Source organism: Pantoea dispersa (assembly GCF_035783935.1).
GTDB lineage: Bacteria > Pseudomonadota > Gammaproteobacteria > Enterobacterales > Enterobacteriaceae > Pantoea > Pantoea dispersa_C.
This window is the reverse complement of record NZ_JALKOV010000010.1, coordinates 108,147-165,817: the sequence shown is the minus strand read 5'-3', so window position 1 is coordinate 165,817 and position 57,671 is coordinate 108,147. Positions and strand designations below refer to the sequence as shown.

Genomic DNA, 57,671 nt, shown 5'->3' with positions numbered 1-57,671 from the left:
AACGGAAAGTTTCAGCGGCTACATCTGGCCGGAACTGCTGGCGGTGCACCCGGAAGCGAAGCCGATTGAGCGCACCTCCATGAACTCCTGGGAAGACGCGAAATTTGTCGAGGCGGTAGAGAAAACCGGTCGTAAAAAACTGATCATCTCGGCACTGTGGACCGAAGTGTGCCTGACTTTCCCGGCCCTGATGGCGCTGAAAGCCGGTTACGAAGTGTATGTGGTGACCGATACCTCTGGCGGCACCAGCGTTGATGCGCACGAACGTTCCGTGCAGCGCATGGTGCAGGCGGGTGCGGTGCCGGTGACCTGGCAGCAGGTGCTGCTGGAGTACCAGCGCGACTGGTCACGCAAAGAGACCTACGATGCGGTGATGGATCTGGTGCGTGAGCACAGCGGTGCCTACGGCATGGGCGTCGACTACGCCTACACCATGGTGCACAAAGCGCCGCAGCGTCAGGGCTGATTCAGCGGTGGTGCGGCAGGCGGGTTTTCAATGCGTCGATAAACAGCCGCAGCGCCATAGACTGATGCCGGTTCGGCGGGAACCACAGCGCGATTCCCGCCGACTGAATGCGCCAGTCGGCCAGCAGTTCCACTAATTTCCCCTGCTGCAGTGCCTCGCTAACGTACAGCGACGGCACGAAGGCAATCCCTGAACCGTTGATGGCCGCGCGTGCCATCAGCGCGTTATTGTCTAACGTCAGCGTACCCGGCACGTCAATCTCCAGACTTTCATCCGCGCGTGCATACTCCCAGCGATAGCGTTTGCCCCCGGGCAGGCGATGACGAATACACTGCTGCTGCAGTAAATCCTGCGGCTGGTGCACCGGCGCGTGCGCCGCCAGATAGTCGGGCGAGGCCACGGTAACGAAGGTCAGCGGGCCACCGAGCGCAATAGCCACCATATCCTGCGGCACATCTTCAATCAGGCGGATGCCAGCATCAAAACCGGCGGCGGTGATATCCACCAGCGCGCCCTGGGCGGCGAAATCAAGCTGAATGCCGGGATAGCGCGCGCTGAACTCGGGCACCACCTGATCCAGCAGCAGGCCAATCACCACATCGCTGGCGCTGATGCGCAGCGTACCGTACTGCTGCTGGCCGCTCAGGCTGATGTCGTGCAGCACCTCATCCATCTGATTGAGTAGCGGCGCGAGACGCTGCAATAGCTGTTCACCGGCATCGGTCAGCGACACGCTGCGCGTGGTGCGCTGAAACAGCTGCACGCCGAGGTTGTGCTCCAGCGTTTTCACCAGGTGGCTGAGCGAAGAGCGCTTCAGGCCAAGCAGCTCGGCGGCGCGCCGAAAGCTGCGCTGCTCGCCCAGCGTTTTGATCGCCTGCAGTTCGTGCCAGGAGGGACGTTTCATTGGTGGTATTTCCTCACCAGGTCATGTGCGATTGGGGAGATTATGACCACCAGTAAAGCGATCTATCATCAGGTTTTCAACATGAGGAGCGCAAAATGAAAACCTGGTTAATTACCGGTGCCAGCAGCGGGCTGGGCCGACTGATGAGTGAACGTTTACTTGAGCGTGGCGATCGCGTGGTGGCAACGGTGCGCCGCGAGCAGGCGCTGGAAGATCTGCAGCAGCAATATGGCGATCGGCTGCAGGTGATGCGGCTGGATCTGACGGAGACGGCCAGTATCGCACCGGCCATCGCCAGCGCCTTTGCCCGCGTCGGGCGTATTGATGTGGTGGTGAGCAATGCTGCTTACGGCCTGTTTGGCGCGGCGGAAGAGCTGAGCGACGCGCAGATTGCGCGCCAGATCGCCACCAATCTCACCGGATCGATCCAGCTGATTCGCGCGGTGATCCCGCATTTGCGCCAGCAGGGCGGTGGACGCATCGCGCAGATCTCTTCCGAGGGCGGTCAGGTGGCGTATCCCAATTTCAGCCTGTATCACGCCAGCAAATGGGGGATTGAAGGTTTTGTCGAAGCGGTGCGCCAGGAAGTCGCCAGCTTTGGCATCGAGCTGCTGCTGGTAGAGCCGGGTCCGACCGCCACCAATTTTGCCCGCGGGCTGGATATCGCCGCGCCGCTCGACGCCTATCGCGACAACGCGTCCGGGCAGTTGCGTCGGGCGATTGAAGCGGGTGACTTTGCAATATTGGGTGATGCCGGAAAATGCGTGGCGGCCACGCTGGCGACGCTGGATCAGGAAACGATGCCGCTGCGGCTGGCGCTGGGCAGCACGGCCTATCAGCACATCGAAGCCGCGCTGGAAGCCCGGCTGGCAGAGCTGCGTGCGCAGAAAGCGCTGGCGTTTGGCGCGGATGCGTAAGTTTGCTGTGTAACCTGGTCGTACTGACCGTTATTAATGGCGGTCTGCGGCTGGTTAACACGGATTGGCTGACATCATTAGCCCTTTAATTTACCTTAACCATAAAAACGGTTTTTATTTTCGTTTTTAACGATATGCTTCAATAGATATTGGCATTTATCAACAACATTGCTGGCATCTTTAAAACCCTGTTCAATCACGGCAATATTTAATGCATGGTCGTCATGGTTAAACTGCATTGGTTCGGTATCGCACATGTTAAAGGCACGCGTTGTCGCTTCTGTCCAGTGATGAACGCTTTCTCCGGACCAGGCAATATTCTCTTTAAGCATTTTCACTGGGTTTCCGCCCCAGCAGCTATTGGAGTGTATCGTTTTCCCCGCCACCAGACTCATGGCACCAATTACGCTGCCGGAGTGGATCGATGAACCTTTTAAAACCATGGCGTTTTGTCCGATCCAGACGTGATCGCCGACATAAATGCTACGGGAATGATTGATGCGCTGATTATCCGCAATGTTATATATCAGATGAGGATCGGCGGTTCGCATCCAGATACCAAAGGAGAGACAACAATGATTGCCAATGATGATATTTTTTTCTTCTGAGAGAATCAGCGTTAACTTTTCATTGAAGTAATTATGTCTGCCGATGAAGCAGACCGAATTTGAGAATGCTATTATTTTAACGATATAGGGTATCGCACTTTGGCTCAAATAAATGATTGAATTATCCGCCCGAAAATCCAGTACGGAATCCTGCAGGACTACGCCCTCCTCACATATCAGAATATTGTTCTTACCATGAAAATTAATCTGGCTATTGATGAGTGTCGGTTCTTTACCGAGAAATTTGTTACCTTCAATAAGCCTGAGCTGCTCTGGATGTAATATTGTCATTTTTCGCTACGTGAGTCGGGATGGCCGCTTTCAAAGCGGCCTGAATCACGTCGATATTAAGCGTTGCGCATCAGAACAGCAGGCTGTGCGCCGTGGCGCGCAGCGCGATGCCGAGCAGAATGCCGGGCACGGCGAAGCGGAACAAGCGCGGAAAACGGCTGGAGAGGCCGAGGAAAATGCCGATACCGGGCAGGTCAAAGGTCTGAATCAGCAGGCCCGCTGAGGCGTTAATGTTGTGCGCGCTGTACTGCCCCTGTTCGACCAGTCCGGCAACCACGCCGTAATAGGCGGTGCCGCCGGCCAGGCATTTGGTCAGCGCAGGCAGCACATACACCTCGGCGATATGCAGTTTCTGCAACAGCGGTGCCAGCAGCTGCGTCAGCAGCTCAATGGCGCCGGCACTTTTCAACATGCCCACCACCGACAGCGAGAGAATCAGCATCGGCAGCGAACCGAGCGCGAGGCGAATGGCGTCGGCACCCGAGGTGTTAATAATGGCGATCAGCCCCGGCTTCGCGTCGCTGTTCTCCACGCCCTGATCTTCATCACGCAGCGCGACGTCGGAAAGTTTGCGGGCAAAAAAGTGATAAGTGGAAGCTGCCGCCAGCACGCCGCCACTGATGGAGAACAGCAGCGCGGCGCTCCAGTTGAGCCCGTCTGGAATCAGCGGATAAAAGGCATTGGCCTGGCCCATCGCAAACAGCATCGCCAGCGTGGCTGCCATGTGGCGGTCTGAGGTGCCGCGCTTCTCCATGATCGCCAGCGCGGCGAGCGGTGCGGCAAAGCTGACAAAATTTAGCTGGATGAGTGCGAACAGCGCCAGGCCGGTAATCCCCAGCGGCTTCAGTAACGGCGTGGCATGGCGCACGACAAAATCCAGCACGCCTTTCACTTCGAGGTATTTCATGATGAATAGCATCACCACCATGATGGGAATCAGGGTATAAAGCGCCACGTCGACCGCGGCTTTGCCCGATTCCATAATTATGCTGATGATATTCACGCGCTGACGTCATCCCGTTACCGCAAAACGCTGGCCGCCGGGCCAGCAAAGCAAAAATCATAGCGGGTATGCGCGCTGTTGAGTAGTCAGCAAACAAAAAAGCCCCCATGCGGGGGCTGTGGTGATGGCGCTGAGGCGGTGTTAGCGCATGGTGACGAACTCTTCCGCCGCCGTCGGGTGAATCGCCACGGTGTTGTCGAAGTCTTTTTTGGTGGCACCCATCTTCAGCGCCACCGCGAAGCCCTGCAGCATCTCATCCATGCCGCTGCCGATACCGTGAATACCCACAATCTTCTCTTCCGGCCCCACGCAAACCAACTTCATGCGGCACGGCTGGCGGTGCTGGGTTACCGCGGTATACATGGCGGTGAACGACGATTTGTAGATTTTCACCTGGTCGTCGCCATACTGCGCGCGCGCCTGCGGCTCGGTCAGACCGACGGTGCCAATCGGCGGATGGCTGAACACCACGGTCGGGACGTTGCTGTAGTCGAGATGCTCGTCCGGCTTGTTATTGAACAGGCGCTCAGACAGGCGACGGCCTGCCGCCACCGCCACCGGCGTCAGCTCGACCGCACCGGTGTTATCGCCTACCGCGTAAATGCCTTTGACGTTGGTGTTCTGGAATTTGTCGACCTGAATGTAGCCTTTGTCATTCAGCGCTACGCCGGTTACCGCCAGGTTGAGGTTATCGGTCGCCGGCTCGCGGCCAATCGCCCACACCAGGCAATCCACCGTCTGCTGCTGGCCGTTTTCCAGCTGCAGCGTCAGGCTGCCGTCAGCGTTCCTGATCACCGCTTTCGGGATCGATTCGGTGTGCAGCGTTGGGCCTTCCGCCTGCATCACTTCCACCAGCGTTTCAACAATCAGCGGATCGAAGTCACGCAGTGGCGCATGTTTACGCACAAACAGGTGAGTTTCGGCACCCAGCGCATTCACCACGCCGGCCAGCTCTACGGCAATGTAGCCTGCGCCGACTACCGCCACGCGTTTTGGCAGCGCGTCCAGCTCAAAGAAGCCGTCGGAATCGATACCGTACTCTGCGCCCGGCACCTGCGGATGGCTGGGACGCCCGCCGGTGGCGATCAGGATATGGTCGGCAGTAATGGTCTCGCCGTTCACTTCCACCGTGTGGGCATCGACAAAGCGCGCGAACCCTTTGATCACTTCCACCTGGTTTTTACCCAGCACGTTATCGTACGAGGTGTGGATACGGTCGATATAGGCGCTGCGGTTTTTCACCAGCGTTGACCAGTCAAAGCGATTAACGGTGGTATCAAAGCCGTAATCCGGACCGTACAGGTGAATCGCTTCGGCGATCTGCGCGGCGTGCCACATCACTTTCTTCGGTACGCAGCCGACGTTTACGCAGGTGCCGCCCAGCTCTTTCGCTTCGATCAGCGCGCACTTCTGGCCGTACATTGCCGCACGGTTAATGGAGGCGATACCGCCGCTGCCGCCGCCGATGGCGAGGTAGTCAAAATGTCTGGTCATCCGTTGTGTCCATCTGTTGGAGGAAAACTGGCATAGAGTGTAACGCCGCTTCAGTTACCGGCGCAAAGTTTGCACCTATGTATGTAATAGGGTTGAATGCCGGCAAGGGGTTGGCTCACAGGAACTTAACATGCACCTGACATTTCTTGGTACCGGCGCGGGCGCGCCCAGCCTGCAGCGCAACGTCACGGCCATTGCGCTAACGCTGTCGAAACGCGGCGAGACCTGGCTGTTCGACTGCGGCGAAGCGACGCAGCATCAGTTTATGCGCTCGGCGCTTAAGCCCGGCAAGCTGGAAAAAATCTTTATCACCCATTTGCATGGCGATCACATCTTCGGCCTGCCGGGCCTGCTCACCAGCCGTTCGATGGCCGGCCTGACCGAGCCAATGACGCTGTACGGCCCGAAAGGATTGCGGCAGTTTGTCGACACCGCGCTCAGCCTGAGTGGCTCTTATACCGGCTATCCGCTGGAGATTGTCGAGATCGAAGCCGGCGCGGTGCTGGATAACGGTGAGTTTCGCGTCACGGCTTACGCGCTGAACCACGTGGTTGAGTGCTACGGCTACCGCATCGAACAGCATGATAAGCCGGGCTTCCTTGACGCGCCGCGCCTGAAGGCGGAAGGCGTGCCGCGCGGCCCGTGGTATCAGGATCTGAAGCAGGGCAAACGCATCACGCTGGAAGATGGCCGCGAGATCAACGGCGCCGACTATCTTGGCCCGGCCACCAAAGGCAAAGTGCTGGCGATCTTCGGCGATACCGGCCCTACCGAGGTGGCGTTGCAGCTGGCGGCGAACGCCGATGTGATGGTGCATGAAACCACGCTGGAAGCGGCGATGGCGGAAAAAGCCAACGGGCGCGGCCACTCCACTACGGTGCAGGCGGCCAGCGTGGCACAGCGCGCTGGCGTGAAACGCATGATCGCCACGCACTTCAGCTCGCGCTATTTGTCACAGGATCGGGAAAGGCTGCTGGCAGAGTGCCAGTCGGTGTTTCCGGCCACCGAACTGGCACACGATTTTGCGGTATTTGAGGTGTAGCGCTTATTCCGGCACGATTTGCGTCACGCTGTAGTGACCGGTGCCGGCGGGCACCAGCTTCTGGTGCAGCCACGGCAGCAGCTCTTCCATCTGCGCTTTCAGCTTCCACGGCGGATTGATGACAATCATGCCGGAGGCGGTCATGCCGCGCTGATCGCTGTCCGGACGTACCGCCAGTTCGATCTGCAGAATATTGCGGATGCCGGTGGCCTCCAGATCCTTCAGCATGTGCTTGATCTGCTGGCGCAGCACCACCGGATACCACAGCGCATAGACGCCGGTGGCGAAGCGTTTGTAACCTTCATGAATGCCTTTCACCACATCCTGATAATCGCTTTTCATCTCGTACGGCGGGTCGATGAGGATCAGGCCGCGACGGGTCGGCGGCGGCAGTTTGGCCTTCAGCTGCTGATAGCCATCCGCGCGTTCAACGCGGGCGCGCGCATCTTTACTGAACTCACTGCGCAGCAGCGGGTAATCGGTCGGATGCAGTTCAGTGAGCTGCAGCTTGTCATCGGCGCGCAGCAAATGACGCGCGATCAGCGGCGAGCCGGGATAGTAACGCAGCGTGCCGGTTGGGTTGAGGTTGCGAATCGCCGCCAGATAGGGTTTCAGCAGCGCTGGCGCGTCCGGCTGCTGCCAGATGCGCGCAATGCCTTCCAGATATTCACCGGTACGTTCGGCGTGCTCACCGCTCAGCTGGTAACGTCCGGCACCGGCGTGGGTGTCCAGATAGAGGAAAGGTTTCTCCTTCTCCATCAGGGCGGTGAGGATCAGGCTTTCAACGGTGTGTTTCAGCACGTCGGCATGGTTGCCGGCATGAAAACTGTGGCGATAACTCAGCATAAAAAAGAGGGGTCCGCGGTTGGATCAATGAAGTCGAATAGATCGGGTGTGGCGCGATTATAGCCGCGCCGCATAAAAATTGCTGGCGTTTTACCACGTGCTTAAGTTTTCAGCGCACCGGTCGCTTTAGCGGAATGCGACCGGTCTGGTTGATGACTAATTTCACTTAGGGATAATTCGACTCTCGAAATTTTACCGCAGATTAAGTAAGTTAGTAGCCGATAACGAAGCGGTCGCGAGCGAAATGCCAGGAATGCGTCTCTGGCAAGGAAACTTTTCGGCCATGGCCGTATAATTTTTTGCTTCAAGCATCCTTATAACTCCTGGTGACAATAATGAAAAAAATGACTGGTATCGCGGTGGCAAGCCTGCTGGCACTGACCGGCTGCGCGAAACAACAGCCTGTGCATAGTCTGGTAACGCCGCCCGCCGCCGAGACTCAACCGATGGCTGAATCCGCAGCACAGCCTAATGGCCAGCCGTTCGTAACCGAAGCGCCAGCCCAGCCGGCAGCCGCGTCGTTCGCTGACGATCGCGCCAGCAACATTCAGCAGTGCCGTAAAGAGCTGGATGCCATGCGTCTTTATAGCCAGGCGTCTTACGACAGCTACCAGGCGGAATTCCAGAAAATTGGCGCGCAGACCAACAAATATCTGCAGATTAAAGATTCGATCGGCGCGGATATTAACGATTTAGTCATGCCGCGTTATCAGTTCCAGATCCGTGAACTGTGCTTCCGCATTAAAACCCGTCTGTCGCAGCTGATTATTCGTCAGGCCGGTTAACAAAAACGGCTCAGGCCGACCCCTTTTTTAACAGCGCGACAACCTCGCGCGGTGGATGGCTTCATCTCAATTAACATATTGAGATGAGGCCTTTTGTTTTCTTAGCGGCAAGGAGCCGCGACTGGAGGTTTTGATGACACAGCGTCATCTGCTGGCGGTGCTGATTAGCGCAGCCTTACTGCTACCCGGACAGGCCGCATCAGCGGCTGATGATGACATGCTGCGCGCGTTCAGCGAAGCAGCGCGCACCCTGCCGCCGGCACCGGCAGTAAAACCACAGCCAAAAGCAAAACCGGCCACTAAACCGGTCAGCAAGGCAGAGAAAAAAGTCGCGACAGCGCCCGATCACAGCGCTGAACTGACGCGCCTGCGCGCGCGCGTGGCGGAACTGGAAAAGCAGTCTGCGGCATCCACGGTGAACGCGGACGATACGTTGAAAGCGCAGCTGGCTGCCCGCGACAAAAAACTGGCAGCGCTCAGCGCGGAAAAACAGCAGCAGGAGAAAAACCTCGCCACGCTGCAGCAGGCGCTGAAAGAGGCACAGCAGCAGCAGAGCGCGGGCAGCGCCCAGCTGACTAAACAGCTCAGCGAAGCGCGCGCGGCAGCGAGCCAGAGCGCCGACGCGCTTAAAGCGCTGAAAGCGGAAAACGACAAGGCGCTGCAGGCAGAGAGCAAAAAGCAGCTCAGCGCCCAGCAGGCGGCAAGCGATAAAAAGCTGGCAGCGCTCAGCGCGGAGAAGCAGCAGCAGGAGAAAAACCTCGTCACGCTGCAGCAGGCGCTGAAAGACGCACAGCAGCAGCAAAGCGCGGGCAGCGCCCAGCTGGCGAAACAGCTCAGCGAAGCGCGCGCGGCAGCGAGCCAAAGCGCCGACGCGCTGAAGGCGCTGAAAGCGGAAAACGACAAAGCGCTGGCGGCGCTGCAGGCCGAGAGCAAAAAGCAGCTCAGTGCACAGCAGACGGCCAGCGACAAAAAACTGGCGGCACTCAGCGCGGAAAAACAGCAGCAGGAGAAAAACATCGCCACGCTGCAGCAGGCGCTGAAAGAGGCACAGCAGCAGCAAAGCGCCGGCAGCGCCCAGCTGACGAAACAGCTCAGCGAAGCGCGCGCGGCAGCCACCCAGAGCGCTGACGCGCTGAAAGTGCTGAAAGCGGAAAACGATAAGGCGCTGGCGGCGCTGCAGGCAGACAGCAAAAAGCAGCTCAGTGCCCAGCAGGCGGAAAGCGACAAAAAGCTGGCGGCATTACACGCTGAAAGCAAACAGCAGCTCAGCGCACAGCAGGCTGAGAGCGCCAAAAAACTGGCCGCACAGCAGACTGAAAGCGACAAACAGCTGAAAGCGCTACAGGCACAGCAGACCGAAAGCGAGAAGAAGCTCACCGCCCTGCAAACGCAGCAGGCCGAGCGCGAAAAGCAACTCGCCGCGCTGGACAGCGACAAACAGCAGCAGGCGCACAACCTGGCGCAGCTGACGCGTGAACTGGAAGCGGAGAAGCAAAAGCCGGCCGCCGCGCCGAAACTCGCCGCCCCGAAAAGCGATGCCGAACGCGATGGTTACACGCTGGGTCAGTTCATCGCCAGCAATGCGGTGGTGCAGCTGCAGATGGTCAAAGACATCGGCCTCAACATCAGCATGGATCAACTGATTGCCGGCTTAACCACCCAGCTGACCAGCGGTGATTCGCTGCTGGGGGGCGAAGAGATGGCCAGCCGCTACGCCACCATGCAGGCCTCGATCGGCAAAGGACTTAATGCACTGATTGAAAAGGGTTACGCGCAGCTGGACAAGAAAGTGGCGAAGCGTAAAGCGCTGAAGAAAGATCTCGGCATGCAGTGGTTTGCGGTGAAAAGCGTGAAAAGCAAACTGCTGCCGGATCAGCAGGCGGCGGTCAGCGTCCGCGTCACCACCCTGAGCGGCAAGGTAATCAACGATTTTTCTCACGATAAGGTGCCGTTCAACGACAGCCTGCCGCCACTGCTGCAGGAAGGCATGTCGCTGACCGGTAAAGGCGGTTCCGTGGAAGGCTGGGCGCTGGCGAAGGATATTTACGAGCGCGAGCCGCTGCCACCGTGGGTTGCGCCTTACGATGTGATCCATTATCAGCTGTCCATCAAATAACCTCTGGCCCGCCGTCTGGCGGGCTTTTTTTTCAACATTGCGTGATAAATCGCGTCGCTACTGATACGTGCACGTATTCTAGCGGCGCGATTCATCGCGCGTTTTTCTGTCTGCCCTTGCGGGTGGCATTGATTTTCCCCTCGTCTGGCCGCATGTTAGTAAAATTGCGCCGCGCCCCTGTGCGCGGCCCCACTCCATGATGAAAGGACTGCGCTTATGACCAATCCGTTACTCTCGCCTTTTACGCTACCGCCTTTTTCCGCCATCAAACCTGAGCACGTGGTTCCCGCTGTCACTGAAGCGCTGAACGACTGTCGCGCGGCGGTGGAGCGCGTAGTGGCGCAGGGCGCGCCTTACACCTGGGAAAATTTAGTCCAGCCGCTGGCGGACGTGGACGATCGCCTGGGCCGTATCTTCTCGCCGGTCAGCCATCTCAATTCGGTAAAAAACAGCCCGGAACTGCGCGAAGCCTATGAGCAGACGCTGCCGTTGCTGTCCGAATACAGCACATGGGTCGGCCAGCATGAAGGCCTGTATCAGGCGTATCGCAACCTGCGTGAAGGCGAAAGCTACGCACTGCTGGATACCGCGCAGAAGAAAGCGGTGGATAACAGCCTGCGCGACTTTGAGCTGTCCGGTATCGGCCTCGATAAGCAGAAACAGAAACGCTATGGCGAAATCGCCGCGCGCCTCTCCGAGCTGGGATCGGCTTACAGCAACAATGTGCTGGACGCCACCATGGGCTGGAGCAAACTGATCACCGATGAAGCCGAGCTGGCGGGCATGCCGGAGAGCGCACTGGCCGCGGCCAAAGCGCAGGCGGAAGCCAAACAGCAGGAAGGCTGGCTGCTGACGCTGGATATCCCGAGCTATCTGCCGGTGATGACCTACTGCGATAACGCCGCGCTGCGTGAAGAGATGTATCGCGCCTATTCCACCCGCGCTTCCGATCAGGGCCCAAACGCCGGTAAATGGGACAACGGCCCGATCATGGCCGAAGAGCTGGCGCTGCGCCACGAGCTGGCCGAGCTGCTGGGCTTTGACTCGTTCGCCGACAAATCGCTGGCAACCAAAATGGCCGAAAGCCCGTCTCAGGTGATCGACTTCCTGAACGACCTCGCCAGACGCGCGCGTCCGCAGGGTGAAAAAGAGCTGGCGCAGCTGCGCGCTTTCGCCAAAAAAGAGTTTGGCGTGGATGAAATGAATCCGTGGGATCTCACCTATTACGGCGAGAAGCAGAAACAGCATCTGTACACCATCAGCGACGAACAGCTGCGTCCGTACTTCCCGGAATCACGCGCGGTGAACGGCCTGTTTGAAGTGGTGAAACGCATTTATGGCATCACCGCCAAAGAGCGTACCGACGTGGATGTTTACCATCCGGACGTGCGTTTCTTCGACCTGTTCGACGAGAGCGGCGAGCTGCGTGGCAGCTTCTACCTCGACCTCTACGCGCGCGAGCACAAACGTGGCGGCGCCTGGATGGATGACTGCGTCGGACAGATGCGTAAAGCCGACGGCAGCCTGCAGAAGCCGGTGGCGTACCTGACCTGTAACTTCAACCGTCCGGTCCAGGGCAAACCGGCGCTGTTTACCCATGACGAAGTGACCACGCTGTTCCACGAGTTCGGCCACGGCCTGCATCACATGCTGACGCGCATCGAAGCACCTGGCGTGTCCGGCATCAACGGCGTACCGTGGGATGCGGTCGAGCTGCCAAGCCAGTTTATGGAAAACTGGTGCTGGGAGCCGGAAGCGCTGGCGTTTATCTCCGGCCATTACGAAACCGGTGAGCCGCTGCCGAAAGCGCTGCTGGATAAAATGCTGGCGGCGAAGAACTATCAGGCGGCGCTGTTCATTCTGCGTCAGCTGGAGTTCGGCCTGTTCGATTTCCGTCTGCACACCGAGTTCGATCCGGCACAGGGCGCGCAAATCCTCGAAACCCTGCGTGAAGTGAAAAAGCAGGTTGCCGTGGTGCCGAGTCCGGAGTGGGGCCGCTTCCCGCACGCCTTCAGCCACGTATTTGCCGGCGGTTACGCGGCGGGTTACTACAGCTATCTGTGGGCCGACGTGCTGGCTGCCGATGCGTATTCGCGTTTCGAAGAAGAGGGCATCTTTAACCGTCAGACCGGTCAGTCGTTCCTCGACAACATCCTGACGCGCGGCGGTTCCGAAGAGCCGATGGAGCTGTTCAAACGCTTCCGCGGCCGTGAGCCGCAGCTGGATGCGATGCTGGAACACTACGGAATTCAGGGATAAACCTGCTTGTGAAGATCGGTTTAGTCGATGAAACAGGCGCCGGAGACGGCGCCTTATTACATTTAGCGCAGCGCTGGGGTCTGGAGCAGGACGACAGCGCGCCGCTGGCGCTGGTGCTGACAGCGCAGCATCTGGAGCTGCGTAAAGTGGATGAGCCGAAGCTCGGCGGCATCTTTGTTGATTTCGTCTCCGGCGCGATGGCGCACCGGCGCAAATTTGGCGGCGGACGCGGCGAAGCGGTGGCGAAAGCGGTGGGCATCAAAGGGGATTACCTGCCCGACGTGGTGGATGCGACGGCGGGGCTGGGGCGCGATGCTTTTGTGCTGGCGGCGCTGGGCTGCCGCGTGCGCATGCTGGAGCGCCATCCGGTAGTCGCGGCACTGCTGGAAGATGGCTTGCGCCGTGGCTATGACGATGCGGAGATCGGCGGCTGGCTGCGCGAGCGGCTGACGCTGCTGCATGTGGTCAGTCAGCAGGCGCTGAGTGACATCACGCCAGCGCCGGACGTGGTGTATCTCGATCCGATGTATCCGCACCGGCAGAAAAGCGCGCTGGTGAAGAAGGAGATGCGGGTGTTTCAGTCGCTGGTGGGGCCGGACGAAGATGCCGATGCGCTACTCGAACCGGCGCGCCGTCTGGCGAAGAAGCGCATCGTGGTGAAGCGCCCGGATTACGCGCTGCCGCTGGCCGGCGTCGCCACCCAATCGGCGGTGGTGACCAAAAGCCACCGTTTTGATATTTATCCGCCGTTGGTTCAGGCGGTGCCGGAATAAAACCGGTCGGCATCAATGCCGACCGAATCCCGCCGTATCGCCGCAGATTCGCCCTTCATGGCGGCAAAATCGTACCGTATCCTGTAGGGTCGCCATTTATGGCGACCGAATCACGCTGCATCCCTGCTGGTTCGCCATTCATGGCGACCGAATCCGGTCCCGGCGACCCCACGCCTCGCGGTTATTCCTCTTCCTCGTCGCGCAGCGGCACAATCAGCATATCGATATGCACGGTATTGATCAGCTGGCGCGCCGAGGACATCAGCTTGCTCCAGAAATCCTGATGGTGTCCGCACACCACCAAATCAACATCGTATTTTTTAATCGCGTCCACCAGCACCTGGCCGAGATCGCCGCTGCCGCTCAGGGTTTCGCTAATCGGATAACCGGCATTGGTGGAGAGCTCACGCAGCGCGGTGTGCGTCTCTTCCGAAATACGCTTCTGCATGTCGCCAAGGTTGACGTCAATCAGCCCGGTGTAGAGATCTGAATAGTTCACATCAACGTGAATCAGCGAGATTTTTGCATCGTAAGGACGGGCCAGTGATACCGCTTTATCAACCAGCAACTGGCTTTCCGGGGAAAGGTCTACTGCAATCAGGATGTGTTTATAAGCCATGATAAAACTCCTTTCTCAAGATTCTGGGGCAACCGAATTTCTGCCGTTCGGCTGGCGTAATCCTTTGCGCGTAACGGCGATGAAGCGCCACCAACCAAAATGTCAGCCACGCAGGCGAATAATTGTTATATCCCGAGTATAGCCAGAGTGGGTAGCAAATGCTGCAAACCGAAGCCCGGCTGTGAGTCAGATCATGGCTTATCGCTTTTTTCGCTCGCGCTGAACGAAAATCATCGCTGGAAAAAATTTGAACAAATCTCCTACACTGAAAATAAGGGCCACTCCCGTCTGGGTAGCGCGCTCCGGTCCGCATAACAACAATGCAATTCGATTCATCTGTGGCTGGCTTATTTCCCGTGGGGCGTCTGCAGCTTTTCCCCGCTGCGTGTGACGTCATTGCGGCTCCAGCCGGGAGGGGAACATGATCAGCACTATCGCGCTTTTTTGGGCTCTGTGTGTGGTTTGTCTGGTGAATATGGCGCGCTACTTCTCATCGTTGCGCTCACTGCTGGCGGTGCTGCGCGGGTGCGATCCGCTGCTGTATCAATATGTTGATGGTGCCGGTTTTTTCACGTCCCACGGTCAGCCGAGCAAGCAGGTGCGGCTGGTGCGCTATATCTGGGAGAAACGCTATCGCGATCATCACGACGATGAATTTATTCGTCGCTGCGAGCGGGTGCGCGGTCAGTTTGTTCTGACCAGCGGGCTGTGTTTTCTGGTGGTGGTGAGCCTGATCGCCTTAGCGATTTGGCACTGAGAAGGGAAGCGGGTTCTGTCGCGGCGCGCGGTGTTGTCTTCGCAACGCACCACAACAGAACCCTGCAACGCTGAAGCGTTAAATCAGCTTCAGCGCAATCCAGTACAGCGAGCCAGACAGCAAAATACACACTGGCAGGGTGAATACCCAGGCCATCGCGATATTTTTGATGGTGCGGCTCTGCAGACCGCCGCCATCCACCAGCATGGTACCGGCAACCGACGATGACAGAATATGCGTGGTCGAAACCGGCATCCCGGTGTAGCTGGCGATACCAATCGACACCGCCGCCGTGACCTGGGCTGACATGCCCTGCGCATAAGTCATGCCTTTTTTACCGATCTTCTCGCCGATGGTGGTCGCCACGCGGCGCCAGCCAATCATGGTACCGATGCCGAGCGCCAGCGCGACCGCCACGATAATCCATACCGGCGCATACTCGATGGTGCCGAGCAGATCGCCTTTCAGCTTATTGAGGAAGCGCTTATCGTCGGCGCTGGTCTCAGGCAGCTTGGCGGCTTTGTCCGCAGTATCGGAGATGCACAACAGCAGACGACGCATCTGACCGCGCTGGTCAGGTGTGAGGTCGCTGTAGCTCTGCAGATTACTCAGCATGCCCTGCGCGCGGGTGATCGCCTGCAGCGCACGGGCGCTGTCGCAGTGGAACTCCTGCGGGCCGCCGAGCGACTCTTCCGGCGTTGGCACCGCCGGTGGCGCCATCTGCACGATGTGCGTCAGCGACTGGCTGTGCTGCTGATAATACTGCTCCAGATGGTTCACCGCATCGCGCGTGCGGGTGATGTCATAGCCGGAAGCATTCATATTCACCACAAAACCTGCCGGCGCGACGCCAATCAGCACCAGCATGATCAGGCCGATGCCTTTCTGACCGTCGTTGGCACCGTGCGAATAGCTCACGCCAATGGCGGAGACAATCAGCGCGATACGCGTCCAGAACGGCGGCTTTTTCTTGCCATCGATCTTTTCACGGTCGGCAGGCGTCATATGGATGCGCGCCCGTTTTTTGGTGCTGCTCCAGTAGCGACGCAGCAGGAAAATCAGGCCACCCGCGATGATCAGACCGACAATCGGTGACAGAATCAGGGAGAGGAAAATATTGATTACTTTCGGCAGGTTAAGTGCATCCACCACCGAGGTGCCGGTCATCAGCGCATTGGTGAGACCAATACCGATGATAGCGCCAATCAGCGTATGCGAACTGGACGCCGGCAAGCCGAGATACCAGGTACCGAGGTTCCAGATAATCGCCGCCAGCAGCATGGAGAACACCATGGCGAGCCCATGCGCCGAACCGACATTCAACAGCAAGTCGGTTGGCAGCATATGCACAATGGCATAAGCCACGCTCAGACCGCCGAGCAGCACCCCAAAGAAGTTGAACACACCGGCCATCACAACCGCCAGTTGCGCCCGCATCGCACGGGTGTAAATGACTGTAGCGACCGCGTTGGCAGTGTCGTGAAAGCCGTTGATTGCTTCGTAAAACAATACAAACAGCAGAGCAAGAACCAATAACAGGCCGGTGCTTAGGTCAAGACCAGCAAACAGATGTAGCATAAACGTTACGCCATTTTGGAGGACATGAACGCGGCGCATTATCTGCGACAACGTGCGCTATGGGAAAGAAAAATATAGCTCTTTTTTGTCTTAAATTTGTCATCCGGCAGGTAATTAAGGACAAAAAGACCGGAAAATGAGCAAGTTACAATATGACACATTTACGGCTTTTTTTTGACGCTGGCGCGAAAAGCCGCAGATCTCTACAATCAGCGCCTTTCAATCAGGTGGGTTAAGGCCGTGGAAAAGTTTGACGTTATCATTATTGGTGCAGGCGCGGCCGGCATGTTCTGCGCGGCACAGGCCGGGCAATTGGGCCGTCGCGTGCTGCTGCTGGATAACGGCAAGAAGGCAGGGCGCAAAATCCTGATGTCCGGCGGCGGCCGCTGCAACTTCACCAATCTCTATACCGAACCGGCGGCGTACCTGTCGCACAATCCGCATTTCTGTAAATCGGCGCTGGCGCGTTACACCCAGTGGGATTTCATCGATCTGGTTAATCGTCACGGCATCGCGTATCACGAGAAAACCCTTGGCCAGCTATTCTGTGATGACTCGGCGCAGCAGATTGTCGACCTGCTGCTGAAAGAGTGTGAAGCCGGCCAGGTGACGCTGCGGCTGCGCAGCGAAGTGCTGAGTGTGACGCGTGAAGACCACGGCTACACGCTGCAGCTCAACGGCTCTGCGGTGCAGGCGGAAAAGCTGGTGATTGCCAGCGGTGGACTGTCGATGCCGGGGCTGGGGGCCACACCGTTTGGTTATAAAGTGGCGGAACAGTTTGGCCTGCGCGTCCATCCAACGCGCGCCGCGCTGGTGCCGTTTACGCTGCACAAGCCGCTGCTGGAGCAGCTGAACACGCTCTCCGGCGTGGCGCTGCCGACCACCATCACCGCTCAGGACGGTACGCTGTTTAAAGAGGCGATGCTATTTACCCACCGCGGCCTGTCCGGTCCGGCAGTGCTGCAAATCTCCAGCTACTGGCAGCCGGGCGAGTTTGTCACTGTCAACCTGTCGCCGGAGACGCCGCTGGACGAGTTTATCGAGGTGCAGCGCGCGGCGCATCCCAACCTCAGCCTGAAAAACAGCCTGGCGAAAATCCTGCCGAAGCGGCTGGTGGAAGTGCTGCAGGAGCTGCAGCAGATTCCAGACGTGACGCTGAAGCAGCTCAACAGCAAGCAGCAGAGCGAGCTGGTGACCACGCTGCACCAGTGGCGCGTACAGCCGAACGGCACCGAAGGCTATCGCACCGCCGAGGTGACGCTGGGCGGCGTGGACACCACGCAGTTGTCGTCAAAGACCATGGAAGCGCGCGACGTGCCGGGGCTGTATTTTATCGGCGAAGTAGTGGACGTGACAGGCTGGCTGGGCGGCTACAATTTCCAGTGGGCGTGGAGTTCAGCCTGGGCGTGCGCGCAGGCGGTTTAATGGTTTGAAATCAGAGTGGTTTTGCCCTCACCCTGACCCTCTCCCGGCGGGAGAGGGAACTGGCGGGTGCTGGTTGGGGAGAGGGAACTGGGCTGTGCATGACTTTTACACTCACCACCCGCTGGGCCTTCCTGGTTAACTCATGTTGCGCACTGCATTCCCCACCCGCAGCGGACCGCTCCCTCTCCCGCTTGCGGGAGAGGGCTGGGGTGAGGGCAAACGCAAGCACAAACGACTAAGAATCTCCCCCATTTGTCAGACTGCACTGACCGGCGCGTAGGCCAGGTCTCATTAACCTTAATCCTTTCCGTCCTTAAAATAGCCTGAGGCCAGCCGGTCAGCACAGGGGAAGCGCAGGGATGAAAGACGCATACATGGATTGGTTCATTCACCACTTTATTCAGCCGCCGCGCCAGGCGCACGTGCGTTTGCTGGCTTACACCGGCGGACCGGTGGCGGCGCATCAGCTGGCGAACAGCCTGCCGCGCTGGCTCAATAACGATGTGCTGCACCTGCGACGCAGTATGATGCGCGAGTATCGGGCGCAAATTAGCGGCGTGGAGCATTTTCCGGCGCTGCTGACCGACTTCCGTGAGGTGCGCACACTGGCGCTGGGGGAACTGCAGCCGCAGAAAGGGGTGCGAATGCTGGTGATCAGTCCTGGCGCGGGGCTGTTCTTTCTGTTTCAGCCACAGGGCGGTGGCCGCGTCGGGCGCGTCGGATAAGGTGCTGCGGCGTGCTGTCAGCCAGACAGGCGCGCCGCAGCAAAAGGCCCGCTATATGCGGGCCAGACAGGATCAGAACTGCCAGCGCACGCCAGCGCTGCCGCTCCACGGGGATGCCAGCTTATCGCCGTGGCTCCAGCCGGCATCGGCATACAGCTCAATATCGCGCGTCAGGGAGACATTGACGCCGCCGCCCAGCGTCAGCCGTTCACCCGCCAGGTTGCTGTTCATGCGTTGATCGTTAACGCTGACGGCATTATCGTGCACCAGTTCCTGCGCCAGGGCGGCGCGCAGCCACGGTTGCACTTTGCCACCGTTTTCCAGCGCCATCTCGCGTCCGCCGGTCAGATTGAGTGTTGCCAGGCGCGATCCGCCAGAAGCCGCCTTCGCCGCCAGATCGTTACTCAGACGATACGCTTTACCCTGCACCCACAGCGAGGAGAACTGCAGTGACGGCTCAGCGAACCAGCCGTTCTGATAGTTAAACTTGCGACCCAGCTCCAGCGAGGCGCCAAATCCGGCGGTCTGATAGCTGCCGCTGGCCTTGCTGCCATCGGACATGCGCGCGTCGGCGCGGTTGCTGAAATTGTTGGCTTTCACCACCGCATCGGCGAACCAGCCGTCATTCATCAGCCAGGTGTGATAGCCACCAATATAGAAACTGTTGATGGTGCCCTGGCTGCCGCCGCTGAAGGCCAGCCGGCTTTTGCTGATGCCGCTGAACACGCCGAGCAGGCGCTGGCCATAGCCGGTGGTTTTGGCGCTATCGACGCCCATCGCCAAGCCCTGCATCTGCTGGTGCCACGCCACGCCGCTACGCGCGTTGATGCGCCAGTCATTGCCGATGACGCGCGTCCAGGCGCCGCCCTGCGCTTCGCTGTCGCGCACTTCGCCGAGGCGGGTACGCAGATTGGTCAGCTCGCTGTACCAGGCGATCGGCGCGGCGTTAAACAGTGCGATGACAGTCGCGGCGGAAGGCGTTGGCAGGGGCTGATCGTCCTCATCATGTTTCTGCGCCAGCACCCAATCCTGGCCGCGCTGCTCCAGCTGATACTGCCACGCGCCGGCATCCACCACGCCGTGCTCCAGCGCAAAGTGGGCATCGCCGCCACCGGTGGTCACCACCGTTAGCGCCGCGTCGCTCTGCTGCGGTTCGCGCCCGCTGTTGCGAATCCCCAGCAGATGATCGCCGCTGGCATTGCCCGCGACGCGAATCAGGTCGCCCTGCAATGCCGCCAGATCGGTGTTCAGGTGATAGCTGCCATTGCCGCTCAGCGTCTGCACGTCCAGCGTGCTGAAGCCGCTGGCCTGCGGGGCAAAGCTCACGTTGCCGTCGCTGTGCAGGGTGTTGAGCGTCGAGCTGGCGCTGAGCTGCCACTGGCTGCTGGCGTCGAGTGTCAGGCTGTCGGCACCCTGAATGCTGCCGCTCAGCTGTGAAGCGTTGCTTAGCGCCAGCGTCACCCGGCTGGCAGCGTCGGCGCGCACGTCGCCTTGCAGCCGTACATGGTTATCCGCGTTCAGCGTGACTTCTGACGGCTGCGTGCCGCTCGCCACGTCCAGCAGCGCATCGCCGCCCTGCAGCTGGCTGCCGTTGGTCAGCGTGATGTCAGCGTTGCTGTTGGTCACTTTGATGGCTGCACCCTGCTGGCTGACGATTTGCGTGCTGTCGAGCATTACCGTGCTGCTGTCGCCGTTGCTATTAGCGTTCACCAGCAAACCCGCTGCCTGCTGGCCTGCGGTGCTGAGTATGCTGTGCTGCAGCTGCATGCTGCCAGAGCGCACCCAGGCACCGTGCGCGCCAGCGCCTTCAGTTTTAACATCGACCTGTTTACCGCTGATCGCCGAGCCCGGATAGGCGAGCAGGCCGGTGGCTGAATCACCGGCGGTACGCACCTGAGTATGGGCCAGATTGATACTGCCGCCGCGCGCGGCAAACACGCCGATGGCACCGGAGCCATGCGTTTCTACCGTCAGATTCTGTGCATCAACCTGCGCTTCGCTGTACAGACCATAGCTGCCCGTTCCCTGTGTGCTGAGCGCGACATTGTCCAGCGTGGCGTTGCCAAACTGCGCGTGAAACGCGAGCGCGTTGTTGCCCTGGCTGCTGAATCGACTGTCCTGCGCGTGCGCGGAGGCGCTCTCCGAGGCGATCCACAGCGTGTGCGCGTTATCGCCGTGGGTGTTAAAGCTGCTGCCGAGCAGGGTGGCGGTCGAGCGATTGTTGACGTTGACCGCCATACCGCTTTGCGTGTCGACAGTAACCTTGTCCAGCAGCACATCGCCGCCCAGCGTATACACGCCGTCGCCGGCATCGGTGACGATCTGGCTGTCGCTTAGCGTCACGCTGCCGCGTCCGCTGCTGCCCTGCGGGTTGTAGATCTCAATGCCGCGGTGGCGATCGCTGACGTTGATCGCGACCTGGCTGCCGTTCAGCGTGCCGTTGCCCAGTTCGATCGCCGCACGCGTGCCGGCACCGCTCAGTTCAATCGTCACATCGCTGAGCGTCGCGCGCGCATTACCGCGTCCGCCACCGCCCAGCGCCAGTCCACCACCGTTTTCACCGCTGGCGCTGATGCGGCTGTCGCGCAGCGTCAGCTGGCCCTGGCTGAGGGTGACACCGGTAGCATCGCGTCCGCCGCTGCTGAGCGTGACATCCGTCAGAGTAACCTCGCTGTCACCGCTGGCCATCACGCCGGCGCTGCTGTCGCCCTGCGTGCTGATGCTGCCGCCGCGCATGACGAATTGCCCGTCGCTGAGGTTCGCGCCGTGTGCCATCACACCGTCAGTGGCAAGATGGGCGCCATCCAGTTCGATGCGCCCGCCGTCCAGCACCTGCGCTGCATATAGCAGGCTACCAGTAGTGATGAAGTTCAGGCCGGGCACGGCGGTGGTGAGCAGGCTGCCAGCGCCGCTGGCCAGCAGCGGATAGTCACGCGCGCTACGTGATTCATAGCCGCTGGTCGCTGCGACTTTGGCACCGTCGAGCGCCTGCCACGCTGAGGCCGCCTGCGCACCGCTGGTCACCAGCAGCGCCAGCGCACAGCTGTAAGAGAGAGGGGAAAGTCGGAAGTGAGCCATGTCTGTTCTCCTTGTGATGGCGTAAAAAAACGGGCGCATCAGTGCGCCCGTTGCGGGAATGACGGAGCGGTGCTGTTCCGGGTTAGCGCAGCAGCTCCAGGGTAATACGGGCTTCGTTATCGGTTTGCAGTGCGACGCGTGAAGCGCTCTCCGGCAGCAACGGCACAATCTCCAGCTGCGCGGTAAACGCTTTGCCTTCCATCATTTTGCCGTTCTGCACCGCGCTGAACGGTTCGCCAGGACGCAGCAACAGGCTTTCGCTGCTCTGGCCGCTTTGCTCCTGTTGCAGCGCTACCGGCTGGCCGTCGAGCCGCGCGTCATACAGCCGCAGCTGCACGCTGCCGCGTTCTCCCCAGCGCAGCGCGCCATTCAGCGCACGATCGCCGCGCAGCGCCAGCTTTATCGGTTGGCTATACGGACACACCACGCCGAGCAGCAGCTCGCGCTTACCGGGCGACAACTGACCACCGCCGACATCCGTAAGCTGATAGCGCGTCTGGCGGCCATAGTTGATTTCCTGAGTACCAAGCGACAGTGCGCAGGGTGTATCCTGCGCCACCTGTGGCAGCGCGGGCAGGCTGGCCAGCGCGTTCTGGCACAGCAGCAGCGCTAACCCGAGCGGGTAAAATAAATGCTTCATCTTCTTCTCTCCTGTTAGCTGCACTGTGCGCTGGCGTTTTCAAATAACCCGGCGTCCTGCGGCTTTGCGGGTAGCTTCAGGTTGAAACTGCAAATCGTCTTGCCGCCCAGTTGCACCTCCATGCGCCCGCCGTCACCGGCATCCGAGATAAAGATGCTGCCGTCGCTGCCCACTGCCGTCACGAAGTTATCTTTGGCGTCGAACACGCTGGCACCATACGGCAGCACTTTGCCGACGTTATCCTTCACGTCGACCAGTACGCGGCGGCTGCGTACGATATCGAATGCCATATAGCTCACCGATCCGCGTGCGGCGCTGGTTTCCTGGACGCCGTTGGCGATATCGACGTTTTTCTTCAGGCTGCGAGCATCAATCTGCACCTGAGAACGGCGGTAGCTGCTGAGTGACGGAATCACCGCATAGCCGCGCCCGTCCGTCCAGGTTGGGCCACCTGGCGTATCCAGCCGTACACCGCGTTCGTCGCCGACTTTGGCGATGCCGAAAGTATCGCCGATGCGATACGGCGACAGCGTGACGCCACCGCCGTGTACCACCGCGCCACCGCTGGCGCGCAGCGACCAGCTGGTGCTGTCCTCCGCGAAGCGGCTCAGGCTGCCGCTCAGCTGGCTGACCGGCGTCACCATGTCCATGCCAGCGCTCAGGCTGTCGCGCTGCTGGCGGAAGTCGCGTTCGGCCGACAGGCTCCAGCTGCGATCCTGCGACAGCCGGTCGTTATAACGCGCACCGGCGCGGGCACCGTTTTTATCGCTGTGGTTGAGGTAGCTGCTGACGCTTCGCGAATCGCCGAACGGCACGTTGAGCGCCATATAAACGCGCTGCTCAGGCGTGTTGTTGCGCCCGCCACCGCTGCGTTCGACGTTGAGGCTGAGGTAAGCGCGGTCGAAGGATTTGCTCCAGCCGCCGCGCAGATACGAGATGCTGTCGCCATTGAAGGTGCGGCTGCGCGCCCAGCCAAGCGAGAAGGTACCGACATCGCCACCGGCCCAGCTGATGCCAGCGCCAATCTGGTCGCGGCTGCTGGAATCACGCTGACGTCGCTCATCCTGCTGCGCATCGCCCATGTCGCTGTAGCCCTTAGTCTGAGTCGCGGCGTTGAGGCTCAGGCTGATACGCTCGCTAACTTTCTGGCTAATCGCACTGTAAACTGACACGCCGCGATCGCCATGGCGCGCATCCTGGCTGGCGGTGATTTGCAACTGAGTTTGCGTGCGGTTAAACGGTTGGCTGTTGAGGCTGATGGCAGCGGCGCGCCATTGTGCGGTGGTCATCAGGCCGGCGGTAAAGATATTGCGCGCGTTCAGTTCCCAACCGCGCGACAGTGTTGCCACCCACGGCGAACCCGCGCCGCCCGCCAGCTGCGTCATTTTACCCACGCCAATCGACAGACCCGGCGCGCTACCGCTGCTCATCGGCAGCGACGCGGCCGGCACTACAAACTCCTGCTTATTGCCCTGAGTATCGGTGAGCGTTACCTGTAAATCATTCCGGGTATTAAGCAGGGAGAACCCCTGTAGTTTGAATGGGCCAGCCGGTACGCTGGTGCTGTACACCAGCACGCCCGCCTGGCGTACTTCGACCACTGACGCGCTGTTCGCGATGCCTTCCACCAGCCCGGCGCCGCCGCGCTTCTCCAGTCCGAGCTCAGGAAAAAGCTGCACCCCCAGCACCTGGCCGGTGCCGAACAGCGAGTTTTGCAGATTGATCTGGCCGACCTGCAGCACTTGTTTGCTCTGGGTAAAGCTGCGCTGGGCGTAGGCACCCTGATGGTTGAGCGAGACTTCGCCGTTGAAGCGCGATACCGTCTGACGGCTGCGCACAATCCAGTCGCTGACGTTAAAGCCGCCTTCCAGCCCGACCTGCATAAAGTTGAGGCCGGCATTTTTCCCTATTGAATCGAGGTATTGCGCGTCGTAGCTCAGCATGCCGGCGGCACCACCGTGCTGCCAGCTATCATGCTGATCCGGCGCGGCCAGTGCCTGCTGCGGCACCAGCAGCGACAGTCGTTCTTCGCCGGGATCGGCGTTGATCTCGGCCTGCTGCCAGGCGCTTTTCAGATCGAAACAGCCATCGTCGCTGACGCCGCGCGGCACCAGCAGGCCAGCGGCTTTCAGGAAGGTGCGATCGATACAGGGATCGCCCTGCTCATCGAAGGTGACGCGCACCCGGCCACGCTCGGCGCCGTTGACGCGCAGCGCCACCGTGGTCGCGCCAGGCAGGAAGCGCGGCGCATTTTTAAACAGCGCCGCAAGTTTCGGATCGATGCCGCGTGCGGCCAGTGCGGCGCTGTCAAACTCCAGCTCCTCAGCACCGTAGGCGGATAAACAGCAGAGCGCCGGGAACAGTACCGCGCACAGCAGGCGCGGGCGCGGCAGCAGACGTCGTGTCGTGTTGATTCCTGGCACGGCTCACCTCATTAGCGCGCAAGCGGCGCGTCGTAGGTGTCGACGCTGTAACCCCAGGTGGTGGCCGGAGAAATGCGTACCTGTTGTGCATTACCGGCTTTTTTGCCGTCCTGCGCCGTCAGGGTAAATGTCTGACCTGGCAGCACGTAGCTGTTCGGCAGCATATAGACGTTGCGGTTGGGTAGCGTCTGCACCGCCTGGTTCAGGCGCACCACGTACGGCGAGTCATTGCTGACGGTGAGCTGGTCGCCCTGCATTTTCCAGTTCAGGCGTTTCCACGGCGCCATCTCTTTGGCCAGACCGGCCGGACGAATGATCACCGGCAGGTTCTGACGCACCGTCATGCGCACTTCGCTGGAGTCTTTTTTCTGTGGCGGCACGCCTTCCACCACCACGCGCTTCAGGCGTTCGGTTTTCAGCGGCTCTTTGGTAGTAAGAATAAAACGTACGCGCTGCGATTTGCCTGGCTCGACGCGCGCCGCCGGTGGCGTAACGGTCAGCAATGGCTCTTTATCATCCGGCGTATCCTGCAGCGTGGTTAGCAATAATACCGGCGTCGGATCGGTATTTTGAATATTCAGCGCGCCTTCACCGTCGGCCTGCTCGACAATCACCACCGAGGTTTCCGGTACCATACCGGTGGCATAAGCCTGAGAGGCAGATAATAACAGGGCGGCCGCGCATGCCGTGCGGCGGGTAAATAAATTCAGCATAATGTGTTTCCCGGCTAGATTGTTTTTTAATTCAATATAAGAATCATTAAGTGGGTGAATAAGGCCGGGATTTATTCCGGCCTGGATTATTACAGTAATTATTACAGGTAAACCATTTCGATATTGGTCAGGCCATCGAGTTTGATTGGCTTGGAAATATCGAGTTCTGAGGCTTTATTGATATAGCCTTTGATAATCAATGGGAAGGTAGCAGTAGTGAAAGCGCCTGGTGTATTAGTAGTGCCTTCGCTCACAGTAAAATACTGATCAGCACCATTGTCAGTATATAAGGTATAGGCGTCATAGATGGACCAGTTTAGTTTAGTTGATGATCTCAGTCCTGTGGCGATCTTGCCATCCTTTAAAACATCTCCGATGGTAACAATATATGCCCCAATTTTTTTCTCACCATCCAAACCCAAACCAACCGCTCCTGCATAACCTATGCGATTATTTGGGTCTTCAAATGTAACCATGGGCTTTCCGGCACCAGTCTTGCCCTCAGTATTTGATACCAGAGCACTACCTTTGCGTCCGCTAGAAGCGGTTAAAGCGACCTTAGCAGGTGAGTCGCAGTTAATGTTTAGTATAATTTCTTTTTGATCCAGAAGGGTGTAATCGTCTTTACTTAATGACTCTGTTTTGATAACGCCATAATCTACTGTGCCGCCGTTATCAATCGATGGACTACATGCTGAGGGTTTAAAAGTTCCCGTAATGCCAAGCTGAAAACTTTCAGCGGTTGCCTGATTCGCTGCTGCCATAATAGCAATGGCACAAAACGTTTTAATGAATTTTTTCATGATTTTTTTCCTGGTTAATAGTTAAAACTTAAATTTTATTTAAGTTTCAACCGTTAACTTAAATTTTTAAAAGTTTAAATGCGGTCAGATTAAAGATAGAACATTTCAAAATTCGTCTGTCCATCGAGCTTGATTGGCTTGGTCAAATCCAGCTCGGATGCTTTATTTATATAGCCAACAACCTCGATTTCTGCCGTAAGGTTTTTAAATGCAGATGGCGCCATTTCACTACCAGCTTTGCGCCAAGATACATATTTATAGACACCAAAGTCACTGAAGAAAGTATTAGCATACCAATCGTTCCAACTTTTTTTGTCAGAAGATTTTACCCCCGATCCAGTTACACCATCCATCACCATATTCCAAATATTCAAACCATAAGCGCCAATTTTTTTATCGCCATCCATACCTAACCCTGCAACACCTCCGCCATTTCTTAGTCCGGGGTTGATTATAGGCTTGGTGGCACCAGTTGGACCTTCATCTGCTGCGCCAAGTGTGGTTCCCGGGCGTGCACTGGTTGCCAGCAAAGAAATTTTTGCCGGTGCAGTACAATCAATGGTCAAATTGATTCGCTTAGGCTGAAAGATGGTTACTTCATCTTTTTTAAGCATATTAGTATTTAATTCACCTAAATCCACCACGCCGTTATCAGACAGCATTGGTTTGCAGGCAATCGGTGTTACAGCACCGGTCACGCGCATATCCACACTTTCCGCCATCACATTGCAGGAGGCGGCCAGCACGGCCAGCGCACAAGTTGTTTTCATCATTTTTTTCATCATTTAAATCCCTCTATTGGGTTAATTTCCTTGCGGCGTATGGCGCAGGGAAATGAATACTTAGCTATGAACGGTGAGCCAGATTAAAACCAGGCTGCATTAATGCATTCAGTTAACAAGTAATTACAGGTACACCAGCTCAATGGTGGTCAGGCCGTCCAGCTGTACCGGCTTGGACAGATCCAGATCTGACGTTTTATTCAGATAGGTTTTCACCGTCAGCTTGGCATTCATATTTTCAAAGGCGGCGGGCGCGACTTCACCGGCCTGGCTCCAGCTCAGGTAGCTGGTGCTGCCGTCGGCTTTATACAGCGAGCTGGCGTTACTGTCGTTCCAGCTCTGCTTGTCATCAGACTGGATAGCTTTCGCTGCTGTACTGTCAAGGGTAACGTCACTGATCGCCACGCCGTACGCGCCGACTTTGGTCTCACCGACCATGCCCAGACCAACCACGCCAAAACCGGCTGGCAGGCCCACTTCGCTTACCGGTGCGGCAGCACCGCTTGCACCTTCGGCACCATCAGATACCGTCGAGTCTTTGCGACCGCTTACTGCCTGAATGGCTACTTTGGCTGGCGCATCACATACGATGCTCAGTTGGGTCTCTTTGTCCGCCAGCTTGGTATAGCCGGTTGGGTCCAGCGAGTCGGAGAGGATGCTGCCGTAGTCAATACCACCGCTGCCACTCAGGGTTGGCTTACAGGAGGGTGGCGAAATGGTGCCAATCACTTTCAGCTCTACGCTTTCAGCCATTACGTTGGCCGAGGCCGCCAGCACAGCGAGGGCGCAGGCGGTTTTCATCATTTTGTTCATCATGGTTTATTTCCTTCGTTGTGTTTAATAACCTTCTTCCCTGATAAATAAAACGGAGAAGGCGATGGTCATTACCCCGGAGTTGCGCTGGGTTAATGTCCTTTTAAATAGTCTTGCTCACTTCTCTTACAGGCTATTAATAATAACAGCGCAGGTAATCAGATTATTGCTTTAATATCATTTAGCAGTGCTGCTGCTAAGCGATGAAGTCATAATAGGGCGAAAGTTCCTGTATCACCATGCGAATGTTCATCGGTGTTCTGTAGTCCCTGTCTTAACAATTAAATTAAATAATTTCTGAGGATTCCGGTTAATAGTTTAATGATTGCGTGTCAATTAAGACCGGTCTGTAATTTTTATTTCCGGGTTAGTTAATGCTTGGGTAATTATTTCTTCGCTCTGTCTGGTACGCGGTGTTACCGCTGCGCAATTTGTAAATGGTACGTGTTGTAGCGGCGTGATTTATCGCGCGAATCCGTCAGCCGCAATGCGGTAGATTGCGCAAGAAATTGCGCCGCTACGGTTTGTGCTCGCTGTTTCTGCTGTGCTGTTCAGGTGCTCAAACCGGGCGTCGGCCGGTACAGGCCAGCATCGCGTTCAGCGAGGGAAAGCCGCTGCGCGCCAGGCTGTTGACCTTGCTGCGGCTGATCTCACGCGGGTGCAGCCCCATTTCATGCGCAATGCGCGCTGGCTTCATACCGCGCAGCAGGGCACACATGACGCGTTTCTCACGTGCCAGCGCGTTGCGGCCGGGGGCGGCATAATCGTAACGCGCTGGATGACGTTGCAGCTGCTGACCAATGCTGCGCTGCACTACCTCAGCCCGATCGTTTTTGCTCATCACCGCAGAGAAACCGGCGGCCACCAGCGTCTGGCGCATCGGTTCCGTCTCTTCATCCAGCAGAATCAGCGTGTGGCCTTTAAACCACTCGGGAATCAGCAGCAGCTCGGCGAGGCCGACGGCGTCACGCGGCAGTTCAGTGATCAGCAAATCGGCGTGGTTAAACATCAACTCTTCCGCCACCGCTTCCGGCGCAATCTGCAGGGTTTGCACATTGCAGATTGCCAGCGGCTGGCACAATTCCCGTAAACCGGTCAGTGCAAAATGGCAGCTGAGCGCAATAATGATTTTTTTCGGCTTATTATGGCTGCCTGTTTTCACTGGAGTCTCCTTTCCCACATTTACGCCCTTACTTAAACAGTAAAATATCGTTCACAGAATAATAAGTTCTCGATGATTAGATCTTACGATTAAATTACGCACAGGGATATGGGAATGTTCATCGGTGGTGTGTAGGACGCGGCCTACGTTTTGTTATTTGATTGTGGTTGATTAAAGGTTGCATTTATTAGTCTAATACTCAGGAAATTAAATTTTATCTTTAGGTCACGTCAGGAAATAAAAAATGGCGAAATTTATTGTCGTCGACGATCACCCTATGGCACGCATGGCTGTGAGCTTTCTTCTTGAAAAAGAAGGGCATAGCATGATTGCTGAAACTGATGATGGTTATGAAGCATTACAGCTTATTGACCAGCATTATCCGGAGATCGTGGTGATGGATATTGATATTCACTCGCTGAACGGTATCGAAGTGGTTAAAGCGCTGCGCGCTAAGAGTTTTCCGGGTATTATTATTATCGTCTCAGGTAAGAATCAGAACTTTTATGCGGTACAGAGTGTACGCTGCGGAGCGAATGGTTTTATCAGCAAAAAGGACAATTTGCCGGAAATCATTACCGCGATTCGCGCGGCGCAAAGCGGTTATGGTTACTTCCCGCTGGCGGGTATCAACGTGCCGGCGGAAGAGAATCACATCAACTCAGATAAACAGCTGCTGGAGTCGCTGTCACCGCAGGAGTTTCAGGTCTTCACTTACCTGTTGAAGGGGCTGGATAACATGCGCATCGCTAACCGCATGAATCTCAGTAATAAAACCATCTCGACTTACAAAGGCCGTCTGCTGGAGAAACTGCACTGCAAAAGCCTGCGCGATCTCTTTGCTTTCGCCAATCGTAACCACATGGAGTAGCGATGCTGCGCCTGGTCACCCTGCTTTTGCTGCTGTTGAGCCCGCTGCTGGCCGCTCAGCCTCAACCGGATATTTTGCAGCTGTACAGCCGAGAAAAGCTGGCACCGCAGCACGTTGAATTAGACGATGACGAGTGGCGCTGGCTGCGCACTAAACACGAACTGCGCGTGGCGGTATGGACACCGGAGCTGCCGCCTTATCTGATTTTTCAGGAGGCGGCTGGCAGTGGTGACAGCGCAGAAGGGATCTACGCCGATTATCTGCAACTGCTGGCGCGTAATCTTGGCGTGCAGGCAGTGCTGGTGCGTTATCCCAGCCAGGCGGCGGCACTGGCGGCGGTAAAAAGCGGTGCGGCCGATGCGTTGTTTACCTCGCCGGGGCGCGAATTGCGTGATACTGCCTTCTTCAGTAGCACAAACAGTTTTCTTATCAATCGTCCGGTAGTGATTACTGCGGAAAAGCAGGCGTCACAGCCGGTTCCGTATGACGCGCCGCTGCGCCTGGCGATGCGCGAAGGCTTTCTTTCCGATGCACAGATCAAGCAGCGTTTCCCGCAGGCGAGCGTGGTGCGTTATCCCTCCAGCCAGGCGGCGCTGGCGGCGGTGGCCAGCGGTGAAGCGGACTACGCGCTCGGCAGCCTGCAGGCAGCAGCGTTTTTGATTGAACGCAGCTACGTCAATCAGCTGGCGCTGGCGGCGATTTTACCGCAGGACGCCTTATATGGCAGCCGGCTGGTGGTGAAAGCTGACAATCAGCGGCTGTTAAAGGCGCTGAATGCTGCCATCGCCGCGATACCTGACGAACAGCACCGGCTGATTTCGCGCCAGTGGACGCAGCGCCCGGACATCTGGCGTCTGCAGGAACCGCTCAGTCTGACGACGCGCGAACAGCAGTGGCTGCAGCAGCATACGCAGGTCAGGGTCGGATTTAATCCATTCTCCGCGCCGCTGACGTTGCTGGACGAGCAGGGTGAATTCCAGGGTATCAGCGCTGATTTGCTGCATCTGATCCAGTTACGCACCGGGCTGTTTTTCACCCCGCTGCCGGCTTATTCGTGGCGTGAAGGTGTACAGCAGCTGGAACAACACCAGGTGGCGATGCTGGCGGCGGTGGCGCAGGACGACGATCATCCGGAGGCGGTGCGTTTTACCCGGCCATTCCTCAAAGTACAACTGGTGCTGCTGGTGCCGGACCAGCCCGATGCGCCGCAGACATTGTATCCCGGCATGAAGCTGAGCATGGTAACCGGCAATCCGGCGCGCCAGGCGCTGCTGGATCGCTTCCCCACGTTGCAGATCACCGAGGTGGATAATGCCAGTCTTGCGCTGCAGCTGTTGCAGGAGGGCAAAGTCGCCGGACTGATCGATAACCAGCTGAGCGTGAACGCGTTACTGGCGCGTTACCCGCAGCAGCCGCTGAAGATCGTGTCGCGTCTGGCGCTGCCGCCGGTGGAGCTGAGTTTTGCCGTCAGCCGCGATCAGCCCGAGCTGCTGAGCATTATTGATAAGGCGCTGGCTGACATCCAGCCGAGCGAAATCTCACTGATTGCCAGCCGCTGGCAGGGCACACCGCAGACCACGCGCACCACCTGGCAGCTGTACCGTTCGCAGTTTTACGCCATCATCCTGCTGACCGCGCTGCTGCTGATGGCCTGTCTGGCGTGGGTTTACTATCGCGGCAATGAGGTGAAGCATCGCCGTCGCGCTGAGGCCGACCTGCAGGCCGAACTGCGTTTTCGCGATGCGCTGCTGAACGGCGTGCCAACCCCGGTATATGTGCTGGATCGCAACTGGAACGTGGTCAGTTCTAACGGTGCGTTTCAGCGTTTTTTTGCCGGCGTCGACGCGCAGCGCCTCAGCTTTTCGCTTTACGATCAGCGCCATCCGCTATCGCCGCTCATCAGCAAACTCTATCCGCTGATGAGCCCGGAAGCAGTTAACGATCCGGAACTGGTGGCGCTGGCGCACAACAGCCTGTGGGGCGATACCGCGCAGGACCTGGAAATCGAGATCGAGAATGGCACTGAGGCGCGCATGGTGCATCACTGGGCGCAGGAGCAGCGTGACGCGCAGGGCAATATCACCGGACTGATATGCGGCTGGCAGGATGTTACTGCCTACGAGCTGCTGATGCTGGCGCTGCAGGCGGAGAAAAAGGTCGCGGATGAAGCCAACCGTGCCAAGAGTTCTTTCCTCGCCACCATGAGCCACGAGATCCGCACGCCGATCAGCGCCATTATCGGCCTGCTGGAGCTGGAAGGGCGCAAACAGCGCGACAACGAAGCCATCCAGATCGCTTATGAGTCGGCCAATACGCTGCTGGGGCTGATTGGCGATATCCTCGACATGGCCAAGATTGAGAGCGGCCAGCTGGAATTGATGCCGGAGTGGGTCAGCACCGATCAGCTGGTGCTGCCGGTGGTACGGCTGTTTGACGGCATGGCCAGCGGCAAAAATCTGACGCTGCACTACCACAGCGATACGCCGCCGGAACTGGAAGTGTTTATTGATGCCGCGCGCTTCCGCCAGGTGATCGCCAATTACATCAATAACGCCATCAAATTCACCCATGAAGGCGGCGTTGAAGTGCGGGTGATCGGCCACGCGTGGGAAGACGGCTCGCTGGAGCTGGAGATTGAGATCGAAGACAGCGGCGTGGGTATCAGCGCGGCCGATCAGGCCAAACTGTTTCAGCCGTTTGCCCAGACCGAAGAGGGCCGCAAGCAGACCGGCACCGGCCTTGGCCTGGTGATCAGCGCCCAGCTGCTGGAGAAGATGCAGGGCACCATGAACCTCAACAGCCAGCCGGGACGCGGCACGCTGATTCAGCTCAACGTGATGATGCCGGCGCGCCGGGCACGCAAGCTGCTGGAGAAAACCCGCGTGGCGCGTGACCGTGCGCTGCCGGTGCTGAATATTCTGGTGGTGGACGATCATCCGGCCAATCGCCTGCTGCTGCGTAACCAGCTCAGTGAGCTGGGCCAGCAGATTAGCGAAGCCAGCAGCGGTGAAGAGGCGCTGGGACTGCTGGCGCATCAGGCGTTCGATCTGATCATTACCGACTGCAATATGCCGGGCATGAGCGGCATCGAACTGACGCAAACCCTGCGCCGCAGCGGTAACGCGGTGAAAATTTTTGGCCTGACGGCGAATGCCCAGTCGGACGTGCGCGTGCGCTGTCTTGAAGCGGGCATGAACGCCTGCCTGTTTAAGCCGCTGAAAATCGACAAGCTGGCCGAGCTGCTGAGCAGTAATGAGCCGGCCGCTGAAATACCGCCGCTGGATTCGCTGCTGTCCCTCGAATCACTGCGCGCCATGGTGTATCACGACGATATCATGGTGGCGAAGATGCTGGAGAAGGTTGGTGAGGAGAGCCGCAACGATATGCAACAGTGCTGGCGCCACTTTGACGAGCAGGACTGGCCGGCGCTGGCCTCGTCGCTGCATCGGCTGGGTGGATCGGCGCAGATCATTTATGCCAGCGAGATCGATGATCTGTGCGGGCAGATCGAGCGCGCCTGCCAAAGCCCTGAAGATCTGGAGGCCATCCGTGAAGGGCTGCATCTGCTGGAAGAGAAGCTCGACACGCTGAACCAGTCGGTAATGCATTATTTACAGGCGTCGTGATGGCGCGGTGCTGTAATTGAAATTGCGCGATAAATCGCGCCGCTACGGTTTGTGCGACTGAATAATGCAGATTTCCCTTTCATGTGATGCCGCTGATAACCGCACGGGCGGTAGCGGCGCAAGTCATTGCGCATTCCGCCGCGGCACGGTCATTGAAATTGCGCGATAAATCGCGCCGCTACGGTTTGTGCGACTGGATAATGCAAATATCCCTTCCATGTGATGCCGCTGATCACCGCACGGGCGGTAGCGGCGCAATTCATTGCGCATTCCGCCGCGGCACGGTCATTGAAATTGCGCGATAAATCGCGCCGCTACAACAAGTTGCATCCTTTTTACTGATTTAAAACGCCACTTTCACGCCGCTCAGCACATTCCAGTCGCTGACGCCGGGGCGATCCAGCCGCTGCTGCGCCTGCAACTGCGTGCCGATCTCAACGTTTTCATGCAGCTGCCAGCTGATGTAACCGCTCAGCTGCGCGCTGTGACTGCCGCGCGCAATCGGCAGATTATGCGTCTTGCCGGCATCCAGCGTGCTCTGCCCGCCGCTGTGCCAGACATGGCGCGCTTCCACGCCGAGTTTCACCGACGACAGCGGCTGATAATCGTATTTAATCCCGCCCGCCAGCTGCAGCTGCGCTGGCAGGGTGTATTTCACCTGCGCGCCCTGCGCCTCAGTGAAGTCGTGAATATGCAGCCATTGCATATTCGTGGCCACCAGCGGCATCACGCTATGCGCATCATACTGCCAGCGCCAGCCGGCTTCGGCGCCGATACTGCCGCCAACAGCGTTGAACTTTGCGACCTCGCCCTGATTTTCATGGCGTAAAGTGCCACGATACTGCGCCAGTTGTAGCGGGAATTCCAGCTGCAGCCCTTCCGGCGGCTGCACGCTAACCAGCATATTGACGCCCTGCGTATTCATGCGGATCTGGCTGTTTTCCCTCTGGTTGTCCGGCAGCATTGAGACGGCGCCTTTATGCACGCCGACGCTGAGCGCCAGCGGGCTCGGTTCCGCGTCCGGCGTCCAGCGCGTGCCCAGCAGCCAGCCCTGATAGCGGCTGGTGGCGTCGTGATCGCCCAGCGGGCTGTCATAACGCTCGCCGCCGCGATAGCCATACACGAACAGATTGTGCTGGTCATCGTGGCGTATTTGCTGGGCAGCGAAGTGGAAGCGGGTTTGCATAGCGTCGTTGAGGGCATACAGCATGTTGGGTAAGGCAAGGTAAGCGGGAATTTGCGGTGCCGTCGGCAGCCGTGGCGGCTCCGGTGGCGGAGGCGGTGGCGGAACGATTACCTCTTCGCCACGACCAGGATCGGGCTCTGGCGTCACGTCACCGGGATTATGAATATTTGGCAGTCCTTCGTCTTTCTCCCCGGTCAGGACCATATTTTGTAACCGGTAATACCACAAATGATGACTGTTATTACCGGCCAGCACGCTGCTTCTCAGCAGGCCGGACGTGGCCGGATTGATCTCATCAAACCATGAGCCGCGGGCGACCATTTTCCCAAGATGTTTAATCCCTTCGCCGGTATGGCGGCTGGCTTGTTCCAGCAGCGGCAGATCAGGGATTTCCTGAGTTAATGGACTATGCAACGATTCAGGCGGGTGCGGAATATTCGCAGCGTTAACGTCATTATTTTTTGAGGCAGAAAATGCAGGGGTGCGTTCATCAGCGAGTGAAGGAAGGCTATAACAGAACGTACTGATCACCAGCGTCAGCGGGGTAAGTTTCATATTCTCTTCCATGGATGAAAATAGCGAGAATCGCAAACCTAAAGCGACCGACTAACGCGGCAATTAAGTTTTGTCTGGTTTTTTTTCAGAAAGGGATAAAAAAAGCCCGGTGAGAAATGTCCCGGGCTGATGCGTGGTGAGAGCCACTGTTAAAAACTGATTTTCACGCCTGCCTGCACATTCCAGTCGCTGAGGCCTTCGCGCGTCAGGCGCTGCTGACCCTGAACCTGAGTGTTGAGCTCCAGATTATCCAGCAGCTGCCAGCCAGCGTAACCGCTATATTGCAGGCTGTTGCCGCCGCGTCCGGTGGCGAAGTGCGCCGCCTGCTGACCGTCACCGACCGCCACCCGATCGCGCTGGCTGATGCGTTGCGCGTAGCGCGTTTCCGCGCCCAGTTTCAGTGTATCGTTCAGGCAGAAGTCGTATTTCACGCCAGCGGAGAGCTGCCACTGCAGCGGATTATCGTAGCTCACCTGTGCGCCATCGCTGTCGGTGAAGTCATCAATATCAAGCCACTGCGCATGCACGCCAGCCACCGGCGTCAGCGCATGCGCACCGGACTGCCAGCGCCAGCCGCCGTCAACGCCAAGGTTAGCGCCGCGCGCTTTCAACTGTGTGACCTCGCCGCGCAGATCCGTGCTGACGCTGCCGCGATACTGCATTACGCCAAACGGCATCGCCAGCTGCAGACCCTGCTGCGGCTGCCAGCTAAGCAGCGCGCTGGCGCCCAGCGTATCGAAGCGGCCATGGCTGTTGCCGTCGCGTGCTTCCGGCGTGATGCTCAGGTTACCTTTGTTGACGGCGACGCTCAGCGCCAGCTCCGGCTGCAGCGGGAAGCGGCTGCCAATCATCCAGCCCTGATAGCGGCTATGGAAATCGTAGCCGTAATCCATAAAACCGCCCGCGCTGTGATAGCGGTCATCGCCGGTATAGCCGGAGACGAACAGGTCAGGACGGCCCGCGACACCCGCCTGCTGCGCACTGCTGCTGAACAGCGATTGCAGATTGTGCGTCACGCTGTGGAAGGCAGCGGGCAGCGAGATGTAGGTTGGCACCTGCGGAATCACCGCTGCGCGCACGTTGCCCGGCGCCGGATTTGGCTCCGGCTGCGGTACCTGCGGGTTTTCCGGCTCCGGTTGTGGATCTGGCTCCGGCTGCGGTTCAGGTTCGGGCTGCGGTTCAGGCTCCGGCTCCGGCAGGTAAGGTTCGCGATTATCCCCTTCTGCCAGCAGGATGTTTTGCAGACGGTAATCCCAGAACTGATCCCCTTCGCCGGCCACCAGACGCTCATCGCCACTGGCGCGACCTGGCGCGAAGGCATACAGGCCGTAAGCCCAGGCACCGCGTGCCACATAGCTGCCGGCCAGCTGGACGCTGTCGGCGTGCGCCTGGCCGCCCACCTGCACCAGCGACACGCCTTCATCGTTATCTGCGGCACCGTTATGGTTGCGATCGCTGTCGATCCAGCTGGCCTGCGGTTTCACCGTCAGCCACAGCGGTGCGTCGTCTGGCTGTTGCAGATCGCCATCGATCAGCAGGCGATCGCTGGCATCCTGGCGGAAAGCGGAGTTCAGCACCAGCGCCGTGTCGCGCCCGTGGTGCAGATTGCCAAGGCGCATCGCTGACCAGCTGTCCGGCGCATTATTCCAGCCCGGTGCCAGCGTGACGTTATCGGCGAGGCTGGCGTTGTTGATGCTGCCACCGCCGGAGAGCAGCGTGCCGGCGGCCATGTTCAGCGGCGTATGCAGCCGGCCGCTCACTTCCAGCTCGCCCTGCTGCACCTCGATGCCCTGCTGGTTGCTGACGTCCCCGCTCAGCGTCAGCCGGCCGTCACCGGTTTTGACCACGCTGCCCTGGCCGCTGATATTGGCGCTAATGGTGGAGTCCAGCTCGCCCAGCGTACTGACGTATTGCGCGATATCGGCGATCAGGCTGGAGGCACTGCCGCTGAGGTTGATATTTCCGGCCAGCGTGGAACGCCCCAGCACGGCCAGCGTGGCATCGTCGGCCAGCGTAATGTCAGCGGTGACGTGCGCGTGCTCGCCGACAGTCAGCGCAGCGTCCTGCGCCACCTGCAGTTGGTTAATGTGAAAATCTTTGTCCTGCCAGTCGTGGGTGAAAAAAACTTTCCCCGCGTGCTCCACCTGCTCACCGCTCAGCGTCAGCGCGCCGTCGGCCACCGTCAGCTGGTTGAGCTGTGCGCCACCGGCCAGTTGCCAGCGCTGGTGCGTGGTGACGTCGAGTTTGTCGCGGGTATCTGCTTCGCCCAGCTCGCCGAGGAACAGGCGGTTATCACCGGTCAGATCAAGATGCGCCAGCGTCTGGCTGCGGTTAACGATGCGCGCGCCGCTGTCGTTGTGCAGGATATCGTCGAAGCGCAGATCGTGGCCGTTGACGTCCAGCGTGCCGCCGCGATAGCCAAAGCGGATGTTGTCAGTGCTCAGCTGATCGGCGCTATTGAGCACCACGGTCGGGCGGCCGCTGAACAGCGTGACGGTGGAGAAGGCCTGTTTGCGCCCCTGCGCGTCGGCCTGCTGGTCGAGGATTACCGTGCCGTCACCGACGTTGAGCGCGCCAGGATTGATGCCGGTGGCGTTGACGTGCAGTGCGCCCGCACCGATTTTATGCAGCGCATCATCCTGCAGACCGTTGACCTGCCACAGCACGGTTTTGTCTTTGTCGATCTCTACGCCGCCGCCACCCAGCTGAAGTGGCCGTCGGCGGCGGCGCGCAGGGTATAGTCATTGGAAAAACGCAGCAAACCTGCGCCCATGTTGACTGATTGCTCAAGCTCAATGATGCCGCCGTCGCCGTTAAAGCGCAGGTCTTTGGTGGCGTTGAGCTGTTCATTGCTGGCTTTGTCCGGAATCGTCTCCGCCAGGCTGTCATCAAGCCCGTACCACAGCCATTGTTTATCATCCTGCAAAATCATGTCATTGCGCCATTGAATGACGCTGTCGCCGGTATCTCCGACATCGGGGACTTTCAGCGAATCCAACGCGGATTGCACTGCCTCATTATCAACCAGAGTGGCAATGTAAGTTCGCTTATAAGGTATGGCGGACGATGTACCATCAGTATGAACAGCAAACAGTACCCAGCGCTTTTCAAGGTTATCCCAGACAAACATCGGACTACCGCTGTCTCCCGCTCGGGTACCAATGGCTAGCGGTGCGGATCGGGGATCGTCCGGCCAAAAAGTAGACCACCACATTCGGTTGACGGTGGAGTCATGCCACGCTTGTGATGAAATCATGCCGCCGGCGTTGTAGACATACGCTCCACTGAGGTGATCCAGTACCCCCGTAATGGGATTTTCCGCGTATTGCTGGCCCGCGCCCACGCGGGCAAAGGTCGTATAGCGGCTTAGATTACTGAGAAATTCTTCGCTACTGATAAACGGCGCAGGTGCACTTTCTACTATGACTTTTTTTACACGCTGAACATGGAAGTCGCGAACTTTGCTGACGTAATTACCAATTGACGCATAGACCGGCGCAAATTTTGCCTTGTTACCGAGAACCGTCAGACTAACACCCTTAGCATGCGCGGCACTGGCAACAAACGAGGGCGCAATAAAAGTGGTGAAGCCCTTATCATTGACCATACCAAAATCGGGCATGGGTACATCGCCGACGTAACCATCAAAACTGCCGTCTTTACGATATACCGGAATGTTGGTGGCGCCGACGGCGTATTTGCCGCGATTCTCGGCGAAATCGCGGTATTCCTGCATTGCCACGTCGTGGCGAATGATGCCGGCCTGCGGCGAACCGCTAAGGCAGGCGGCACCAATCAGCAGTGCCAGCCGGCTTTTTTTCATTTTTCTTTCCTGATAACGAGGCAAATTGAGCGGGCTACTTTATAAGCGCATCGCTCTGTCTCCCGTTAAGTCTCGTCTCAATCTGCCGGAGAAAAGCCTGAAACTGGTGCACGGCATAGCGCGGTGAATCTGTTAAGATCGGGGCGTTTTCTTTTCAATCGGTTAATAAACGCATGTTAAAAATCAAATTCCTGCTGCCGCTGCTGCTGATTATCTGCGCGCTGGTCTGGTGGCTGATGCCGCATTACAGCGATGAAGACAAGGCTTATTACATCGCCACCTTCTGTACGCTGACTCATGACGGGCGCGATAACAGCGCGCAGGGCATGCAGCAGATTATTGAGGGTGGAAATTCGGATTACGCGCTGCAGAAGATTCATTTCCAGTCTGGGCTGGCAGAGCATCTGCAAACGGTGTGGCAGGATTTATCGCCGCAACAGCAGCAGCAGGCGCGGCAGGATGCCTTTGTCTGCCGCCAGTTATTGTCAGATAAGTTGCTGCCGGGCTAGCCGGTGCGCTGAGAAATAAACGACTTTTACCGGCCGGGCAGGCATGGTATGTCGAACATCAGCGCGACAATGTGTGCGGTCGATATGTACCGAAATGACATTTCGCTCGTAGCGTAGCGGCGTAATGTATTGCGCCATGCCTGGATGGGCACGGTACCACTGAATCAGCGCGAAAAATTGCGCCGCTTCAACCGTGCGTTTAAAAATAGCGAGTCAGAAATATCAGGTGTGATCAACTTACCGCGCAGCTAATACGCGCCGGAAACTTCCCCTTATTTTCGCTCACCGGATTACCTGGTCGTTTCTCCTGCTCGCTGCTATTAAAGCCCGCCTTGCGGCACAGCGCACAGGGATCGTCACTGGTGCGCAGCAGCGCTTCGGCGGCATCGCTCAGCTGGCGTTTACGGCAATACAGCGGCGTGCAGCCCATTACCTGTTTAAAAGAACGGGTAAAGGATTGCTGACTTTCGAAATGGTATTTAACCGCCAGACTGATAATCGGAATGCGGCTGTATTTCAGCTCGCTCACACAACAAATCAGTTTCTTTTTACGAATATAGCGTGCCAGCGTTTCATGATGGTAACGGGCAAACAGTTTCTGTAAATACCATTTGGAATAGCCAGATTTCAGTGCAATATCATCAATGCTCAAACGTTGATCCAGGTTGGCCATAATCCATTCGGTCACCGAATCAATCACCCCTTGGTTGTATTTTTGCTGCATCATTATGGTCCTCCATTAACTCGACACAGTGTAATTAAATTAAACTTTTTAAGCACTGTCGTAACGTAAAGTTTTATAAGGAATTGGCTTTTTTATTATTTGTCATCAAGACTCGTCTTGTTTATCGTGAAATTAATCGCCGACATGTTGTGATGATGTTGAATAGTTACCGTAATCACGGCCGTTATTATTAACGCAAATAGTTTATCGCTTTGCGCGGCTTAACAGTTAAAGGTGCATCCGGCAGCGGCACGGTACATCAATACGCCCGGGCGATATTCGTGCCAGACTGCGGGTTTTCCCTGCTTATGAGAGGTCACATGACGTTGCGTTTCCGGTCAAAACAGTTACTTCGCGTGACGCTGGCATCCGCATTGCTGTGCGGCACGTTCAGCGCGGCGGCGGCTGAGGCAGTCTATGGCGAGCAGCTGGAGGGTTTTCGCTATCCGCATCCGCTGCAGCATTTTACCTTCTCCTCCCAGCAGCAGTCGCTCAGCATGGGCTACATGGACGTGAAGCCCGCGCAGCAGGCCAACGGCCAGACGGTGGTGCTGATGCACGGTAAAAACTTCTGCGGCGCGACCTGGGAAGACACCATCAACGCGCTGAGCCAGCAGGGCTATCGCGTGATTGCGCCGGATCAGATTGGGTTCTGCACCTCCAGCAAACCCGCCCGCTATCAGTACAGCTTTCAGCAGCTGGCGCAAAACACCCATCAGCTGTTAGCGCAGCTCGGCGTTGAGAAAGCGGTGATCGTTGGCCACTCCACCGGCGGCATGCTGGCGACGCGTTACGCGCTGATGTACCCGCAGCAAACGCAGCAGCTGGTGCTGGTCAATCCGATTGGTCTGGAGGACTGGAAAGCCAAAGGCGCGCCGTGGCGATCGGTCGATCAGTGGTATCAGCGCGAGCTGAAGCTTGACGCGGCGGGCATCAAAAAATATGAACAGCACACTTATTACAACGGCCAGTGGAAGCCGGAATATGACAAATGGGTGCAAATGCTGGCCGGGCTGAATAAAGGGCCGGGCCACGAAAAGGTGGCCTGGAACTCGGCGCTGATCTACGACATGATTTTTACCCAGCCGGTCTACTACGAGTTCAAAGACCTGAAGGTGCCGACTACGCTGATGATCGGCACCGCCGATACCACGGCGATTGGCAGTGATATCGCCCCGCCGGCGGTGAAGGCGCAGCTCGGCCATTACAACGTGCTGGGTAAACAGGTGGCGCAGCTGATTCCCGGCGCGCGGCTGATTGAGTTTCCCGGTATGGGGCACGCGCCGCAAATGGAAGCACCGCAGCAGTTTAATCAGACGTTAATTGATGACCTGGCGCGAGTGCGGTAATGCCGGCCCGCGCAGCGGCAGTTATCTGCGCTGCTGCTTTTTCAGGTGTTTGGCGGCGTACATGCGTGCGTCGCTGCTTTCCAGCAGCTGTTCCAGCGATTGCGGCTGCTGCGGATCAAACTCCACGATGCCCGATGAAAACTGCAGGGTGTAGCGACGCTCTAAATCCAGCATCTGTTTATGCAGGTAGCTGGCAAAGCGCGCCAGGGTAGCTTCCGCTTCGTCCTGACGGATGCCGTTTAGCAGCACCACAAACTCATCGCCGCCGAGACGGGCAAAGATATCGGCGTGGCGAAAACTCACCTTCATCGCATCAGCAAAATCCATCAGCGCGCGGTCGCCCTCACGGTGACCATGCCGGTCATTGATCGCCTTGAAGCCGTCGAGGTCGAGAAAGGTCAGGCTGGCGGGCAGCTGTTTCAGCTGGCACTCATTCAGCGCCATTTGCCCGAGCGTCATGAAGCCGCGGCGGTTGGTGATTTGCGTCAGCTCATCGGAGGTGGCGGTCTGAAATGCCACCAGCTCCGCTTCAGCCATCGCCGCCAGGTCGCGCAGCGTGTGCAGGTCGTCCGCGTTAAACTGGCGCGCCTGATTGTCGATGATGCACAGCGTGCCGACTTTGGCGCCAGACGGCGTGCGCAGCGGATAGCCCGCGTAGAAACGCACCGGATTGTCTGCATCGGTAACCAGCGGATTATCGCTGAAACGTGTGTCTGCCAGCGTGTCTTCCACCACCATCACCTCATCCTGCAGGATGGTGTGGCCGCAAAAAGAGATGTTGCGCGCGGTGGTGGGCCGATCAAAGCCGTCGCTGGATTTGAACCACTGATAGTCATTTTCCAGCAAACTGACCATCGCCACCGGGACATCAAACAGACGCCGGGCAAGACGGGTTAAACGGTCAAAACGCTCTTCTGTTGGCGTGTGCAGAATGTTGAGCGCACGTAACTGAGCCAGACGCTGTGACTCGTCTGCAGGCAGTGCAGGTGCTTTCATCGCGTAACTCTTATTAATATTTGATGCGTTACAGGAAACGGGATGTCGTGCCCGCGCAGGGGCAAAGAGCGCTGAACAACCGCAGTAATCCGCGATCGTTCAGCGTAACAGGAGGATCAGAGCACTTTTTGCTCGGCGAGATCAAGGGCGAAATAGCTGAAAATGAGATCTGCACCGGCACGCTTAATGGCACCTAAGCTTTCCAGCACCACATTGCGTTCATCGATGGCACCCGCTCGGGCGGCAAATTTGATCATCGCGTACTCACCGCTTACCTGGTAAGCCGCCAGCGGCAGCGTGGTGCGCTCGCGGATATCACGCAGAATATCGAGGTAGGCGCCCGCCGGTTTGACCATCAGCGAATCGGCACCTTCCGCTTCATCAATCAGCGACTCGCGAATCGCTTCACGGCGGTTCATCGGGTTCATCTGATAGGTTTTGCGGTCGCCTTTCAGCGCGGTACCGGCCGCTTCACGGAACGGGCCGTAGAACGACGAGGCGAACTTGGTCGAGTAGGACATGATGGCGGTATCGGTAAAGCCGGCTGCGTCCAGCGCCTGACGAATCGCTTTCACCTGGCCATCCATTGCCGCTGACGGGGCGATGAAGTCGGCACCGGCCTGAGCGGCAACCACCGCCTGTTTGCCGAGGTTGATCAGCGTCTGGTCGTTGTCGACGCCGTGATCGCACAGCACGCCGCAGTGGCCGTGGCTGGTGTATTCGCAGAAGCAGGTGTCGGACATAACGATCATTTCCGGCACCGTGTCTTTACAGATGCGCGACATGCGCGCCACCAGGCCGTTTTCGTTCCACGCATCGCTGCCGGTGGCATCGGTGTGATGCGAGATACCAAAGGTCATGACCGAACGGATACCGGCTTTGGCGATACGTTCGATTTCGTACGCCAGACGTTTTTCCGGAATGCGCATCACGCCCGGCATGGCGTTGATTGGCACGTAATCATCCACGCCTTCTTCCACGAAGATCGGCAGGGCCAAATCGTTCAGGCTGAGGTGGGATTCCTGGAACAGTTCGCGCATCGACGCGCTTTTGCGCAGTCTTCTTGGGCGCTGAATGAGATTGAAATCAGACATGCTCGGATAACTTATGCTGGTGAAAAAAGTGGCGACAGTTTACTCCTTTTCGCCGCGCAGCATGAAGGATTGTGTGCGGTACGGGCAACCACGCAGCAGGCAACCGCAGAAACAAAACTCCCGCCGGGTGGCGGGAGTGAAGGGCAGATTACTCGTTGATGTCCGGGTGCTGCTGCACCAGGTTTTTCCGCTTCGCCTCAAGGCGGGCGATCTCTTCATCAATATCTTCAATCTTCTGCTCGATGTTGTCGTGATGCTCCTGCAGAATCTCACGCGCTTCATCAAGGTCCGATGCCGCAGGCGTTGCGCCGCGCAGCGGTTTATTGGCGGTCTCTTTCATATACAGACCGGTTATCAGACCGACCACCGCCACCACCATCAGGTAGTAAGCCGGCATGTACAGATTGTTGCTGGCTTCCACCGCCCAGGCGGTCACGGTTGGCGTCAGGCCGGCAATCAGAATCGAGATGTTAAAGGCGCTGGCCAGCGCACTGTAGCGAATATGCGTCGGGAACATCGCCGGCAGTGACGAGGCCATCACGCCGGTGAAGGCGTTGAGGATCACCGCCAGCAGCAGCAGACCGGCAAAAATCAGCCCCAGTACGTTACTGTTGATCAGCATAAAGGCCGGAATCGAACAGAAGAACAGGGCGATACTGCCGACGATCACGAACGGACGACGGCCGAAGCGGTCGCTCAGCATGCCCATCACCGGCTGCACAAACAGCATCCCCATCATGATGGCGATGATAATCAGCACGCCGTGATCTTCCGAGTAGTGCAGGTTATGCGACAGATAGCTCGGCATGTAGGTCAGCAGCATGTAATAGGTCACGTTGGTAGCGAGCACCAGACCGATACAGGCCAGCAGGCTTTTCCAGTGTTTGCTGGCAATCTCTTTAAACGACACTTTCGGGCCGTCGCGCAGACCTTCGCGGTCGCCTTGCTCCAGCTTCTCAACATGCTGCTGGAACGCTGGGGTCTCTTCCAGTGCGTGACGCAGATACAGGCCGATAATGCCCAGCGGCAGCGCGAGGAAGAACGGAATACGCCAGCCCCAGTCGAGGAACTTCTGCTCACCAATCACCGTTGAGATCAGCACCACCACGCCCGCGCCCAGTACGAAGCCGGCAATCGAACCGAAGTCCAGCCAGCTTCCCATGAAGCCGCGCTTACGGTCCGGCGAATATTCGGCGACGAAGATTGACGCACCGGTATATTCCCCGCCTACCGAGAAGCCCTGCGCCATTTTCGCCAGCAGCAGCAGTATCGGTGCCCAGATGCCAATCGAGGCGTAAGACGGTATCAGGCCGATACAGAAGGTACTGATCGACATGATGACAATGGTAATCGACAGGATTTTCTGGCGACCGTATTTATCGCCAAGCATGCCGAAGAACAGGCCGCCCAGCGGACGGATCAGGAACGGCACCGAGAAGGTCCCGAGCGCGGCAATCATCTGTACGCCTGGCGAGGCGTCCGGGAAGAACACTTTACCCAGCGCGTAGGCCACAAAGCCATAAACACCGAAATCGAACCATTCCATCGCGTTACCGAGTGACGCGGCGGTAATGGCCTTACGTAAACGAGCGTCATCGATAATCGTGACGTCATCCAGCCCAATAGGTTTTACACGCTTCCTACGTAATTTCATGAGGTTACCCTGTATTGGAATTCAAAAAGTCCTCAACGCTGCGGACTCGGTGGAGCGTTCAGTCCGCGGCGTTGAGAAAATTAAAGCATAGCCGTGAAAGTGGTTTTTTCCCTGGCCTGCCAAAGCAATTATTACTCAGGTAATTATTGCATCCCGCGACAGAGTATACCGTTTAAATGTGATATTTGTCATGTTTCCGCCAATAACTGGCTATTTTTTGGCTAAAACTATGGCCGTTTTGGTCCGCAATCGCGGCAAAAAAATTGTCTGAATCGCGACGCAGGCCGCAGCGTAGATGCGCGGGCGAGCGAAAATATCTATACTTGCGCCAGTTTCTCTTCCGGGGATCGGGCGCCGCATGGCACGCTTTGTTTTATTTGCAAAAAGTCTCTGTTTTGATGTTGACCAGCAGGTCCTCTATCCGGTGCAGTCGCCCGCGCACCGTGTCGCGCTGACGCCGCTGCAAACGGCTATCCTGCGGCGCGTGATTGATGCGCAAGGCAAGCTGGTGCGCAACCAGACGCTGCATGCGCTGTTTCAGCGCGTCCCCGCTGACACACCTTTTGCCGAGCGCCTGACCGCCACCATTGCCGCCATCAATCAGCAGGCGCAGCTGGCCCACGCCCCAGGGCCGCTGGTGCATCAGGTGCCGCTGATTGGCTGCGTGCTGGCTGAACAGGTCGATGTGGCGCCGCTGAGCGATGAACCGGTCGACGTGCCAGCGGCAGCGGCGGTCAGCGTGGCGCCTGCGCCCGCCGAGATCCCGCCACGCGTGCAGAAAAAGCGGCCTGTGCTGCGCTGGGTCATCGTGGCGCTGCTGGTGCTCAATGTGGCGCTGGCGCTGCTGGCACGCCAGATGTTCGCGCCGGTGCAGCACGATGCGCTGGATTTCCGGCCGCTGCTGCGCATCCAGAACAGCCAGGTGTTTATTCCCAGCCACCTGAAAGCCGATTCGTGGGTGGTGCAGGATGCGCTGCGCCGCTATCGGCAGTGGCTACCGCGCCTGCCGGATGGCTCCATGCCGCCGCTGGTGTACATCAACCCGGTACGCACCCGACTTTTTTCCAGCACCTTCCTGTGCGCTAAACCGATTGCGCAGAAGGACAACGAATGTATTTCATGGATGGTGTCAGCGCAGGAGATCCCCGATGCGTAAAGCGATAATCACAGCGGTGGTGCTACTGGCTTTTGTCTTGCCGTGGGCGCTGGCGCTGCTGCTGCGACCGGTGGAACCGGTGCCGGAATGGTGCGAAGTGCCGTATCGCATTGAGCATGAAGGGATGCCGGCAGGTGCGATCGATGCCACCATTCGCACGCGCTTTAAAGCGGACGGCAGCGGCAGCTCAACGCTGGCGGGAACCGTGACGGTGCGCGATCGCCACTATCGCCTGCATCGCGTCTCCGATACCACATGGCGCCGCCAGGGGGATTTCATGCTCAGCACCACGCGCAACGTGCGGATTCTGGCGGACGACACCTTGCCGCCCGCGCTGGCGGCGCAGATCGTGTTTTCGCCGGCGCGCGAGGGCAATAACGATTACTACCAGATGTACCAGCTGCCGAACGGCGATCAAATGATCAATTACGCCGGGCTGCCGCGCCTGTACTGCCACAGCTAACCCTGGTGTGGTTGATGAGCGTCAAATGCTTAAAACAGCGAGCGCAGCGGCGCGCCGTGCAGCCAGCCGGCAATATCTTCCACCGCCTCGCTGAAGTAGGTGCGGTAATTGGTGTCGGCGACGTAGCCCAGATGCGGCGTTGCCAGCACGTTCGGTAACTGACGCAGCGGATGATCGGCCGGTAGCGGTTCCTGTTCAAAGACATCCAGCCCGGCGCCCGCCAGCTGTCCAGACTGCAGCGCGCTGATCATCGCCTGCTGATCGACAATGCCGGCGCGCGAGGTATTAATCAGCAGCGCGCCTGGCTTCATGTGCGCCAGCGCTGCGCCGTCCAGCAGATGGCGGGTGCGCTCGCTCAGCACCAGATGAATCGACACCACATCGCTCACCTCAAGCAGTGCCGGCAGCGAGGCCATCTTCTCTGCGCCGCACGCCGCAGCGCGTTCTGCGCTCAGATTCTGGCTCCAGGCACAAACGCGCATGCCAAAGGCGCGCGCCACGCTAGCCATCTCACCGCCGATTTTGCCCAGCCCGAGCAGGCCGAGGGTTTTGCCGTGCAGCGTCATGCCCAGCGTTTGCTGCCACGCAGCGTTGCTGCGCAGCGCCTGATTCTCGGTCGGGATATGGCGCGCCAGACCGAGCAGCAGACCCCAGCTCAGCTCCAGCGGCGCCGCGCTGCTGCTGGCCGTGCCGCACACCGCGATCAGCCGTTCGGCGCAGGCGTGCAGGTCGATAGCGGCATTGCGCATGCCGGAGGTCACGACCAGCTTCAGATTTGGCAGGCGGCCTATCAGCCGGGCGCTGAGCGGCGTGCGTTCGCGCATCACCACCAGGATATCGGCGTGGGCGATGTGGCGCACCAGCTCGTCCTCGTCGGCATAGTGGTGGTGCAGGGCCGTGGTGTGTACCTGCGGTTGCAGCGATGTCCAGTCGGCCAGCGACAGGGCAACGTGCTGATAGTCATCAAGAATGATGCAGTTCAGGCTCATGGTGGTCCTCAACGGGAAGCGGTCGGCGCCCCTGCTGATTAAGCCAGGCGCGCAGCTGGTTATTATCCATCGGACGGGCGTAATAATAGCCCTGAATAAACACCACGCCACGCTGCTGCAGATACTGAAATTGTAACGCGGTTTCTACGCCTTCACCCAGCACTTCCAGCTGCAGCTTGTGGCACAGGTTGATGATGGCATCCAGCACCGGCGTCTCGATCTCCAGGCCTTCAATGGCATTGATAAAGCCGCGATCGATCTTCAGGTAATCCAGCGGGAACGTCATCAGATAGGAGAGCGCACAGTGGCCGGTGCCGAAGTCGTCAATTGCCACCTTCATGCCGTGCGACTGCAGATAGCGCAGCTTGCGCGACACCGCGTCGCCGTCCTCGATCAGGCTGCGCTCGGTAAGCTCCAGCGTGATCAGCATCTGCTTGTCGCGGATGCTGCGGGCAAAACGCATCATGTCCTGCACAAAATCCGGGTGTTGCAGATGCTCTGCCGCAAGGTTAAAGCCAATGTGGAAGCCCGGTTCAACCTGCCAGCTTTGAATATCTTCCGTCATCATCTCCAGCAGATGCTGGGTCAGCGGGACAATCATGCCTTCGGCTTCGGCATGGCTGATGAAGATGTCGGGGCGGATCATTTCGCCGCTGGGTCGCTGCCAGCGCATCAGCGCTTCCGCACCGGTGCAGCGCTGAATGTCGGTGCTGTACACCGGCTGATAGTGCACCGCAAACTCACGATTGCGTATCGCCCGGCGAATTTCATCCGCCCATGACAGGCGACGGCGCAGCCAGTTGGCGGTCAGCACCATCAGCAGAATTGAGAAGATGGCGGCCATCGGCAGGAAAATAAACAGCGCCTGACGCCAGGCTTTGACCAGTTCGGTCGCCGGCACGGCCACGCTGACGCTGATGGGATAGCGGCTGGACTCTGCCTGATAGCGGGCGCTGCTGAGGAACAGCAGGCCGGGCAGGTTGTCAGGTCCGCTGGCGATAGGGCTGCCACCGTTAAAGCGCAGGCTCATCTGATAGTGGTTCGACTCACCGATGGCGCGCATGAAGTCCATCAGGTACTGGCCATCAATCACTGCCCAGAAGCCGCTGCTGTCCGGTAGCTGGCGCACAAAAATCACCGCCGGGCGATCGGGCACGCCAGAGGTGCCGCGAATCGACAGGCTCCACCACGCTTTGCCGGTCACCGGCGGTGGCTGCAGCATCATCTCTGCCAGCGTGTCATGCTTCAGGCCATAAGCCGACGAGCAGGTAATGTCGCTGCCCTGCAGGGTGCCGATCGAGCGGAAGTAGGCGTTGAGGGTGCCGGCGCGCTGCAAATCTTCATCGATTTCGTCACAGCGACGATGCTGGTACTGCCGCAGGCGGGTCACCATGTCCCAGGCGCTGTCGCTCATCTTTTCTGCCTGGGTCAGCAGCGCATTGGCCGTGGCGATCTGCTGCTGGCTGACCGTATGACGCGCCTCGATGGCCGTGCACAGTATGCCCAGCACCAGCGGTAATAATCCGGCACAGACAATCAACAGCCAGCCAAAATCGCGTTGTCGTTTTCGCAAAGGCACCAGACTTTCCTCGGTCGGTTTAAGCAGCATTCAGGGAGCGCGTCACGGCGTCAGCAGCATAACACTTTCCCGCGGCCGTGCATGTTAGCGTTTTGATTTTCCACCAATCTGATACAAGTCAATTATGGTTCGCGCTTTGCGTTTATTGACAATGTTTTGCCGTTACTGGCATTTCCCGCCAGGAAAACGCCTTGGGCATGAGGTGGGCGACGACGTGGCGCCCGCATAATCAGGCATGATGGGCGATGACGCCCTGCGGCGGCAGCCTCACTGCGAAAGGACGATGCCAGACGATCGGCGAAGGCGGTAAGTCTGGCATCGTGGTGTGGTACGATGTTAAGGACGCGGCGCGGGGCGGTTAGCTTTGACGCGCAGGCGCGGTTTGGGCCGGCCGTTACCCAGCATAATCGCCAGCCGGCTACCGCCTGGCGTGGTTTCCATCAGGATTTTGGTGACGCTGGTCAGCGGCACCGACAGTAGCATGCCGACCGGACCGAGCAGCCAGCCCCAGAAAATCAGCGACAAAAACACCACCAGCGTTGACAACCCCAGCCCGCGTCCCATCAGGCGCGGCTCCAGCATGTTGCCAAACACCATGTGAATAGCGCTGAACAGCGCCGCCACCAGCACGGCGTCATACACATCATTCAGCACCAGCGCCTGAATAAACGGCGGCACACCGGCGATAATCGGACCGATATTGGGGATAAAATTGAGGATAAAGGCGACAACGCCCCAGAACAGCGCAAACTTTACGTCCAGCAGCATCAGTACCAGCCACACCGCCAGCCCGGTAATCAGGCTCACCAGCGTTTTCAGCGCCAGATAGTGCGTGACGCCTTTCAGCGCCTTATGCAGCCCGGCAATGCGGATCTGCGGATTCACCATCGCATTGCGCATTTTGTACGGCAGGTGGTGCACTTCGAACAGCATGAACACCACGGTAAGAATCAGCAGCACCACGTTGGTCATGGCACCGGAGAACTGCGCCAGCAGCGTGGTGGCCATGTTCATGATGACGTTGGGATCGAGCCGGGCCGCCAGCGCGCTGGTGGAGATATTGATATGGAACTGCGCGGCGAAGTGCTGCAGCACCGCCAGCTTCTGCTCCAGCAGGCTGCGGATTTGCGGATAGGTATCGCTGAACTCGCTGACCGAACTGGCCAGCACCCTGACCAGCAGCAGCATCACGATGAAGATCACCGTGATCACCAGCGAGATCGCCACGCCGCGTCGCAGACCGCGCCGCATCAGCAGCGTCACCAGCGGATTAAGTACAATCGCCAGGAAGCTGGCGAGTAAGAAGGGCACCAGAATATCCGACGCGGCACGAATGCCCGCCAGAATAATCACTAACATCGCCAGCTTGACCAGGATGTTCTGGCCAATTTTCTCCTGTGGCTTTTCGTTCATTCCTGCTCCTGAATGAGGGTTGCTGAGGAAAGTGTAGTTGAACGCCAGTAAGTGATTGTTTGTTTAGGATTAAGCGAAGCGAGCCCGGAACACTGATCCTCTATGTCGCCTGTATCGTGCCGGTCATCGGCGATGCGTAATGTGAGAAAAGGCGTATAGTGAAGCTTCAGCTATAAAAATTCCGTCAAACACGAGCGCAATCACTCATGCCTGACCAGCCCGTCGCGGCCGAATACAGCCGTTTTCGCCTGAATTTACACATTCTCTCCATCGTGAAGTTCAACTTCGCCACCTATCTCACCATTGGCCTGCCGCTGGCGGTGCTGCCGGGCTTTGTCCACGACGGCCTGGGCTACAGCGCCTTCTGGGCCGGCGTGGTGATCAGCCTGCAATATGTCGCCACGCTGCTGAGCCGCCCGCATGCCGGTCGCTATGCCGATAGCTGGGGACCCAAAAAAGTGGTGGTGCTTGGGCTGTTTGGCAGCCTGATCAGCGGGTTGTGTATTTTGCTGTCGGCGCTGGCGGAAGGGCAGGAAGTGCTGAGCCTGGCGCTGTTGTGCCTCGGGCGCGTGCTTTTGGGCGTCGGGCAGAGTTTCTGCGGCACCGGCACCTCGCTGTGGGGCGTGGCGAAGGTCGGCTCGCTGCATATCGGCCGGGTGATTTCGTGGAATGGCATCGTTACCTATGGCGCAATGGCGATTGGCGCGCCGCTCGGCGTGATGATCTTTCGCAGCGGCGGCCTGCTGCTGCTCTCGGGCGTGATTATCGCCATCAGCGTGCTGGCGATCGTGCTGGCGCTGCCGCGTGCGCCGGTCAAAGGCAGCAAGGCCAAACCGCTGCCGTTCCGCGCGGTGCTCGGCAAGGTGTACGGTTTTGGCCTGCTGCTGGCGATGGGCTCGGCGGGCTTTGGCGTGATCGCCACCTTTATCACCCTGTTTTATCAGGAACAGGGCTGGGACGGCGCGGCCTTTGCGCTGACGCTGTTCAGCGCCGCGTTCGTCGGCATGCGCCTGCTGTTTCCCAATGCTATCAATAAGCTCGGCGGACTGCGCGTCGCCAGCCTGTGTTTTGCCGTTGAGGCAATTGGCCTGTTGCTGGTGGCGGGCGCGTTCGATCCGTGGATGGCGAAGTTCGGTGCCTTTCTCACCGGTGCCGGTTTCTCGCTGGTGTTCCCGGCAATTGGCGTGGTGGCGGTCAAAGTGGTGCCGCAGCAGAACCAGGGCAGCGCCCTGGCCACGTATACCGCGTTTATGGATCTGTCGCTCGGCATCACCGGTCCGATTGCCGGCTTTATCATGAGCTTCGCCGGTGTGCAGCTGGTCTACCTGCTCACTGCGCTGCTGGTGGGTTTCGCGCTGTTTTGTACCCTGCGGATGATCAAGCGTCAGGCTGAGTTGCCAGCCGAAGACGCTGCGTCCAGGTCGCCATAAATGGCGACCCTACAGCATGACAGAGCGCGCATTAATAGGCATCAGGCAGTGGACGGGGCCAACACCGCAGGGTGCGCATTGATGCGCACCGGGCAATCCGCTGCGGCAATCACGCATCGGATGGGGGAAACGGTGAAAAAAAGGCCTCCGACCGAGGCCAACACCAACAAAAGCGTGTCGCTAAGACACAGATAAGGGTTCGTTTTACATCGCATTGCCTGCAGATGTGGCAAAGAAAACATTTATTTCGTTTTAATTGAATTATGAAATAACAGATATTGGATCTGCCTCGCAAAAATTTCATATTTCGTTTCACTGGCGCCGCTGCATGCGCAGACCTCTCTGCCAGCCGGCAATTCCTGCTGACGCCCCGCCGCCGATTACTGCCGCGCGCAGCACAGGTATCGCCGCAACGCTTGCGCCTGCTGCCGCCGGTGGAAAAATGCGATCCAGACCGCTAAAAGTAAATTTTCCAAAAAGAACTATTTGAAAAATTTATTTCACTGTAATAGCTTCATAGCACGCTTTCCGTATTGCCCGATCGGGCGCGACTGAGACTCATCCGCGGCCTGCAGGGACCTTACACATCAATGAGGCAACGACATGACTATCGTAGGAAACTTTATCGGCGGCAAAATCACGCACAGCGCCAGCAATGAAACCATTCCGGTCTACGATCCGGCGACCGGCAAAGTGATCCGCGAGCTGACGCAGAGCACGGCGGCGGAAGTGGCGCAGGCGATCGAGGTCGCCCATGCGGCGTTCCCGGAATGGTCGAAAACCGCGCCGCTGCGTCGCGCCCGCGTCATGTTCAACTTCAAAGCGCTGATGGAAAAGCACCGCGATGAGCTGGCGGCGCTGATTGTTTCTGAGCACGGTAAAGTGTGGTCCGATGCGCTGGGTGAGCTGACGCGCGGCATTGAAGTGATTGAGTTTGCCTGCGGCATTCCGCACCTGATCAAAGGGGAAAACTCGCCAAACGTCGGTTCCGGCGTCGACAGCTACTCACTGATGCAGCCGGTGGGCGTGGTGGCGGGCATCACGCCGTTCAACTTCCCGGCGATGGTGCCGCTGTGGATGTTCCCGATCGCGCTGGCGTGCGGTAACACGTTTGTACTGAAACCGCCGGCGCTCGATCCTTCTGCTTCGGTACGCATGGCCGAACTGCTGAAAGAAGCGGGTCTGCCGGATGGCGTGTTTAACGTGGTTCATTCGTCAAACGAAGATGCCGAGCAGCTGTATAAAGATCCGCGCATCGCGGCGGTCAGCTTTGTCGGCTCCTCCGGCGTGGCTGAACACATCTACAAAACCGCCAGCGCCCACGGCAAACGCGTGCAGGCCTTTGGCGCGGCCAAAAACCACGCCATTGTGATGCCGGATGCCGATCTCGATGCCACGGTGAACGCCATCATGGGCGGTGCTTTTGGCTCTGCCGGGGAACGCTGCATGGCGCTGCCGGTGGTGGTCGCGGTTGGCGACGACACCGCTGACAAGCTGATCTCACGCCTGACGCCGCTGATCAAAGCGCTGCGCGTGGGACCGGGCATGCAGCAGGGCGCTGAAGAGAATGAAATGGGGCCGGTGGTCTCCGCTGCGCACCAGAAGAAAGTGCTGGGTTACATCGACAAAGGCGAGCAGGAAGGCGCGACGCTGGTGGTTGACGGGCGCGGCGTAAAAGTTGCCGGTCACGAAGAGGGTTACTACGTGGGCGGTACGCTGTTCGATAACGTCACGCCGGAGATGGTGATTTGGCGCGAAGAGATTTTTGGCCCGGTGCTGAGCATCATGCGCGCCAGCGACTTCGACAGCGCGCTGCAGCTGGTCAACAGCCACGAATTCGGTAACGGCAGCGCTATCTTCACCAGCAACGGCCACACCGCCCGTGAATTTGTGCACAACGTCGAAGCGGGCATGGTGGGCGTCAACGTGCCGGTGCCGGTGCCGATGGCGTTCCACAGCTTTGGCGGCTGGAAGCGTTCAGTGTTTGGTGCACTCAACGTGCACGGTCCGGACGGTGTGCGCTTCTACACCCGCATGAAAACGGCGACCGTGCGCTGGCCGAGCGGTCAGCAGACCGTCTCTGAGTTCAGCATGCCAACGCTGGGTTAATGTCGCGCAACAGGAGAAACAGGATGTCACTGATTTCAAAAGTGCAGCAGCCGGACAGCCAGGGCCGTATCCAGCACGTGACGCCGGAGAGCGCCGGCTGGGAATACGTCGGTTTTGATGCCTATCTGCTGCAAAAAGGCCAGACGCTGCGGTTAAGCAGCGGCGAGAAAGAGTTGTGCCTGGTGCTGGTGGCGGGTCTGGCGTCGGTGAAAACCCGCCATGCGGAATTCCCTGGCATCGGTAAGCGCCTGTCGCCGTTTGAGCGCACGCCGCCTTACTCGGTTTACGTGCCGCATCATGATGAGGTTGAAATCACCGCCGACAGCGATCTGGAGCTGGCGGTGTGCAGTGCACCGGGCAGCGGCCATCTGCCGGCGCGGCTGATTGCACCACAGGACGTGGGCGTGGAGCATCGCGGCAAAGGGCGCAATCAGCGCCTGGTGCACAATATCCTGCCGGATAATCAACCGGCCGACAGCCTGCTGGTGGTCGAGGTGTATACCGACGAGGGCGCGACCAGTTCGTATCCCAGCCACAAGCACGATGAGAAGGACAGCCCGGACGAAACCTATCTGGAAGAGACCTATTATCACCGTTTCGACCCTGAGCCCGGTTTTGCCATGCAGCGCGTCTACACCGACGACCGTTCGCTCGATGAGTGTATGGCCCCGTATAACCGCGATGTGGTGACGGTGCCGCGCGGTTATCACCCGGTGGCGACGCTTGCCGGTTACGATAACTACTATCTCAACGTGATGGCCGGGCCGGTACGGCTGTGGAAATTCACCTGGGAGAAGGATCACGCCTGGGTGAACAGCGAGCAGTATCCGCGTCGTTAATCGGGTTTCGCGCGGTTGCCGGATTAACCGTGCCCCCGCAAACCCCAGGGTGCGCATTGATGCGTACAGATAAAAAAAGCAGCCAGATGGCTGCTTTTTTATATTCGGTACCTGAGGTTTATTCGCTGCTGCTGTTATTCAGCGCCAGTGACACCGCCAGGGTTTGCGCCAGGCACAGCGAGGCCACCTGCGAGCGGAAGCCATCCACCTGCGCTTCGCGCACCACAAAACAGACGTCGCTGAACGCCGCCAGCGGGCTCACCTGGCTGTCGGTGATGGCGATCTGATGCGCACCGCGTTTAGCACCCAGCTCTACCAGCTCCACCGCTTCACGCGCATACGGCGAGTAGCTGATGGCGATGACCACGTCTTTCGGATTCACCATGCTGAGCTGCTCAGTGAACATGCCGCCCAGGCCATCAATCAGGAAGGCGCGACGCTCCAGATGGCGCAGCGCGTACACCAGATACGAGGCCACGCTAAAGGAGCGACGCAGCCCGATGATATAGATGTTCTCTGCTTCATTGAGCATTTTCACCGCTTTGTTCAGCTGGTCGGGATTGACCTGCATCGCCAGCTGCTGCAGCGCCTGGCTGTTGACCATGGTGAAGACGTTGAGGATCTCCACCGGGCTCTCGGGTGAGCTGGCGCTGTCATCGGTGGCCGTCTGACGGAACAGGCGCGCCCGTTCGGTGTAGTTGACGGTCTCTTCCATCAGGTGCTGACGGAAAACCTGTTTCATTTCGTTGAAACCGCTGAAGCCAAAAGCGTTGGCGAAGCGGATCAGCGTGGAAGGCGGGACATCCGCCTGCTGGGCGATGGAGGCGACGGTATCAAACGCGATGCTGTTGCTGTTATCAAGGATATAACGAGCCACCTGCTTCAGGCGTTTACTCAGCGTCTCGTAGCGACGACGGATATCGTCCTGTAACAAGGTTAATTGCGTTGGGTTATTGGTCATTACTTCGGCCCGTTAAAAAGAAAATATGGCTGGATAATGAGCGCTATAGTACCAGATGGATGGAAAATTTCATTTGTTTGACGCTATCGTGACGGCTATTTCATCGGTTTATGAATTGCCTCACAAAACTCAGGGATTGAGGGCTTTCCCTCACCCTAACCCTCTCCCGCAGGCGGGAGAGGGGACCGTCCGGAGCGGTTTATCAGGCAGGTCGCAAGGTTTTGCTTCTCCACCCAGCGAGAGAGGGGAGAGTCCGGAGCGGTCTGATCGGTCTGACAGGCCTGGTACAATGCTTAACCATCTGCCTGAACGGCTCCCTCTCCCGGTGGGAGAGGGCTGGGGTGAGGGCATCCGCGCGCAACACACTAAAAAGCGGCCCGCAAGGCCGCTTCTCAGTACATCCTCTGCAAATCCATCAGCCGCGCGCGGCGCGCCAGTAGCCAATCAGGCGCAGATAATTGCCCTTCACCGTCTCAACCAGCGTCTGATCGTCCAGCTCACCGTTCAGCCACTGACGTGACGGCTGACCAAAGATGGTGCGACCCACGGCGAAACCTTTCACCCACGTGGCCTGCGCGGCGGCGGCGAAGCCGGCTTTCAGCTTCTCTTCCGGCGCATCAAGACCGAGTAACAGAATGCCGCGACAGTGCGGATCCTGCTGTTCAATCAGCTCGCCGATCGCCTGCCAGCTCTCCGCCGCCAGCGGTGGCAGTTTCCACCAGTCCGGCTGCACGCCCAGGCTGTAGAAGTGGCTCAGCATATCGTAATAGTAGGACTCGTTACGGTCCGGGTTGCTCTCCGGCAGAATCACTTCCAGCAGCAACTCGTGCCCGCTCTTGTTACAGCTGCGCCACACGTCAAGAACCAGCTCGTCCTGTTCTTTACGCAGTTCGGCACTGTCGTGCGGATGGTAAAACACCAGGCACTTGACCACATGCTCAGCCGGCCAGTCCACCAGCTGAGAGCCAATGTTACCGTGCTCAAGACGCAGCGGACGTGAACTCGGCAGCTCGATGGGCCGGCCAATCCACCAGTGTTTACCGGTAATGGCGTTGAGCGCTTTCTGACCGTACGTGGTATCCGCCAGGATACCGCTTTTTTCATTGAGACCGGCTTCGTTAGCCGCTTCCTGTGCCGCCTGCAGCAGCAGCAGCTTCAGTTGCGGAATGCGCTCTTCGCTGACGCCCGCTTCGCGCGCCATATCGGCCAGCTGTTTACGGTGGTCGAAGGCGAACACGTTCAGCTCCGGCCACTGCTGTTTACGCGTGGTGACGCGATGCAGATGATTAAGGCGCGCGTCGAGATCCGGGCGTTTCACTGCGT

46 protein-coding genes (2 of these 46 cut by a window edge) are annotated in these 57,671 nt (G+C 58.3%); 19 read left to right on the top strand and 27 right to left on the bottom strand.

What is annotated here, in order from left to right; genetic code table 11:
• A protein-coding gene (locus MXF20_RS18890) for a hydrolase (protein ID WP_127834702.1) crosses the window boundary here: on the top strand, nucleotides 1-466 show its 3' portion. It extends 176 nt beyond the left edge of the window; 466 of the gene's 642 nt are visible here — the last part of the coding sequence; its start codon lies off the left edge, out of view; its stop codon occupies nucleotides 464-466.
• Between the two features lies 1 nt (nucleotide 467).
• Here the strand turns inward: MXF20_RS18890 and MXF20_RS18885 are convergent, their stop codons facing one another.
• Nucleotides 468-1,370 carry a LysR family transcriptional regulator gene (locus MXF20_RS18885; protein WP_325970747.1) on the bottom strand — a complete coding sequence of 301 codons (903 nt, stop codon included), beginning with the start codon at nucleotides 1,368-1,370 and terminating at the stop codon, nucleotides 468-470.
• 95 nt (nucleotides 1,371-1,465) lie between these two features.
• Here MXF20_RS18885 and MXF20_RS18880 point away from each other — a divergent pair, with 95 nt between their 5' ends.
• Nucleotides 1,466-2,287, top strand: a complete 822-nt coding sequence (locus MXF20_RS18880; RefSeq protein ID WP_325970745.1) for an SDR family oxidoreductase — start codon at nucleotides 1,466-1,468, stop codon at nucleotides 2,285-2,287.
• A gap of 95 nt (nucleotides 2,288-2,382) precedes the next feature.
• Here the strand turns inward: MXF20_RS18880 and MXF20_RS18875 are convergent, their stop codons facing one another.
• The 3 genes from MXF20_RS18875 to gorA all read right to left on the bottom strand — a co-directional run bounded on the left by MXF20_RS18875 (nucleotide 2,383) and on the right by gorA (nucleotide 5,683).
• Nucleotides 2,383-3,186: a hypothetical protein gene (locus MXF20_RS18875; protein ID WP_325970744.1), complete on the bottom strand. Its 804-nt coding sequence runs from the start codon at nucleotides 3,184-3,186 to the stop codon at nucleotides 2,383-2,385.
• Between the two features lie 70 nt (nucleotides 3,187-3,256).
• Nucleotides 3,257-4,189: a nucleoside recognition family protein gene (locus MXF20_RS18870; protein ID WP_275027493.1), complete on the bottom strand. Its 933-nt coding sequence runs from the start codon at nucleotides 4,187-4,189 to the stop codon at nucleotides 3,257-3,259.
• Between the two features lie 141 nt (nucleotides 4,190-4,330).
• Entirely contained in the window at nucleotides 4,331-5,683 is a 1,353-nt protein-coding gene (gene gorA / locus MXF20_RS18865) for a glutathione-disulfide reductase (protein WP_325970742.1), read from the bottom strand.
• A gap of 130 nt (nucleotides 5,684-5,813) precedes the next feature.
• Here gorA and rnz point away from each other — a divergent pair, with 130 nt between their 5' ends.
• Complete coding sequence (rnz, locus tag MXF20_RS18860; protein WP_325970741.1) at nucleotides 5,814-6,725, top strand: ribonuclease Z; 912 nt, start codon at nucleotides 5,814-5,816, stop codon at nucleotides 6,723-6,725.
• Nucleotides 6,726-6,728: 3 nt separating this feature from the next.
• Here the strand turns inward: rnz and MXF20_RS18855 are convergent, their stop codons facing one another.
• On the bottom strand, nucleotides 6,729-7,571 hold the full coding sequence (locus MXF20_RS18855; RefSeq protein ID WP_325970740.1) for a 23S rRNA (adenine(2030)-N(6))-methyltransferase RlmJ: 843 nt from the start codon (nucleotides 7,569-7,571) through the stop codon (nucleotides 6,729-6,731).
• Nucleotides 7,572-7,906: 335 nt separating this feature from the next.
• On the opposite strand from MXF20_RS18855, the gene MXF20_RS18850 reads away from it, so the two are divergent.
• The 4 genes from MXF20_RS18850 (at nucleotide 7,907) to rsmJ (ending at nucleotide 13,504) form a co-directional block, all read left to right on the top strand.
• Complete coding sequence (locus MXF20_RS18850; RefSeq protein ID WP_325970739.1) at nucleotides 7,907-8,356, top strand: hypothetical protein; 450 nt, start codon at nucleotides 7,907-7,909, stop codon at nucleotides 8,354-8,356.
• A gap of 133 nt (nucleotides 8,357-8,489) precedes the next feature.
• The gene (locus MXF20_RS18845; protein WP_325970737.1) at nucleotides 8,490-10,472 is read left to right on the top strand and encodes a hypothetical protein; all 1,983 of its coding nucleotides are present in this window, start codon (nucleotides 8,490-8,492) and stop codon (nucleotides 10,470-10,472) included.
• Between the two features lie 216 nt (nucleotides 10,473-10,688).
• Nucleotides 10,689-12,731: an oligopeptidase A gene (gene prlC / locus MXF20_RS18840; protein ID WP_325970734.1), complete on the top strand. Its 2,043-nt coding sequence runs from the start codon at nucleotides 10,689-10,691 to the stop codon at nucleotides 12,729-12,731.
• Between the two features lie 8 nt (nucleotides 12,732-12,739).
• Nucleotides 12,740-13,504, top strand: coding sequence for a 16S rRNA (guanine(1516)-N(2))-methyltransferase RsmJ (gene rsmJ, locus MXF20_RS18835; RefSeq protein ID WP_325970732.1), 765 nt, complete (start codon nucleotides 12,740-12,742; stop codon nucleotides 13,502-13,504).
• A 181-nt stretch (nucleotides 13,505-13,685) separates the two neighbouring features.
• On the opposite strand, the gene uspA is transcribed toward rsmJ, so the two are convergent.
• Nucleotides 13,686-14,123, bottom strand: a complete 438-nt coding sequence (gene uspA / locus MXF20_RS18830) for a universal stress protein UspA (RefSeq protein WP_021508107.1) — start codon at nucleotides 14,121-14,123, stop codon at nucleotides 13,686-13,688.
• Between the two features lie 421 nt (nucleotides 14,124-14,544).
• On the opposite strand from uspA, the gene uspB reads away from it, so the two are divergent.
• Nucleotides 14,545-14,880 (top strand): universal stress protein UspB, encoded by a 336-nt coding sequence (gene uspB, locus MXF20_RS18825; protein WP_010618665.1) that lies wholly within the window; start codon nucleotides 14,545-14,547, stop codon nucleotides 14,878-14,880.
• Between the two features lie 78 nt (nucleotides 14,881-14,958).
• Here the strand turns inward: uspB and pitA are convergent, their stop codons facing one another.
• Nucleotides 14,959-16,458, bottom strand: a complete 1,500-nt coding sequence (gene pitA / locus MXF20_RS18820) for an inorganic phosphate transporter PitA (protein ID WP_325970730.1) — start codon at nucleotides 16,456-16,458, stop codon at nucleotides 14,959-14,961.
• Nucleotides 16,459-16,698: 240 nt separating this feature from the next.
• Here pitA and MXF20_RS18815 point away from each other — a divergent pair, with 240 nt between their 5' ends.
• Together MXF20_RS18815 and MXF20_RS18810 are read left to right on the top strand one after the other, a co-directional pair.
• Nucleotides 16,699-17,883, top strand: a complete 1,185-nt coding sequence (locus MXF20_RS18815) for an NAD(P)/FAD-dependent oxidoreductase (protein ID WP_325970728.1) — start codon at nucleotides 16,699-16,701, stop codon at nucleotides 17,881-17,883.
• Nucleotides 17,884-18,257: 374 nt separating this feature from the next.
• Nucleotides 18,258-18,608, top strand: a complete 351-nt coding sequence (locus MXF20_RS18810) for a hypothetical protein (RefSeq protein WP_325970727.1) — start codon at nucleotides 18,258-18,260, stop codon at nucleotides 18,606-18,608.
• A 72-nt stretch (nucleotides 18,609-18,680) separates the two neighbouring features.
• Here the strand turns inward: MXF20_RS18810 and MXF20_RS18805 are convergent, their stop codons facing one another.
• From MXF20_RS18805 to MXF20_RS18770, 8 genes are all read right to left on the bottom strand, one after another.
• Nucleotides 18,681-21,686 carry an autotransporter outer membrane beta-barrel domain-containing protein gene (locus MXF20_RS18805; protein WP_325970725.1) on the bottom strand — a complete coding sequence of 1,002 codons (3,006 nt, stop codon included), beginning with the start codon at nucleotides 21,684-21,686 and terminating at the stop codon, nucleotides 18,681-18,683.
• A gap of 82 nt (nucleotides 21,687-21,768) precedes the next feature.
• The gene (locus tag MXF20_RS18800; protein ID WP_325970723.1) at nucleotides 21,769-22,326 is read right to left on the bottom strand and encodes a hypothetical protein; all 558 of its coding nucleotides are present in this window, start codon (nucleotides 22,324-22,326) and stop codon (nucleotides 21,769-21,771) included.
• A 14-nt stretch (nucleotides 22,327-22,340) separates the two neighbouring features.
• The gene (locus MXF20_RS18795) at nucleotides 22,341-24,749 is read right to left on the bottom strand and encodes a fimbria/pilus outer membrane usher protein (protein WP_325970720.1); all 2,409 of its coding nucleotides are present in this window, start codon (nucleotides 24,747-24,749) and stop codon (nucleotides 22,341-22,343) included.
• 11 nt (nucleotides 24,750-24,760) lie between these two features.
• Nucleotides 24,761-25,462, bottom strand: coding sequence for a fimbria/pilus chaperone family protein (locus MXF20_RS18790; protein ID WP_211724977.1), 702 nt, complete (start codon nucleotides 25,460-25,462; stop codon nucleotides 24,761-24,763).
• Nucleotides 25,463-25,563: 101 nt separating this feature from the next.
• Nucleotides 25,564-26,265 carry a DUF1120 domain-containing protein gene (locus MXF20_RS18785; RefSeq protein ID WP_325970717.1) on the bottom strand — a complete coding sequence of 234 codons (702 nt, stop codon included), beginning with the start codon at nucleotides 26,263-26,265 and terminating at the stop codon, nucleotides 25,564-25,566.
• Between the two features lie 89 nt (nucleotides 26,266-26,354).
• Nucleotides 26,355-27,050, bottom strand: coding sequence for a DUF1120 domain-containing protein (locus tag MXF20_RS18780; RefSeq protein ID WP_325970716.1), 696 nt, complete (start codon nucleotides 27,048-27,050; stop codon nucleotides 26,355-26,357).
• A gap of 120 nt (nucleotides 27,051-27,170) precedes the next feature.
• Nucleotides 27,171-27,863, bottom strand: coding sequence for a DUF1120 domain-containing protein (locus MXF20_RS18775; protein ID WP_325970714.1), 693 nt, complete (start codon nucleotides 27,861-27,863; stop codon nucleotides 27,171-27,173).
• A gap of 556 nt (nucleotides 27,864-28,419) precedes the next feature.
• On the bottom strand, nucleotides 28,420-29,022 hold the full coding sequence (locus MXF20_RS18770; protein ID WP_325970712.1) for a hypothetical protein: 603 nt from the start codon (nucleotides 29,020-29,022) through the stop codon (nucleotides 28,420-28,422).
• 244 nt (nucleotides 29,023-29,266) lie between these two features.
• Here MXF20_RS18770 and MXF20_RS18765 point away from each other — a divergent pair, with 244 nt between their 5' ends.
• Both MXF20_RS18765 and MXF20_RS18760 read left to right on the top strand, forming a co-directional pair.
• Nucleotides 29,267-29,893, top strand: coding sequence for a response regulator (locus MXF20_RS18765; RefSeq protein WP_325970710.1), 627 nt, complete (start codon nucleotides 29,267-29,269; stop codon nucleotides 29,891-29,893).
• A gap of 2 nt (nucleotides 29,894-29,895) precedes the next feature.
• The gene (locus MXF20_RS18760; RefSeq protein WP_325970708.1) at nucleotides 29,896-33,519 is read left to right on the top strand and encodes a response regulator; all 3,624 of its coding nucleotides are present in this window, start codon (nucleotides 29,896-29,898) and stop codon (nucleotides 33,517-33,519) included.
• A gap of 343 nt (nucleotides 33,520-33,862) precedes the next feature.
• On the opposite strand, the gene MXF20_RS18755 is transcribed toward MXF20_RS18760, so the two are convergent.
• The 3 genes from MXF20_RS18755 to MXF20_RS18745 form a co-directional block, all read right to left on the bottom strand.
• Nucleotides 33,863-35,260, bottom strand: coding sequence for an autotransporter domain-containing protein (locus MXF20_RS18755; RefSeq protein ID WP_325970706.1), 1,398 nt, complete (start codon nucleotides 35,258-35,260; stop codon nucleotides 33,863-33,865).
• Between the two features lie 149 nt (nucleotides 35,261-35,409).
• Nucleotides 35,410-37,926 carry an autotransporter domain-containing protein gene (locus MXF20_RS23460; RefSeq protein WP_418936864.1) on the bottom strand — a complete coding sequence of 839 codons (2,517 nt, stop codon included), beginning with the start codon at nucleotides 37,924-37,926 and terminating at the stop codon, nucleotides 35,410-35,412.
• Nucleotides 37,927-37,946: 20 nt separating this feature from the next.
• Nucleotides 37,947-39,083, bottom strand: a complete 1,137-nt coding sequence (locus MXF20_RS18745) for a S6 family peptidase (protein ID WP_418936863.1) — start codon at nucleotides 39,081-39,083, stop codon at nucleotides 37,947-37,949.
• Between the two features lie 173 nt (nucleotides 39,084-39,256).
• Here MXF20_RS18745 and MXF20_RS18740 point away from each other — a divergent pair, with 173 nt between their 5' ends.
• Nucleotides 39,257-39,592: a hypothetical protein gene (locus tag MXF20_RS18740; protein WP_325970705.1), complete on the top strand. Its 336-nt coding sequence runs from the start codon at nucleotides 39,257-39,259 to the stop codon at nucleotides 39,590-39,592.
• 232 nt (nucleotides 39,593-39,824) lie between these two features.
• Here MXF20_RS18740 and MXF20_RS18735 read toward each other — a convergent pair whose 3' ends face one another.
• Nucleotides 39,825-40,319: a helix-turn-helix domain-containing protein gene (locus tag MXF20_RS18735; RefSeq protein WP_325970704.1), complete on the bottom strand. Its 495-nt coding sequence runs from the start codon at nucleotides 40,317-40,319 to the stop codon at nucleotides 39,825-39,827.
• Nucleotides 40,320-40,636: 317 nt separating this feature from the next.
• On the opposite strand from MXF20_RS18735, the gene MXF20_RS18730 reads away from it, so the two are divergent.
• Entirely contained in the window at nucleotides 40,637-41,665 is a 1,029-nt protein-coding gene (locus MXF20_RS18730; RefSeq protein WP_325970703.1) for an alpha/beta hydrolase, read from the top strand.
• Between the two features lie 21 nt (nucleotides 41,666-41,686).
• Here the strand turns inward: MXF20_RS18730 and MXF20_RS18725 are convergent, their stop codons facing one another.
• The 3 genes from MXF20_RS18725 to proP all read right to left on the bottom strand — a co-directional run bounded on the left by MXF20_RS18725 (nucleotide 41,687) and on the right by proP (nucleotide 45,409).
• A complete protein-coding gene (locus MXF20_RS18725; protein WP_325970702.1) occupies nucleotides 41,687-42,661 on the bottom strand; it encodes a sensor domain-containing diguanylate cyclase in 975 nt (324 codons plus the stop codon).
• 116 nt (nucleotides 42,662-42,777) lie between these two features.
• A complete protein-coding gene (hemB, locus tag MXF20_RS18720) occupies nucleotides 42,778-43,755 on the bottom strand; it encodes a porphobilinogen synthase (RefSeq protein WP_325970701.1) in 978 nt (325 codons plus the stop codon).
• A 148-nt stretch (nucleotides 43,756-43,903) separates the two neighbouring features.
• Nucleotides 43,904-45,409, bottom strand: coding sequence for a glycine betaine/L-proline transporter ProP (gene proP, locus MXF20_RS18715; protein ID WP_325970699.1), 1,506 nt, complete (start codon nucleotides 45,407-45,409; stop codon nucleotides 43,904-43,906).
• A 358-nt stretch (nucleotides 45,410-45,767) separates the two neighbouring features.
• On the opposite strand from proP, the gene MXF20_RS18710 reads away from it, so the two are divergent.
• Nucleotides 45,768-46,565 (top strand): hypothetical protein, encoded by a 798-nt coding sequence (locus MXF20_RS18710; protein WP_325970698.1) that lies wholly within the window; start codon nucleotides 45,768-45,770, stop codon nucleotides 46,563-46,565.
• Nucleotides 46,558-47,028, top strand: coding sequence for a hypothetical protein (locus tag MXF20_RS18705; RefSeq protein WP_325970697.1), 471 nt, complete (start codon nucleotides 46,558-46,560; stop codon nucleotides 47,026-47,028). The genes MXF20_RS18710 and MXF20_RS18705 overlap by 8 nt, the downstream gene beginning before the upstream one ends.
• Nucleotides 47,029-47,057: 29 nt before the next feature.
• Here MXF20_RS18705 and MXF20_RS18700 read toward each other — a convergent pair whose 3' ends face one another.
• The 3 genes from MXF20_RS18700 to MXF20_RS18690 form a co-directional block, all read right to left on the bottom strand.
• Nucleotides 47,058-48,017, bottom strand: a complete 960-nt coding sequence (locus MXF20_RS18700) for a D-2-hydroxyacid dehydrogenase family protein (protein ID WP_325970696.1) — start codon at nucleotides 48,015-48,017, stop codon at nucleotides 47,058-47,060.
• The gene (locus tag MXF20_RS18695; RefSeq protein WP_325970695.1) at nucleotides 47,992-49,596 is read right to left on the bottom strand and encodes an EAL domain-containing protein; all 1,605 of its coding nucleotides are present in this window, start codon (nucleotides 49,594-49,596) and stop codon (nucleotides 47,992-47,994) included. Before MXF20_RS18695 ends, MXF20_RS18700 begins: the two co-directional genes overlap by 26 nt.
• A gap of 336 nt (nucleotides 49,597-49,932) precedes the next feature.
• Nucleotides 49,933-51,009 carry an AI-2E family transporter gene (locus tag MXF20_RS18690; RefSeq protein ID WP_325970694.1) on the bottom strand — a complete coding sequence of 359 codons (1,077 nt, stop codon included), beginning with the start codon at nucleotides 51,007-51,009 and terminating at the stop codon, nucleotides 49,933-49,935.
• Nucleotides 51,010-51,215: 206 nt separating this feature from the next.
• Between MXF20_RS18690 and MXF20_RS18685 the strand changes: the two genes are divergently transcribed.
• From MXF20_RS18685 to iolB, 3 genes are all read left to right on the top strand, one after another.
• Nucleotides 51,216-52,439 (top strand): MFS transporter, encoded by a 1,224-nt coding sequence (locus MXF20_RS18685; protein ID WP_325970693.1) that lies wholly within the window; start codon nucleotides 51,216-51,218, stop codon nucleotides 52,437-52,439.
• Nucleotides 52,440-53,042: 603 nt separating this feature from the next.
• Nucleotides 53,043-54,548, top strand: coding sequence for a CoA-acylating methylmalonate-semialdehyde dehydrogenase (locus MXF20_RS18680; protein ID WP_021507389.1), 1,506 nt, complete (start codon nucleotides 53,043-53,045; stop codon nucleotides 54,546-54,548).
• Nucleotides 54,549-54,571: 23 nt separating this feature from the next.
• Nucleotides 54,572-55,387, top strand: a complete 816-nt coding sequence (gene iolB, locus MXF20_RS18675; protein ID WP_325970692.1) for a 5-deoxy-glucuronate isomerase — start codon at nucleotides 54,572-54,574, stop codon at nucleotides 55,385-55,387.
• A gap of 118 nt (nucleotides 55,388-55,505) precedes the next feature.
• On the opposite strand, the gene MXF20_RS18670 is transcribed toward iolB, so the two are convergent.
• Entirely contained in the window at nucleotides 55,506-56,348 is an 843-nt protein-coding gene (locus tag MXF20_RS18670) for a MurR/RpiR family transcriptional regulator (protein ID WP_031279682.1), read from the bottom strand.
• 415 nt (nucleotides 56,349-56,763) lie between these two features.
• Nucleotides 56,764-57,671: the final stretch of a bifunctional 5-dehydro-2-deoxygluconokinase/5-dehydro-2-deoxyphosphogluconate aldolase gene (locus MXF20_RS18665; RefSeq protein ID WP_325970691.1), read on the bottom strand. The gene runs 1,006 nt beyond the window's last position; the window shows 908 of its 1,914 coding nt (coding positions 1,007-1,914); its start codon lies beyond the right edge, outside the window — the gene reads right to left on this strand; its stop codon occupies nucleotides 56,764-56,766.

Excerpts from the sequence above, each read along its gene's own strand:
- MXF20_RS18885 (WP_325970747.1), bottom strand. The coding sequence starts at position 1,370 with ATGAAACGTCCCTCCTGGCACGAACTGCAGGCGATCAAAACGCTGGGC.
- MXF20_RS18880 (WP_325970745.1), top strand. The coding sequence starts at position 1,466 with ATGAAAACCTGGTTAATTACCGGTGCCAGCAGCGGGCTGGGCCGACTG.
- MXF20_RS18875 (WP_325970744.1), bottom strand. The coding sequence starts at position 3,186 with ATGACAATATTACATCCAGAGCAGCTCAGGCTTATTGAAGGTAACAAA.
- gorA (WP_325970742.1), bottom strand. The coding sequence starts at position 5,683 with ATGACCAGACATTTTGACTACCTCGCCATCGGCGGCGGCAGCGGCGGT.
- rnz (WP_325970741.1), top strand. The coding sequence starts at position 5,814 with ATGCACCTGACATTTCTTGGTACCGGCGCGGGCGCGCCCAGCCTGCAG.
- MXF20_RS18855 (WP_325970740.1), bottom strand. The coding sequence starts at position 7,571 with ATGCTGAGTTATCGCCACAGTTTTCATGCCGGCAACCATGCCGACGTG.
- MXF20_RS18850 (WP_325970739.1), top strand. The coding sequence starts at position 7,907 with ATGAAAAAAATGACTGGTATCGCGGTGGCAAGCCTGCTGGCACTGACC.
- MXF20_RS18845 (WP_325970737.1), top strand. The coding sequence starts at position 8,490 with ATGACACAGCGTCATCTGCTGGCGGTGCTGATTAGCGCAGCCTTACTG.
- prlC (WP_325970734.1), top strand. The coding sequence starts at position 10,689 with ATGACCAATCCGTTACTCTCGCCTTTTACGCTACCGCCTTTTTCCGCC.
- uspA (WP_021508107.1), bottom strand. The coding sequence starts at position 14,123 with ATGGCTTATAAACACATCCTGATTGCAGTAGACCTTTCCCCGGAAAGC.
- uspB (WP_010618665.1), top strand. The coding sequence starts at position 14,545 with ATGATCAGCACTATCGCGCTTTTTTGGGCTCTGTGTGTGGTTTGTCTG.
- pitA (WP_325970730.1), bottom strand. The coding sequence starts at position 16,458 with ATGCTACATCTGTTTGCTGGTCTTGACCTAAGCACCGGCCTGTTATTG.
- MXF20_RS18810 (WP_325970727.1), top strand. The coding sequence starts at position 18,258 with ATGGATTGGTTCATTCACCACTTTATTCAGCCGCCGCGCCAGGCGCAC.
- MXF20_RS18805 (WP_325970725.1), bottom strand. The coding sequence starts at position 21,686 with ATGGCTCACTTCCGACTTTCCCCTCTCTCTTACAGCTGTGCGCTGGCG.
- MXF20_RS18800 (WP_325970723.1), bottom strand. The coding sequence starts at position 22,326 with ATGAAGCATTTATTTTACCCGCTCGGGTTAGCGCTGCTGCTGTGCCAG.
- MXF20_RS18790 (WP_211724977.1), bottom strand. The coding sequence starts at position 25,462 with ATGCTGAATTTATTTACCCGCCGCACGGCATGCGCGGCCGCCCTGTTA.
- MXF20_RS18785 (WP_325970717.1), bottom strand. The coding sequence starts at position 26,265 with ATGAAAAAATTCATTAAAACGTTTTGTGCCATTGCTATTATGGCAGCA.
- MXF20_RS18780 (WP_325970716.1), bottom strand. The coding sequence starts at position 27,050 with ATGATGAAAAAAATGATGAAAACAACTTGTGCGCTGGCCGTGCTGGCC.
- MXF20_RS18775 (WP_325970714.1), bottom strand. The coding sequence starts at position 27,863 with ATGATGAACAAAATGATGAAAACCGCCTGCGCCCTCGCTGTGCTGGCG.
- MXF20_RS18765 (WP_325970710.1), top strand. The coding sequence starts at position 29,267 with ATGGCGAAATTTATTGTCGTCGACGATCACCCTATGGCACGCATGGCT.
- MXF20_RS18760 (WP_325970708.1), top strand. The coding sequence starts at position 29,896 with ATGCTGCGCCTGGTCACCCTGCTTTTGCTGCTGTTGAGCCCGCTGCTG.
- MXF20_RS18755 (WP_325970706.1), bottom strand. The coding sequence starts at position 35,260 with ATGAAACTTACCCCGCTGACGCTGGTGATCAGTACGTTCTGTTATAGC.
- MXF20_RS18745 (WP_418936863.1), bottom strand. The coding sequence starts at position 39,083 with ATGAAAAAAAGCCGGCTGGCACTGCTGATTGGTGCCGCCTGCCTTAGC.
- MXF20_RS18740 (WP_325970705.1), top strand. The coding sequence starts at position 39,257 with ATGTTAAAAATCAAATTCCTGCTGCCGCTGCTGCTGATTATCTGCGCG.
- MXF20_RS18735 (WP_325970704.1), bottom strand. The coding sequence starts at position 40,319 with ATGATGCAGCAAAAATACAACCAAGGGGTGATTGATTCGGTGACCGAA.
- MXF20_RS18730 (WP_325970703.1), top strand. The coding sequence starts at position 40,637 with ATGACGTTGCGTTTCCGGTCAAAACAGTTACTTCGCGTGACGCTGGCA.
- MXF20_RS18725 (WP_325970702.1), bottom strand. The coding sequence starts at position 42,661 with ATGAAAGCACCTGCACTGCCTGCAGACGAGTCACAGCGTCTGGCTCAG.
- hemB (WP_325970701.1), bottom strand. The coding sequence starts at position 43,755 with ATGTCTGATTTCAATCTCATTCAGCGCCCAAGAAGACTGCGCAAAAGC.
- proP (WP_325970699.1), bottom strand. The coding sequence starts at position 45,409 with ATGAAATTACGTAGGAAGCGTGTAAAACCTATTGGGCTGGATGACGTC.
- MXF20_RS18710 (WP_325970698.1), top strand. The coding sequence starts at position 45,768 with ATGGCACGCTTTGTTTTATTTGCAAAAAGTCTCTGTTTTGATGTTGAC.
- MXF20_RS18705 (WP_325970697.1), top strand. The coding sequence starts at position 46,558 with ATGCGTAAAGCGATAATCACAGCGGTGGTGCTACTGGCTTTTGTCTTG.
- MXF20_RS18700 (WP_325970696.1), bottom strand. The coding sequence starts at position 48,017 with ATGAGCCTGAACTGCATCATTCTTGATGACTATCAGCACGTTGCCCTG.
- MXF20_RS18690 (WP_325970694.1), bottom strand. The coding sequence starts at position 51,009 with ATGAACGAAAAGCCACAGGAGAAAATTGGCCAGAACATCCTGGTCAAG.
- MXF20_RS18685 (WP_325970693.1), top strand. The coding sequence starts at position 51,216 with ATGCCTGACCAGCCCGTCGCGGCCGAATACAGCCGTTTTCGCCTGAAT.
- MXF20_RS18680 (WP_021507389.1), top strand. The coding sequence starts at position 53,043 with ATGACTATCGTAGGAAACTTTATCGGCGGCAAAATCACGCACAGCGCC.
- iolB (WP_325970692.1), top strand. The coding sequence starts at position 54,572 with ATGTCACTGATTTCAAAAGTGCAGCAGCCGGACAGCCAGGGCCGTATC.
- MXF20_RS18670 (WP_031279682.1), bottom strand. The coding sequence starts at position 56,348 with ATGACCAATAACCCAACGCAATTAACCTTGTTACAGGACGATATCCGT.